General features: G+C 65.4%; 47 protein-coding genes and 5 pseudogenes (2 of these 52 running past the window's edge). 25 read left to right on the top strand and 27 right to left on the bottom strand.

What is annotated here, in order from left to right; genetic code table 11:
* Positions 1-797, bottom strand: partial view of a sensor histidine kinase gene (locus tag ABNQ38_RS05150; RefSeq protein WP_377806029.1) — the 5' end (the start) only. 829 nt of this gene lie to the left of the window's left edge; only the first 797 of its 1626 coding nucleotides appear in the window; the start codon lies at positions 795-797; the stop codon falls past the left edge of the window.
* The gene (locus ABNQ38_RS05145; protein WP_377806028.1) at positions 794-1486 is read right to left on the bottom strand and encodes a response regulator; all 693 of its coding nucleotides are present in this window, start codon (positions 1484-1486) and stop codon (positions 794-796) included. The genes ABNQ38_RS05150 and ABNQ38_RS05145 overlap by 4 nt, the downstream gene beginning before the upstream one ends.
* A gap of 230 nt (positions 1487-1716) precedes the next feature.
* Between ABNQ38_RS05145 and creD the strand changes: the two genes are divergently transcribed.
* Both creD and ABNQ38_RS05135 read left to right on the top strand, forming a co-directional pair.
* On the top strand, positions 1717-3000 hold the full coding sequence (gene creD / locus ABNQ38_RS05140) for a cell envelope integrity protein CreD (RefSeq protein ID WP_377806027.1): 1284 nt from the start codon (positions 1717-1719) through the stop codon (positions 2998-3000).
* Positions 2997-4301 carry a glycoside hydrolase family 3 N-terminal domain-containing protein gene (locus tag ABNQ38_RS05135; protein ID WP_377806026.1) on the top strand — a complete coding sequence of 435 codons (1305 nt, stop codon included), beginning with the start codon at positions 2997-2999 and terminating at the stop codon, positions 4299-4301. The genes creD and ABNQ38_RS05135 overlap by 4 nt, the downstream gene beginning before the upstream one ends.
* Positions 4302-4570: 269 nt before the next feature.
* Here the strand turns inward: ABNQ38_RS05135 and ABNQ38_RS05130 are convergent, their stop codons facing one another.
* The 7 genes from ABNQ38_RS05130 to ABNQ38_RS05100 form a co-directional block, all read right to left on the bottom strand.
* Entirely contained in the window at positions 4571-5566 is a 996-nt protein-coding gene (locus ABNQ38_RS05130; protein WP_377806025.1) for an MDR family oxidoreductase, read from the bottom strand.
* Between the two features lie 172 nt (positions 5567-5738).
* Positions 5739-6509 (bottom strand): enoyl-CoA hydratase/isomerase family protein, encoded by a 771-nt coding sequence (locus tag ABNQ38_RS05125; protein ID WP_377806024.1) that lies wholly within the window; start codon positions 6507-6509, stop codon positions 5739-5741.
* 69 nt (positions 6510-6578) lie between these two features.
* On the bottom strand, positions 6579-8204 hold the full coding sequence (locus ABNQ38_RS05120; protein WP_377806023.1) for a class I adenylate-forming enzyme family protein: 1626 nt from the start codon (positions 8202-8204) through the stop codon (positions 6579-6581).
* A 99-nt stretch (positions 8205-8303) separates the two neighbouring features.
* Positions 8304-9107, bottom strand: a complete 804-nt coding sequence (locus ABNQ38_RS05115; protein ID WP_377806022.1) for an ABC transporter permease — start codon at positions 9105-9107, stop codon at positions 8304-8306.
* Positions 9104-10000 (bottom strand): ABC transporter permease, encoded by an 897-nt coding sequence (locus tag ABNQ38_RS05110; RefSeq protein WP_377806021.1) that lies wholly within the window; start codon positions 9998-10000, stop codon positions 9104-9106. Before ABNQ38_RS05110 ends, ABNQ38_RS05115 begins: the two co-directional genes overlap by 4 nt.
* On the bottom strand, positions 9997-11061 hold the full coding sequence (locus tag ABNQ38_RS05105; protein ID WP_377806020.1) for an ABC transporter substrate-binding protein: 1065 nt from the start codon (positions 11059-11061) through the stop codon (positions 9997-9999). Before ABNQ38_RS05105 ends, ABNQ38_RS05110 begins: the two co-directional genes overlap by 4 nt.
* 22 nt (positions 11062-11083) lie before the next feature.
* Positions 11084-12226, bottom strand: a complete 1143-nt coding sequence (locus ABNQ38_RS05100; protein ID WP_377806019.1) for an ABC transporter ATP-binding protein — start codon at positions 12224-12226, stop codon at positions 11084-11086.
* Positions 12227-12369: 143 nt separating this feature from the next.
* Here ABNQ38_RS05100 and ABNQ38_RS05095 point away from each other — a divergent pair, with 143 nt between their 5' ends.
* The 4 genes and pseudogenes from ABNQ38_RS05095 to ABNQ38_RS05080 all read left to right on the top strand — a co-directional run.
* Positions 12370-13116: a TetR/AcrR family transcriptional regulator gene (locus tag ABNQ38_RS05095; protein WP_377806018.1), complete on the top strand. Its 747-nt coding sequence runs from the start codon at positions 12370-12372 to the stop codon at positions 13114-13116.
* Between the two features lie 125 nt (positions 13117-13241).
* A pseudogene (locus ABNQ38_RS05090) lies at positions 13242-13391 on the top strand (IS5/IS1182 family transposase); the annotation flags it as partial.
* 60 nt (positions 13392-13451) lie between these two features.
* Positions 13452-13661 (top strand): annotated as a pseudogene (locus tag ABNQ38_RS05085) (IS701 family transposase); the annotation flags it as partial.
* Positions 13653-13883 (top strand): annotated as a pseudogene (locus ABNQ38_RS05080) (IS701 family transposase); the annotation flags it as partial. The pseudogenes ABNQ38_RS05085 and ABNQ38_RS05080, both read left to right, overlap by 9 nt.
* 106 nt (positions 13884-13989) lie before the next feature.
* Here the strand turns inward: ABNQ38_RS05080 and btsR are convergent.
* Both btsR and ABNQ38_RS05070 read right to left on the bottom strand, forming a co-directional pair.
* Complete coding sequence (btsR, locus tag ABNQ38_RS05075) at positions 13990-14709, bottom strand: two-component system response regulator BtsR (RefSeq protein ID WP_377806017.1); 720 nt, start codon at positions 14707-14709, stop codon at positions 13990-13992.
* Positions 14706-16400 carry a LytS/YhcK type 5TM receptor domain-containing protein gene (locus tag ABNQ38_RS05070; protein ID WP_377806015.1) on the bottom strand — a complete coding sequence of 565 codons (1695 nt, stop codon included), beginning with the start codon at positions 16398-16400 and terminating at the stop codon, positions 14706-14708. The genes btsR and ABNQ38_RS05070 overlap by 4 nt, the downstream gene beginning before the upstream one ends.
* A 372-nt stretch (positions 16401-16772) precedes the next feature.
* On the opposite strand from ABNQ38_RS05070, the gene ABNQ38_RS05065 reads away from it, so the two are divergent.
* Both ABNQ38_RS05065 and ABNQ38_RS05060 read left to right on the top strand, forming a co-directional pair.
* Positions 16773-18047, top strand: a complete 1275-nt coding sequence (locus ABNQ38_RS05065) for a serine/threonine transporter (protein WP_377806014.1) — start codon at positions 16773-16775, stop codon at positions 18045-18047.
* 135 nt (positions 18048-18182) lie between these two features.
* On the top strand, positions 18183-19589 hold the full coding sequence (locus ABNQ38_RS05060) for an L-serine ammonia-lyase (RefSeq protein ID WP_377806013.1): 1407 nt from the start codon (positions 18183-18185) through the stop codon (positions 19587-19589).
* Positions 19590-19908: 319 nt separating this feature from the next.
* On the opposite strand, the gene ABNQ38_RS05055 is transcribed toward ABNQ38_RS05060, so the two are convergent.
* Positions 19909-20949: a LacI family DNA-binding transcriptional regulator gene (locus tag ABNQ38_RS05055; RefSeq protein ID WP_377806012.1), complete on the bottom strand. Its 1041-nt coding sequence runs from the start codon at positions 20947-20949 to the stop codon at positions 19909-19911.
* Positions 20950-21131: 182 nt separating this feature from the next.
* On the opposite strand from ABNQ38_RS05055, the gene ABNQ38_RS05050 reads away from it, so the two are divergent.
* The 4 genes from ABNQ38_RS05050 (at position 21132) to ABNQ38_RS05035 (ending at position 26992) form a co-directional block, all read left to right on the top strand.
* Positions 21132-22064: a dihydrodipicolinate synthase family protein gene (locus ABNQ38_RS05050; protein WP_377806011.1), complete on the top strand. Its 933-nt coding sequence runs from the start codon at positions 21132-21134 to the stop codon at positions 22062-22064.
* A gap of 167 nt (positions 22065-22231) precedes the next feature.
* A complete protein-coding gene (locus ABNQ38_RS05045; RefSeq protein ID WP_377806010.1) occupies positions 22232-23635 on the top strand; it encodes an MFS transporter in 1404 nt (467 codons plus the stop codon).
* 164 nt (positions 23636-23799) lie between these two features.
* Positions 23800-25077, top strand: a complete 1278-nt coding sequence (locus ABNQ38_RS05040; RefSeq protein ID WP_377806009.1) for a porin — start codon at positions 23800-23802, stop codon at positions 25075-25077.
* A gap of 229 nt (positions 25078-25306) precedes the next feature.
* Positions 25307-26992 (top strand): cache domain-containing protein, encoded by a 1686-nt coding sequence (locus ABNQ38_RS05035; protein ID WP_377806008.1) that lies wholly within the window; start codon positions 25307-25309, stop codon positions 26990-26992.
* A 166-nt stretch (positions 26993-27158) separates the two neighbouring features.
* On the opposite strand, the gene ABNQ38_RS05030 is transcribed toward ABNQ38_RS05035, so the two are convergent.
* Positions 27159-27686, bottom strand: a complete 528-nt coding sequence (locus ABNQ38_RS05030; RefSeq protein WP_377806007.1) for a transposase — start codon at positions 27684-27686, stop codon at positions 27159-27161.
* Between the two features lie 696 nt (positions 27687-28382).
* Between ABNQ38_RS05030 and ABNQ38_RS05025 the strand changes: the two genes are divergently transcribed.
* Entirely contained in the window at positions 28383-28889 is a 507-nt protein-coding gene (locus ABNQ38_RS05025; protein ID WP_377806006.1) for a MarR family winged helix-turn-helix transcriptional regulator, read from the top strand.
* 43 nt (positions 28890-28932) lie between these two features.
* Here ABNQ38_RS05025 and ABNQ38_RS05020 read toward each other — a convergent pair whose 3' ends face one another.
* Positions 28933-30714: a cytochrome c biogenesis protein DipZ gene (locus tag ABNQ38_RS05020; protein ID WP_377806005.1), complete on the bottom strand. Its 1782-nt coding sequence runs from the start codon at positions 30712-30714 to the stop codon at positions 28933-28935.
* Positions 30715-30776: 62 nt separating this feature from the next.
* Complete coding sequence (locus tag ABNQ38_RS05015; protein WP_377806004.1) at positions 30777-31547, bottom strand: alpha/beta fold hydrolase; 771 nt, start codon at positions 31545-31547, stop codon at positions 30777-30779.
* A 226-nt stretch (positions 31548-31773) separates the two neighbouring features.
* On the opposite strand from ABNQ38_RS05015, the gene ABNQ38_RS05010 reads away from it, so the two are divergent.
* Together ABNQ38_RS05010 and ABNQ38_RS05005 are read left to right on the top strand one after the other, a co-directional pair.
* Positions 31774-32514 carry a response regulator gene (locus tag ABNQ38_RS05010; protein ID WP_377806002.1) on the top strand — a complete coding sequence of 247 codons (741 nt, stop codon included), beginning with the start codon at positions 31774-31776 and terminating at the stop codon, positions 32512-32514.
* Between the two features lie 11 nt (positions 32515-32525).
* A complete protein-coding gene (locus ABNQ38_RS05005; RefSeq protein WP_377806001.1) occupies positions 32526-33848 on the top strand; it encodes a sensor histidine kinase in 1323 nt (440 codons plus the stop codon).
* Between the two features lie 10 nt (positions 33849-33858).
* Here ABNQ38_RS05005 and ABNQ38_RS05000 read toward each other — a convergent pair whose 3' ends face one another.
* Complete coding sequence (locus tag ABNQ38_RS05000; protein ID WP_377806000.1) at positions 33859-34623, bottom strand: TetR/AcrR family transcriptional regulator; 765 nt, start codon at positions 34621-34623, stop codon at positions 33859-33861.
* Between ABNQ38_RS05000 and ABNQ38_RS04995 the strand changes: the two genes are divergently transcribed.
* Positions 34622-36220 (top strand): ABC-F family ATP-binding cassette domain-containing protein, encoded by a 1599-nt coding sequence (locus tag ABNQ38_RS04995; RefSeq protein ID WP_377805999.1) that lies wholly within the window; start codon positions 34622-34624, stop codon positions 36218-36220. The genes ABNQ38_RS05000 and ABNQ38_RS04995 overlap by 2 nt on opposite strands.
* 185 nt (positions 36221-36405) lie before the next feature.
* Positions 36406-37482 carry an alpha/beta fold hydrolase gene (locus ABNQ38_RS04990; protein WP_377805997.1) on the top strand — a complete coding sequence of 359 codons (1077 nt, stop codon included), beginning with the start codon at positions 36406-36408 and terminating at the stop codon, positions 37480-37482.
* Between the two features lie 14 nt (positions 37483-37496).
* Here ABNQ38_RS04990 and ABNQ38_RS04985 read toward each other — a convergent pair.
* From ABNQ38_RS04985 to ABNQ38_RS04935, 11 genes and pseudogenes are all read right to left on the bottom strand, one after another.
* A pseudogene (locus ABNQ38_RS04985) lies at positions 37497-37619 on the bottom strand (IS5/IS1182 family transposase); the annotation flags it as partial.
* A 350-nt stretch (positions 37620-37969) separates the two neighbouring features.
* Positions 37970-38971: a zinc-binding dehydrogenase gene (locus ABNQ38_RS04980; RefSeq protein WP_377805996.1), complete on the bottom strand. Its 1002-nt coding sequence runs from the start codon at positions 38969-38971 to the stop codon at positions 37970-37972.
* 47 nt (positions 38972-39018) lie between these two features.
* The gene (locus ABNQ38_RS04975; RefSeq protein WP_377805995.1) at positions 39019-39774 is read right to left on the bottom strand and encodes an SDR family NAD(P)-dependent oxidoreductase; all 756 of its coding nucleotides are present in this window, start codon (positions 39772-39774) and stop codon (positions 39019-39021) included.
* A 161-nt stretch (positions 39775-39935) separates the two neighbouring features.
* Complete coding sequence (locus ABNQ38_RS04970) at positions 39936-40877, bottom strand: LysR substrate-binding domain-containing protein (RefSeq protein ID WP_377805994.1); 942 nt, start codon at positions 40875-40877, stop codon at positions 39936-39938.
* 159 nt (positions 40878-41036) lie between these two features.
* Positions 41037-42491 (bottom strand): beta-propeller fold lactonase family protein, encoded by a 1455-nt coding sequence (locus ABNQ38_RS04965; protein ID WP_377805993.1) that lies wholly within the window; start codon positions 42489-42491, stop codon positions 41037-41039.
* Positions 42492-42509: 18 nt separating this feature from the next.
* The gene (locus ABNQ38_RS04960) at positions 42510-42995 is read right to left on the bottom strand and encodes a DUF305 domain-containing protein (protein WP_377805992.1); all 486 of its coding nucleotides are present in this window, start codon (positions 42993-42995) and stop codon (positions 42510-42512) included.
* Between the two features lie 96 nt (positions 42996-43091).
* Positions 43092-43535 carry a nuclear transport factor 2 family protein gene (locus ABNQ38_RS04955; protein ID WP_377805991.1) on the bottom strand — a complete coding sequence of 148 codons (444 nt, stop codon included), beginning with the start codon at positions 43533-43535 and terminating at the stop codon, positions 43092-43094.
* Positions 43536-43563: 28 nt separating this feature from the next.
* Positions 43564-44829: an epoxide hydrolase family protein gene (locus ABNQ38_RS04950; protein WP_377805990.1), complete on the bottom strand. Its 1266-nt coding sequence runs from the start codon at positions 44827-44829 to the stop codon at positions 43564-43566.
* Positions 44830-44851: 22 nt separating this feature from the next.
* Complete coding sequence (locus ABNQ38_RS04945; RefSeq protein WP_377805989.1) at positions 44852-45865, bottom strand: alpha/beta fold hydrolase; 1014 nt, start codon at positions 45863-45865, stop codon at positions 44852-44854.
* A 1-nt stretch (position 45866) separates the two neighbouring features.
* Positions 45867-47051: an MFS transporter gene (locus ABNQ38_RS04940; RefSeq protein WP_377805987.1), complete on the bottom strand. Its 1185-nt coding sequence runs from the start codon at positions 47049-47051 to the stop codon at positions 45867-45869.
* Between the two features lie 204 nt (positions 47052-47255).
* Positions 47256-48097, bottom strand: a pseudogene (locus tag ABNQ38_RS04935) (alpha/beta fold hydrolase).
* Positions 48098-48462: 365 nt separating this feature from the next.
* Between ABNQ38_RS04935 and ABNQ38_RS04930 the strand changes: the two are divergent.
* From ABNQ38_RS04930 to ABNQ38_RS04895, 8 genes are all read left to right on the top strand, one after another.
* Entirely contained in the window at positions 48463-49332 is an 870-nt protein-coding gene (locus ABNQ38_RS04930) for a helix-turn-helix transcriptional regulator (protein WP_377805986.1), read from the top strand.
* 104 nt (positions 49333-49436) lie between these two features.
* On the top strand, positions 49437-50315 hold the full coding sequence (locus tag ABNQ38_RS04925) for a helix-turn-helix domain-containing protein (RefSeq protein ID WP_377805985.1): 879 nt from the start codon (positions 49437-49439) through the stop codon (positions 50313-50315).
* A gap of 630 nt (positions 50316-50945) precedes the next feature.
* Positions 50946-52778 carry a sigma-54 interaction domain-containing protein gene (locus ABNQ38_RS04920; RefSeq protein WP_377805984.1) on the top strand — a complete coding sequence of 611 codons (1833 nt, stop codon included), beginning with the start codon at positions 50946-50948 and terminating at the stop codon, positions 52776-52778.
* Between the two features lie 203 nt (positions 52779-52981).
* The gene (locus ABNQ38_RS04915) at positions 52982-53404 is read left to right on the top strand and encodes a thioesterase family protein (protein ID WP_377805983.1); all 423 of its coding nucleotides are present in this window, start codon (positions 52982-52984) and stop codon (positions 53402-53404) included.
* Positions 53405-53436: 32 nt separating this feature from the next.
* On the top strand, positions 53437-54759 hold the full coding sequence (locus ABNQ38_RS04910) for a phenylacetate--CoA ligase family protein (RefSeq protein WP_377805982.1): 1323 nt from the start codon (positions 53437-53439) through the stop codon (positions 54757-54759).
* A complete protein-coding gene (locus ABNQ38_RS04905; RefSeq protein WP_377805981.1) occupies positions 54756-55520 on the top strand; it encodes an enoyl-CoA hydratase/isomerase family protein in 765 nt (254 codons plus the stop codon). The genes ABNQ38_RS04910 and ABNQ38_RS04905 overlap by 4 nt, the downstream gene beginning before the upstream one ends.
* A 14-nt stretch (positions 55521-55534) precedes the next feature.
* Positions 55535-56224 carry an HAD family hydrolase gene (locus ABNQ38_RS04900; protein WP_377805980.1) on the top strand — a complete coding sequence of 230 codons (690 nt, stop codon included), beginning with the start codon at positions 55535-55537 and terminating at the stop codon, positions 56222-56224.
* A gap of 155 nt (positions 56225-56379) precedes the next feature.
* Positions 56380-57381, top strand: partial view of a branched-chain amino acid ABC transporter substrate-binding protein gene (locus tag ABNQ38_RS04895; protein WP_377805979.1) — the 5' portion only. 108 nt of this gene lie beyond the right edge of the window; the window shows 1002 of its 1110 coding nt (coding positions 1-1002); it begins with the start codon at positions 56380-56382; its stop codon lies beyond the right edge, outside the window.

The raw sequence follows: 57381 nt of genomic DNA, 5'->3' as shown, positions 1-57381 counted from the left end.
ACGCCCACCGACACCAGCAGCAGCACCGCCAGCCCGGCGAGGTGCCAGCGCTTGCCGTAGAGGGTGTCGGCGATGCTGCGCGGCGTGCGCGACACCACCACCACGCCGACGACGCGCCCGTCGTCGAGCACGGGCTGGGCGGTGAAGACCCGCACCGACCGGCTGCGGTCCGGCACGGCCGGGCTGTCCGAACCGGACCGGTAGCCCGTTCTCTCTTGGCCGGGGCGGTCATGGCTCGTGCGTTCGCGCAGGACGCTGGCGGCCTCGCCGGCCAGGGAGCGGCGGACCTCGTCCTGCCGGGCTAGCGACAGGCCCATCTCCTCGCCGGTGCTGGCGACGACCACCCCCTGGCGATCGGTGACCCTCATGCCGGCCAGGGTGATGCGCTGCGCCTCACGCAGGATCGGGCCGAGCGTCGATCCGGCAATGGCGGCGGACGGGTCGCTCGCTGCCGCCGGGACCGGATCGGGGGCGGGGGGAAGGATCGGATCCTCGGCCAGATCGAGGCTGGCGAAGCGGGGCGTCCAGGGCGGATCGAAGCCCGGCGGGCGTGTCCAGGCCGGATCGACCGGCGGGCCGAGTTCCTCCGCCCGTCCGCCGGCCCGGCGCCAAGCGTCGCGGTAGAAGGCCGCGACCACCCCGGCCTGGGCGATCAGTTCGGATTCGGTCTGGCGGATCAGGGCGCTTTCGTAGAGACGGAGGATCCACAGGCCACTCAGCGGCAGGACCAATGCCGCCACCGTCATCACCAGCAGAACCGTCGCAATCGACGGCCGCCGTCCGGACGGCCACCTCATCGGCAGTCCGACAGCTTGTAGCCCAGCCCATGCACGGTCTCGACCGGAGTGCCGCCGACCGCCTGGAATTTGGCCCGGACCCGGCGGATATGGCTGTCGACCGTGCGGTCGGCGACATAGCGTTCGGTGGCATAGGCGCCGTCCATCAGGGCGTCGCGGCTGAACACCTTGCCCGGCCGGTCGGCGAGGGTGCGCAGCAGGCCGAACTCGGTGGCGGTCAGCACCACCTCCGTCTCGTCCCAGAAGGCGCGAACGCCGTCCAGGTCCAGGCGCAGGCGGTTGTGGCGGAGGACCGGGTCCGGCACCTCCTGCACCGCGGGCTCTGGCGGGACCGTCCGCCGCAGCACCGCCTTGACCCGCGCCGTCAGCTCGCGCGGCGAGAAGGGCTTGGTGACGTAATCGTCGCCCCCCAGTTCGAGGCCGAGAATCCGGTCGATCTCGTCGTCGCGCGACGACAGGAAGATGATGGGGACCCGGCTGTCCCGGCGCAGCCGGCGGCAGACCTCGGTGCCGTCCATCTCGGGCATGCCGATGTCGAGCAGGATCAGGTCGGGGGAGTCCGCCTGGGCCAGCGCCAGCCCCTGGACGCCATCCCCGGCCTCGACCACGGCGAAGCCCTCCCGATTCAGGGCGAAGCGGACGATGTCGCGGATGTGGGGATCGTCGTCGATCAGCAGGATCTTGGTCATGGCAGCGCAACCCTACCCGATAATCTGCACAAGTTCTGCACGGAGATTCCTTCCCGCCTGCACGGCCGCGTCATCGCCGCGGCATGCCGGGCCGCCACGCTGTGGGCCTGTTTCCCATCCCCTCGTGGAGTGTCCGAATGACCGTGCCGCCCGCTTCCCCACCTGCTTCCTCACTTGGCCCCGCAATGGCGGGAGCCAGCCTCCCACCCGCGCGCCGGAACCGCCAGTCCGTGAAGTTCCTGCAGATCGTCCTGCTTCTGGCGGTGACCCTCATCGCCGGCCTGCCGGTCTCAGGCATCATCGGCGAACGTTCTGACCGGCAGGCCGAGATGCAGGAGGAACTGGCGCGGAGCTGGAGTCCGGAACAGACCGTGCGGACGCCGGTCCTGGCGGTCCCCTATCTCGCCGCCGACGGCAAGACCCGCGGTTACCTGAAGATCGCGCCGGCGACCCTGGCGACGCAGGCGGCCCTGGCGCCCGAACGCAAGAAGCGCGGCCTGTTCTCCGCGACCGTCTATACCGCGGCGCTGGAGATGACCGGCAGCTTCGCGGTCCCGTCCGCGTCCAGCCTCGAGAAGCTGGTTGGGCGCGGCGGCTCCATCTCCTGGCAGGACAGCGTCTTCCTGCTCCAGGTGTCGGGGCTGGCCGGCATGACGGCCGAGGATCGCGTGGTCTGGAACGGGGAGACCATCCCCTGGCGAGGGTGCCAGGAGCTGGTCGCCCGCGCCGAGGACTGCTGGGGCGCCGCGCTGGCCGCCCGTCCGACGATGACGGCGGCCCCCGCGGCAAGTGTAGAAATGAAGTTCCAGGCGACGGTGACTCTGCGCGGCACCGGGGCCTTCCATCAGACCCTGGACGGCCGGCAGGCGACGGCGGCCATCAAGGCGCCGTGGCCGACGCCGAGCTTCGTCGGCACCGTTCTGCCGTCCGACCCGACCGTGACCGCCGATGCCTTCGAGGCGCGGTGGAATGTCTCCGACTATTCCAGGCCGCCGCTCCGCTCCGACGCGGCGCTGCTGGACTCTGCCGAAGCCCAGTATCTCCCCTCGGTCGGCGTCGAGCTGCTGGAGGCGGTTCCCACCTACCGCATGATCAACCGCGCCTCGAAATACGCCAGTCTCTTCGTCGTGCTGTCCTTCACGGTCTATGCGCTGTTCGAGCTTCTCTCCAGCGTGCGCATCCACATCGTCCAGTATGGCCTGCTCGGGCTGTCGATGACGCTGTTCTCCCTTTTGCTGGTGTCCTTCGCCGAACCGTTCGACTATGTCGCCGGCTACTGGATCAGCGCGGCACTCGTCCTGGTCCAGGCAACGGCCTACACTGCGGCGGTCACCCGGCGCGCCGGTCCGACCCTGGTCTTCGCGACGGCACTGGCGGGCCTGTTCGGCTTCCTCCACCTCCTCATCGGGCTGGAAAACTACTCCCTGCTGGTGGGGACGATCGCTCTGTTCCTGGTCCTGTCGGCGGTCATGGCCGTCACCCAGCGCGTGGATTGGCAGGGAGATGAGTCGTGAGGGCTTTTGCCTGGTGGGTTGGCGGCCTGCTGCTGGCTCTCGCCGGCGCCAACATCCACGATCCCTACCTGACCCCGGTCAAGGGCTGGTCGCTGCCCCTGATCGCGGCGGCCGGGCTGGGCGGCCTGCTCGTCCAGTGGCGGAGGGGCTTTGGCCGGCGGCCGATGCTCGCGCTGCTCTGGCTGGCGGTGCCGCTCTGCACGGTGGGGGCGGAGGCGGTGTTCCAGATCCGCAAGGCGCATGTCCTGGCGATGCAGGAGCCGCTGGCGGTGGAACTGGGGCAGCACTTCATCGTCGGCTACCGGCGGGTCGAGGACGTCGAGGTGCTGGCGGCGCGCGGGCTGATCGGCGGAATTTTCGTGTCCCGGCACAATCTGGCTGGACGGTCGGCCGAAGAACTGCGCGACGAGATCGGCCATTTGCAGGAGATCCGGTGGCGGGCCGGGCTGCCGCCGCTGGTGGTGGCAGCCGACCAGGAGGGCGGCATCGTGTCCCGGCTGTCGCCCTGGCTGCCGCATCGCCCGGCCCCGGCGGCGCTGGCCGGCCTGCCCTCCGACGAGCGCCGTGCCGCCGCGCGTGCTCTCGGACAGGCGCATGGGCGGGACCTGCAATCGGTCGGCGTAACGGTCAACCTCGCACCGGTCCTCGACCTGCGTCGCGACCGTCCGCCCGATCCGCTGGATTTCCACAGCCTCATCGCCCAGCGGGCGATTTCCGACGATCCGGAGGTGGTGGCCGAGGTCGCCTCGGCCTATGCCAGGGGCGTCGCCGACGGCGGCGTCCGGCCGACGGCGAAGCATTTCCCCGGATTGGGTCGGGCGCAAAGCGACACCCACCATTTCCGCGCCGTCATCGGCGAACCGCGCGAGGTTTTGGAGGCGACCGACTGGCTGCCCTTCCGCCGCGTGCTGGCCGGCGATCCGCAGACCCTTCTGATGGTCGGCCATGCCATCGTGGCGGCCGTCGATCCCGACCGGCCGGCCTCCCACTCGCGGCGGCTGATCAAGGGGGTGATCCGCCGGGATTGGGGGTTCGACGGCCTGATCGTCACCGACGACATGGTCATGACGCCGGTCTATCAGTACGGTCTGTGCCGGGCGGTTGTCGAGGCGCTCAACGCCGGCGTCGATCTTCTGCTGTTCGCGCTCGACGGCAGCCAGTTCTACCGGGCCATGTCCTGTGCCATGGACGCCGGGAAGCATGGCCGGCTGGATCAGGCCATGCTGACGGCGAGCGACAGTCGCGTGCAAGGCTCCGGGCAGTCCGGACCGATGAACCGTGATCTCGCGCTGGTCCGGTAGACGGAATTGGTGGGGTTCTCACCGAGGAACTTGGAGCACCTTGCTCTGTCAAAAGCCTCGCGGTCTGACGGTGCGATGCCCATCTGCCGGGTATCACGGAAAATCATCTGCTATGCATTGCGCGGCTGACCCATGCTGTGGCGCGCCGCGCGCTCCCCGTACTTCCGAGCAGGTACGCCCGCCCTCCCGACCGCCACCAGCCCGGCCTCTTTGCACCAACGTCTCAAAGACTTTCCCGGCGGCCGTCAGGTTTTGCATTGGAACCCGCGTCAACGGGTTACGTCGACAACAACGCGGCCACGGATCTGTCCGGCGAGAATCCGGGTTGCCAGATCGGGCAGCGCGTCGAAGGGCTGCACTTCGTACATCGCCTTCAATGCCGTCCGGTCCAGGTCGCGGGCCAGACGTTTCCAGGCGGCGTCGCGGAGATGCTGCGGTGCCATCACCGAATCGACGCCGAGAAGTGCGACGCTGCGCAGGATATGCGGCAGGACCGTACCGGGCAGGTCGGACGAACCGGCCAAGCCGCAGGCGGCAATCGCCCCACCCCACATGGTTTGCGACAGCGCGCTGACCAGCGTCTGCCCGCCGACCGAGTCGATGCCGCCGGCCCAACGCTCCTTCTGCAAAGGCGCGCCTTTTTCCAGAAGCACCGCGCGGTCGATGAAGCCGGTGGCGCCGAGCCCCCGCAGATAGTCGTGCGTCTCGGGCCGACCGGTGGAGGCCACCACCGGATAGCCACTCTTGGCGAGCAATGCCACCGCGACGGAGCCGACCCCGCCGGCCGCTCCGGTGACCAGCACCTCCTTGCCGCCTGGACGAACGGCGCCCCACCGCTCCAACGCGTCCACGCACAACGCGGCGGTGTAGCCGGCGGTGCCGATGCCCATGGCCTCTTCGAACGAAAAAACGTCCGGCAGGCGGGTCAGCCATTCCGCCTTCAAGCGCTGGAAGCGGGTGTAGCCGCCCCACTGCGTTTCCGACATGCCCCAGCCGTTGGCGACCACCCTGTCGCCGGCTTTCCACTCGGGGGACCGGGACTCGATCACGGTGCCGGCCAGATCGATGCCGCCGACCATCGGCAGCTTGCGGGCGATCCTGCCCTTCCCGGAGACGGCAAGCCCGTCCTTGTAGTTGAGGGTGGAGTAAGCGACCTCCACCAGCACATCGTTGTCCGGCAGGTCGGCGAGCGTCAGCGTCGTGAAGCCGCCCTTGGGCTTACCGTCGACATCTTCAATCACGAAGGCTTTGAAGTTCTCGGCCATGGTTGGGACCCTCCCCGCGATAAAGAGAATTCTGGATGAGCACGGCGCCGTCGAACGGGAGGCAGCCGATGCCGGGACAGCGGATCATGGTGAACATAGGCGCCATCCGGCGGCCTGACCATGGGGAGCACCGCTGTCGGCACCTGCCGTTGCGGCCTTCCGCCCTCCCGGCCTATCGTTGCTTGCCGCCGAACACCGGCGGGCGCTTTTCCAGGAAGGCGCTGACGCCTTCGTGGGCGTCGGCCTCCTTCTCCAGGCGACGGGCGACGGTCGCCTCATAGGCGGTCGCGGCCTCAACCCCCTCGACCTCCCCCAGGATCACCCCGGCCTTGATCGCGGCGACCACGGACGGGGAATTCCTGGCGATGTCGCCCGCCAGGGTGAGGGCTTCGCTCAATGCCTCGCCCTTTTCGGCCAGCCGGTTGATGAAGCCGGTCCGGTAAGCCTCGTCGGCCGACAGCGGGTTCGCCGTCAACATCAGTTCCAGCGCCCGAGCCGACGTCATCAGACGCGGCAGACGGCCGATCTGGCCGCCCTCCGGCAGCATGCCGAGACGCGCCCCCGGCGAACCGAAGGACGCATTCCTGCTCGCCACCCGCAGGTCGCAGTTCACCGCGAAGATCAGGGCCGCGGCATAGCAATGGCCGTTGACCGCCGCGATCACCGGCTTGTGCATGCTGCGCGGGCGCAGGAAGGGCTCTTCCCCCAGGTTGGTTTCGGCGTGGGCTCCGGATGCGATCTCATTCAGGTCATGGCCGCTGGAGAAGGCGATGTCCCCGGCCCCGGTGACCACGATCACACGCACGGCGTCATCGCTTTCCGCTTCGTTCAGGAGCCGGAGGAAGTCCGCCGCCATCGACCCTTCGAACGCATTCCGCTTGCGTTCGTTGGAGATGGTCAGGATGCGGATGGCGCCCTCGGTCCGCGTGGAAATTTCGGGCATGGCAATGGTCCTCATTGAAGGCCGGCTGGCCTTTTCGGATTGGGTCGATGGGAATGGGATGGGATGGCGTCAGCGCCAGACCTTGTCCTGCCGGTCATAGGAGCCTACGCGCAGGTCGGGCTTCTCGGCGATCAGGTGCTTCTTCTGAACCCGCTGGGAGTCGGTCAGGGGCAAGCTGTCGCGGTACTCGTAGTAGCGGGGGACCTTGAACCCGGCGAGATGGCGGGAGCAGTGATCGGCGATGAACTCCGGCGTGCAGGTCTCCGGGGACGCGCCGGGAGCCAGCAGGATATAGGCCTTGATCTCCTCGCCGCGGTAATCGTCGGGCACCGGCACGATGGCGGCGTCCTGGATCTCGTCGAGCGTGCGCAGCACCACTTCGACCTCGCGCGCCGCGATGTTTTCGCCCATGCGGCGGACCATGTCCTTGGTACGGCCGAGAATGTAGTGGTAGCCGCCGGCATCCACCCGGCAAAGGTCGCCGGTGCGGAACCACCCGTCGGTGAAGGCGTCCGCCGTCGCGTCCTCGTTGCCGAAATAGCCCTTGAGAATGCCGCGGCCGCGAACCCACAGCTCGCCCGTTTCGCCGGTCGGAACCGGCTTGCCGTCCTCGCCTGCGACCATCAGCTTGCGGAAGGGTGCGGCCACGCCGCAGCTTCCCGAACCGGTCATTTCCGGCAGACGATGGGCGGGGACATAGCTGCCGCCGCCGATCTCCGTCATGCCATAGAATTCCTGGCCATATACGTCGAAGCGGCGCTGGAAGTCGGCGTGGCTTTCAGGGCCGAAGGCAAAGATCGTGGCGATCTTCAGCCTGTTGTCCGCGTCGCTGGCGCGCGGCGGCTGCTTGTAGACCATCTCGAACAGGGCGCAGTAATCGCAATCCAGCGCCGACACGTCGGGCATGAAGCGCTTGGCGCCCGGCTTGCGCGGGAAGAAGGCGCAGCCGCCGCTGGCCATGGCGTTCAGCAGGATGCGCTGCCCCACCATGTAGAAGAAGCTGGAGCCGACATAGAAGCGGTGCAGGTCAGTGGCGAAGAACTCGGTCGAGCTGATGCCGAGACACAGCCAGTACTCGTTGCTGAGCATGCAGGCCTTCGAGAAGCCCGTCGTGCCCGAGGTGTATTGGAGGTTCAGCGTGGCGTCCATCGACCGCGGGATCGCCGGAGCCCGACGGCCGCGGGCCTCGTCCATCAGGACCCGCCAGTTGCGGTGATGGTCCGACACCGCATCGCCGATCACGATAACGTGCGAGGGATCGAGCCTCACCGCTTCCAGCCTGTCCAGATGCGGCAGGAACTCCGCCTCCAGCACCATGTGGGTGGCGAGCGAGGTCTTCAGGACATACTCGACCTCGCGCGCGGTGTAGGTGGCGTTGACCGGCACCATCACCGCCTGGAGACGCGACAGCGCCAGCCAGGTGATCGGGAACTCCTCGCGGTTCCACGCCATCACCGCGACATGAACGCCCGGTCCGATGCCGACCGCGGACAGCGCGGCGGCGGCGGTATCGACGCTGGCCAGAACCTCGCCCCAGCTCCGCTCCACCCCATCGTCGAGGAAGCGCCAGGCGGGCGCCGCCGGAACACGGGTGGCGGTGGTCAGCAGCAGGTCATACACCGAATCCGGAAGCGTCATCGCCTCCAGGCGGCGGGCGAGAGCATCGGGTTCTTCCCTGCGGAAATCTGAGAACATCACATTTTCCCTGGGTAATAGGGCCCCTGGGTGATAGGGCCGTCGAGTGCGGTGGCCGTGATGGAGAGGCGCCGCTGGCGCGCGGTGCCGGGCGACCCGTCACCCCGCGCGCCGTTGGGCGCGGCGTTGGATCAGATCGCTCATGAAGACGGCGGCGAAGGTGACGACGATCAGCAGCGTGGCGACGGCGGCCACGACCGGCGTCAGATCGTGACGCATGTCCGCCCAGATGCGCATGGGCAGGGTTTCGTTCTGCCCCATGACGAACAGGGCGATGACCAGCTCATCGAAGGAGATGAAGAAGGCGAACACGGCGGCCGAGATCATCGCCGGACGGATCGTCGGCAAGGTGACGTGCCAGAAGGCCTCATGCGGCCGGGCCCCCAGCACGCGGGCGGCGCGGGCCAGCGTGTCGCCGGTCTGACGCAGCGCCCCGGACACCGTGGTGGTGACGAAGGGCAGAGCCAGAACGGCATGGACCAGGGCAACGCCCCACAGCGAGCCGTAAAGACCGAAACGGCTGAAGACCAGCAGGGTGCCCAGCGCCAGAATGATGACCGGCACCACCTGCGGCCCCAGGAAGACCGGTCCGGCCGCCCGCGCGGCCTTGCTGCCCTCCCGGCTCAGCACCAGGGCGGCCGCGGTGCCGATGGCGGTGGCCAGCGCGGCGCTCGCCGCGGCGACCAGCAGGCTGCGCAAGGTGGCGTCGATCCAGCCAGCGGACGCGAAGAACTCCTGATACCAGCGGAACGTGAAGCCCTGCGGCGGGAATTTCAGATAGCGCGTTTCGCTGATCGACATCGGGATGACCAGCAGCAACGGCAGCAGCAGGTAAAGCAGGACGCCGACGAAATAGACCGGAAGCAGGTAGCGCCCGGACTTTTCCCAAAGTGATCGTTTCATCGCGAGCCTCCATGGCCGCTCAGCCCCGTCACCCGCCGGAAGAGCAGCGCGACGGCACCCACCACGGCAAAGCCCGCGACCACCAGCACCATGCCCAGCGCGGAACCCAGGCCCCAGTCGAGGGTGAGCGTGATCTGCGTCGCGATCAGGTTCGCGATCATCGTCTCCTTCGGACCGCCGACCAGCGCCGGGGTGATGAAGAAGCCGAGAGCCAGAACGAAGGTGAGCATCCAGGCGTTGACCGCTCCCCCCGCGCTCAGCGGAAGGAAGATGTGGACGAAACCGCGCCACGGCGATGCACCCAAAATCCGGGACGCCATCAACAGGGAACGGTTGATGGTGGTCATGGTCGAGAACATGACCAGAATGGCGACCGGCAGCAGGACCTGAACCATCGCGATGTAGACGGCTCCGCGCGTGTAGAGCATCTGGAGCGGCCCATCGACGGCGCCGATCCCGATCAGCATGGAGTTGACCAGCCCTTCCCGGCCGAGAACGACGATCCAGCCGAAGGTGCGCACCAGCACGCTGACCCACAGCGGCGTCAGGATGAGCAGGAGCAGCAGGGTGCGGTTGCGCGGCGGACGGGATGCGAGGAAATAGGCGGCCGGATAGCCGACCAGGATGCAGGCGCAGGCCACGCCGAAGGAAAGCTGCAAGGTTCCGAACAGGATCGTCCGGTATGGCCCCGCGCCGAGTGCCGCCTCATAATTCTCCGCCGATAGCCCGGCCTCACCCTGCACGCTCCACAACGCGACCTCGCCCACCGGGAGGATGAACACGAAGAGGAACAGCACGGCCGCCGGGGCAAGCAGCCAGAGGGAGGAGAGAGGCGCGCGCCTGCCGCGCGCCGCCCCTTTCCCATCGCGCGCCATGGCAACGCCGTCGCTCATTGCAGGCGCCAAGCTTCCCACCGCTTCTGGATGCGCGGCAGGTTTTCAGCCCAGTATTCGGAGTCCAGCGCGAACTGAACCTCGAGGTTCGCCGGGCTGGTTGGCAGTTCCTTGGCTTCGTCCGCCGAGAGGATCTTGTAAATGTCGGGATTGAAGGAGGAATAGGGCATGGCGCGGGCGATCTCGGCCAGGCGCGTCGGCGTGTTCCAGCAATAGTTCATGAATTTCTGGGCGTCGGCCACGTTGCGGGCGCCCTTCACGATGGAATAGTAGCTGACGTCCAGCGACCCGCCGTTCCAGATGATCCTGACCGGCAACTTGTCCTTTTGTAGCTGCTGGATGCGGCCGTTGAAGGCGGTCGCGTAGAAGACCTCGCCGCTGGCGAGAAGCTGGACCGGCTGCTGGCCGCTTGTCCACCAGACGGTGATCGCCGGCTTGATCTCGTCCAGCTTCCTGAACGCACGGTCGATGCCGTCCGGCGACCGCAGCACGTTATAGACCTCTGACGGCTTCACGCCGTCGGCGATCAGGGCGAATTCGAGGTTTTCCGCCGGGGAGTTGCGCAGCGTGCGCGGGCCGGGGAAGGCCTTGACGTCCCAGAAGTCCTTCCAACCGCCGAAGCTCTTGCCTTCCGGCAGCTTGTCGGTGCGCACGCCGATCGTGGTGGAATAGGCGATCGCACCGATGGCGTACTGTTTGCGGGCAACCGGCGGGAGCTTGTTCTCCGGGTCGACCACCGACCAGTCGATCGGCTCCAGCCAGCCGTTCTTGGACGAGACCGGCAGACCCGAACGCTCGGTGGGCGCAATGTCCCACAGGATGTTCTTGGTGGTCTGCTGGACGCGAATCTGGGCAAGGGAGTCTTCGGTCGCCGCCTGGGTGACGGTGATGCCGGTCTCCTTGGTGAACGGCTCGATGCAGATGCGGTTCAGGGTTTCCGCCCAAGCACCGCCGTAATTGGCGATCGTGATCGACTTGTTGCCGGACTGGGCCAGGGCGACGTCGCCGGCACCGCCGACAATCGCCGCTCCAACGGAGAGGCTCCACAGCAGCTTCTTCATAACGGCACTCCCAATCAGTTCTTTAGCGACCGGTCTTGGCGAGATCCGGAACGAGGACGACGTCGGAGGGGCGCAGGACGAGACTGATGGTCTCGCCGCGTTCCGGGATCCGATCCCTGTCGCGTCTCTGTTCTCGGAAGTGGATGAGCGCACCATGGGTGGTGCGGGCGCTGTATTCGATCACATCGCCGAGGAACACCGCTTCCTGAACGGTCACGCCCACGGCGATGTCCGCCCCTTCGGCCGGGCGGCGCTGAAGCTTTTCGGGACGAACGCTGGCGTACCAGGACCCCTGGCGGGCCTGGGAGTCCGCGTCCCGGTAAACGGCGCCCAGTTCAGAGATGGACACCGATCCGGCAGTCGACAGATCGGCGGCCAGCAGGTTGGTCTGCCCGATGAAATCGGCGACGAAGCGGCTTTTCGGCGCATCGTACATTTCGGACGGCGTGCCGACCTGCTCGATCCGGCCGTCGCGCAGCACGACGATGCGCGACGACATGGCGAGCGCCTCGCGCTGATCGTGGGTGACATAGACCACGGTACAGCCGAGCTGATGCTGGATTTCCTTGATCTCGAACTGCAGCGCTTCGCGCAGCTTGAGATCGAGCGCGCCGAGCGGTTCGTCCATCAGTAGGACGGGCGGTTCGAACACGATGGCGCGGGCGAAGGCCACACGCTGTTGCTGTCCGCCGGACAGATCGCGGGGCATCCGCTTGGCGAGCGCGCCGAGCCGGACGATCTCCAGGACCCGCTCCACCCGTTCGTTGATCTCGCGCCGCGGGGCGCGGCGCATCCGCAACGGGAAGGCGATGTTGTCGAACACCGTCATGTGCGGAAACAGGGAATAGTTCTGAAACACCATCCCCAGGTTCCGGCGCTCCGGCGGCTCGTCGATCACCGACTTGCCGTCGATGAGGATGTCGCCCGAGTCCGCCCCGGAGAAGCCCGCAAGTGCATTCAGAGCCGTCGTTTTCCCCGATCCGCTCGACCCGAGGATCGTCAGGAACTCGCCGGGACGAATGGTCAGAGAAAAATCGTGCAGTGCTGTTACCGATCCATAGGCCTTGCGGACGGATTGGAACTCAATCGTCGCACCGGTCGCCTTCGCTTTCGAAAAAGCTTCCCTGTTCAAGGTGCCGCTGGAGGGTTTATTGACGTCCACCATCGTAGGTACCATCGGCCTGTCCAGTGATGACGCATTGTCTAAATATGACGCTATGTATAAAAATGGCCCTCGTCAAGCTGTGAACGTCAGCTCGCAGAACATTTTTGTCGGGGCCATGGTGGTTGGGGAGCGAGGGCATAAAAATGCAGCAGGATGAGAAAATTCAGGGCAGCGGGCCCGAGCGGGATGAAGCCGTTCCCCCTCTCTTCTTCGAGGAGGTGCTGGCGATCAAAAGCCGGGAGCGGACGCGCCCGAAGCGGGAGCGTACACGCTACATGCTGCTTTCCCTTGTCGCCCGCCACCTGCGCACCACACGGGGAAAGCTGATGACGGTGGAGGCCCTGCTGGACGAAGCCGGGCTGTCACGCGGAACCTTCTATAATCATTTTAAAGACATGGACGAATGCGCCGTCGTCCTCGTCAATCTGTTCTTCGAATATGTCACCCACCGCCGCACCGTATCGAAGGGTCCACGAAGCAGCTACGAGGCGATCCTGGCCGCCAACACCGATTATTGCCGCGCCTATGAGGCGAACGCAGGCTTCTACAGCCTGTTCTCGGAACTGGCCACGCGGGATCCCGAGGTGTTGCGGATGCGCGAGCGGATGAATTCTGAGTGGGTCGACCGCATCATCCTGGCCGTCGCCCGCCGTCGCGGACAGCCCTTCGGCATGGAAGAACGCGGCAGGTTCGAGGGCGTCCTGCGCCTGCTGATCGCGATGACGATCGAGAGCCTGCGCGAAAGATTCGTCCATGGCGACGCGCTGCTGTGCCGATCTTTCCCTACTGCCGACAGCCTCGCAAAAGCCCTGTCCGACCAGTGGTATATTGCGATGGAGGCGTTCGAAGGCCCGGCCCGGCCGAACACTGCGGCCAACGGCGGAAGCTGACCGGTGAGACGTTGGTGCAAAGAGGCCGGGCTGATGGCGGTCGGGAGGGCGAGCGGGTATAGAGGCGGCCCGCTGAAGCCGAGCCTCCGATGCCGTAGAAGGCCAACGAGCCCCGCCGCCACAAGATCCCAAGGGCCAGCTATCGGGTTGAGAACCGGTCAGCTTACGATGCGGCGCTGCGCCGGCGGGGTGACCTGACGATCTGGGTGTCGCCGGAGGCGACCGCCGCGTGGACGCCGCCCGCCACGGGGCGGCGTGGCCGGCCGGTGTGCTACTGGCATTACAGTTGCGATGGAACGCCGTCCCGCCTGTTGAACAGGCTTTGGGATGTCGCCATGTCCGGTGTCGCGGTCGAGGACCTGCTGGGGCTGTGGTCAGAGGAACTGCGTGGAGCCAAGGCCGGGCTTCGGCCGCTGTTCTTGCAGTCCGGCACGGCGGCATCAGCCGGCGCGTTCCTGGACGGGCTGCTCGGGCCGGAGCGGCGCAAGACCGGGTGGATGCGCGCCGAAGCCGCAGGTGATACGGGCCCCTGGCGTCAGCAGGCCTTCGAGACGGCGAAGACCGAGCTGGGACTGGATCACAACGAGACGCGGAGTTGGCACGGCTGGCACCGACACGTCTGGCTGGTCATGCTCGCCTTCGCCCTGCTGGCCGTGGTCCGGCACAAGGCCGATACCCTTGCCACGCCCCCAAAAACGATGAGAAAAGTACCTCGCCTATGGTCCGTTGGTCGATGCAGGAGATCCGTCGTGTTGCCGACCGCCTGACCCGGCGGTGGATCGAACCCGCAACCGTCATCGCATGGTCGGCGTGGAGGCGATGCCATCAAGCGCTCGCCTGTCAAGCCCACCGTACAAATGCGCAACTGCAATGTTAGAGGATCCCAAGCCGCTCCTTGATCTGCGGAAAGAAGCGCCGGCTGACGGGAATGAGCTGCCCCCGTATCGTCTTGATCTCCGCCAAGCCATTCTCCAGAAAATTGATTTTCTCGATGATATCGATGTTCACGAGATATTGCCGGTGACAGCGCAGAAGAGGCGTCCGGTCCTGCAGGATATGAAGCGGCAGCTCAGTCGGTAGCTCACTGCCGTCGGTGGTGACCACGTAGACGCCGCTGACACCCGATGCCACATATTCGACATCCTCCATCCTCACCAGCTGGACATGGTGTTGTCCGAAACACGGGATCTGGCGGAGCTGGCTGGCGCCCGGAAGCTGGGCGATCTTCTGTGGCTCGCGGTTGCGGCGGAGGCGCTCCAGGGTCTTGTCGAGGCGGGTCTGGTTGACCGGCTTTAGCAGGTAGTCGAAGGCATGCTGCTCGAACGCCTGCACAGCATACTCGTCGTAAGCGGTCAGGAAAACGATGTAGGGCATCTTTTCATGATCGAGCATGCTCAGCATCTCGATACCGCTCACCCGCGGCATCTGGATGTCCAGGAACACAACTTCGGGCTTTTCCCGGTTGATCACGCCGATGGCGTCGATGGCGTTGCTGCATTCCGCGAGAATGACGATGTCGTCGGCCTTCGAAAGGACCCGGCGAAGCTCCTTGCGGGCCAACGGCTCGTCGTCGACGATGAGGACGGTGATCATTTGGACGCGGCCTCCAGCGGAACCCGGATCGTGATGCGGGTGAAGACATCCCGCTCGGACGCGACGGTAACACCATAGGACAGGCCGAAACAGTTCCTGATGCGGCGGTCCACCAAACTCATGCCGAGCCCCTGTCCGGCCGGCTTCGGCTGGTAAAGTCCGGCATTGTCCTGCACGTCGATGACGAGCACATCGCCATCCTCGCGGGCGTTGATCGTGACATGCCCCGGACGGAGCTGTTGCGACGTGCCGTGCTTGATCGCGTTCTCGACGACCGGCTGAAGCGTGAAGGCCGGCAGCCGCACGTAGCCGAGACTGTCGGGGATGTCGATGTCGACCGTCAGGCTGTCGGAAAAGCGCGCCCGCTCGATCTGAAGATAGGCGTTCACATGCTCGATCTCCTCGGCCAGCGAGGCGATCTCGCTGGGGCGCTTGAGGTTCATACGGAAGAAGGTGGACAAATCGCCGATCAGGTCGCGCGCCTTCTCCGGTTCGTCGCAGGTGACGGCGGCGATGGTGTTCAGCGCGTTGAACAGGAAATGCGGATTGACCTGGGCATGAAGAAGTTTGATTTCCGCCTGCGCAAGCAACGCCTTCTGCTGTTCGTAGCGGCCTGCCAGGATCTGGCTCGACAGCAGCTTCGCGATGCCTTCGCCCAGCGTCCGGTTGATGGTGGAGAACAGCTTGGTCTTGGGTTCATACAGCTTGATCGTGCCGATGACGTAGCTGTCCTCGCCGACCAGCGGGATAACCAGCGACGCCCCCAGCGGGCAGGTCGGGCTGATCGAGCATTGATAGGCCACCTCATTGCCGTCGGCATAGGTGACCTCGTTGTGAGCGATGGCGTCCAGCGTGTTCACCGAAGAGATCGGCGTGCCGGGCAGATGGTGGTCGTCGCCGATGCCGATGAAGGCGAGGATCTTCTCGCGGTCGGTTATGGCGACCGCGCCGACCCCGGTCTCCTCATAGATGATCCGCGCCACGGTCATGCTGTTTTCCTGGTTGAAGCCTTGGCGCAGCACGCCGTCGGCGCGCGCCGCGATCGCCAGCGCCTTGGCGGAGAACAGGCTGGACTGTCGTTCGATTAAAGCCCGGCGATCGATCAGGATGCCCATGAACAGCGCGGCACCCAGCGAGTTGGCGATCAGCTCCGGCACCGCGATCAACCGCACGATCTCCAGCGTCTGGTCGAAGGGCTTCGCCACCGCAAGGTCGATCAGCAACTCCAGCAGCACCCCGGCGAAGGTCAGGGCGCCGGCCTTGACAGGGTCGAACAGGGTGCGGGCCTCGCCCTTGCGGATGAGATGGCGGTGCATCAGACCGCCCAGCATTCCCTGCACGACGATGTCGATGCCGGCGGCGAGCGCGAAGGCTCCGCCCAGCGAATAGCGGTGCAGCCCGCCGGTGATGCCGACCCCCAGCCCGACCAGCGGACCGCCGAGAAGACCGCCGAGCACCGCGCCGATCGCCGGCGTGTTGGCGATGGCATGGACCACCGGCAGGCCGAGGATGGTGCCCATGATGCAGAACAGGGAAAAGATGACGTAGCAGGCCAGCTTGTGCGGTGGCCGGATCGTGGCGTGCGTCAGCGGAATGAAGATCTTCGTCCGGCTGAGGAGATAGGCCACCACGAGATAGACACACATCTGCTGGAGAAGGACCAGCGAGAGGCCGGCGGGATCAATTTGCATCGGTCAAGGCTCCCTGCACCTGCGCGTCCGGACCGTCCGGTGCGGGCAGGCGAGCAACGGCTTATGCTTGGTTGAGGCGCTTGGTTTGACCCATTCGCGGCCGAAAGGCCAGGGGGAAGCGGCGGCACGGACCGTGCCGGAGATGCGGCGAAAAGCACCGCCCGCCGCGCCGCCCGCCTTCGCATCGCGCCGCTCGCCTGCGGCGGCTTCCGTTCATTTTTCCATTCCGCCGCTCATTTCGCTATTCCACCGCTCCTGAGTTCGGCCGGGAATTGCCAACGGGGTATTGATAGGCTTCCTCCAGGTCAACAAAGCGCAGCCTTACCGTGATGGCTCAAAAATCCACAATGGAAGGCATGCTGGAGGCATAAAATGGTCAGCATTTCAGCAGAATCCACGAGACTCGGCAATCCTCCTCTGCCGTGGACCAGACACGACACCATGTGGATGCTTGGGCTGTTCGGAACAGCCATTGGGGCGGGGACGCTTTTTCTTCCCATCAACGCAGGTCTTGGAGGCTTTTGGCCTCTGGCAGTCATGGCGGTCATCGCCTTCCCCATGACCTATCTGGCCCACCGTGGGTTATGCCGCTTCATCCTGTCCTCGTCGAAGCCGGGCAGCGACATCACCGAGGTGGTGACCGAGCATTTCGGCAGCACCGCGGGCAAGCTCATCACCCTGCTGTACTTCTTCACCATCCTGCCGATCCTGCTGATCTACGGCGTCGGCCTGACCAACACGGTCCAGAGCTTCATGGTGCATCAGCTGGGCATGGTGCCGCCGCCGCGCATCCTGCTGTCGCTCGGCCTGATCCTTGGGCTGATGGGCGTCATCAAGCTGGGCGAACAGACGGTCGTCCGGATCATGGGCTGGCTGGTTTACCCCTTCGTCGTGGTGCTGATGGGCATCGGCCTGTATCTCGCCCCCGACTGGAATGGCGCCGTCCTCGACCAGGTCCCGACCGCCGGCCAGTTCAGCCTGACGCTTTGGCTCAGCATCCCGGCCCTGGTGTTCTCCTTCAACCACTCCCCGGCGATCTCGCGTTTCGTCGTCGCCCAGCAGAACCACTATGGCGAAGAGGCTGAATCCCAGACCACCCGCATCGAGAAATACGCGGTCGTCATGATGGTGCTGGTCGTCCTGTTCTTCGTCTTCAGCTGCGTCTTCAGCCTGAGCCCTCAGGAACTGGCCGACGCGAAGGCCCAGAACATTTCCATCCTGTCCTATCTCGGCAACAAGTTCGACAATCCGCTGATGGCGCTGCTGACCCCGGCTGTGGCCTTCGTGGCGATCACCAAGTCCTTCTTCGGCCATTATCTCGGTGCCCGCGAAGGTCTGAACGGGCTGATCTCCCAGCATCTGCGCAGCCAGGACAAGCCGGTCGACGAAAAGGCGATCAACCGTTTCAGCGCTCTGTTCATGGTCGCCGCCGTTTGGATCGCCGCCACCCTGAACCCCAGCATCCTCGGCATGATCGAATCCCTGTGCGGCCCCATCATCGCCGCCCTGCTCTTCATCATGCCGATGTACGCGATCCGCAAGGTGCCGGCGATGCGCAAATATGCCGGCCAGCCGGGCAACGTGGTGGTGATGTTCATCGGCAGCGTCGCGATCTCCGCCATCCTCTACTCCCTGCTCAGCCTCTGACGCCCACACCGCTTCCCCATCCGGCGGCGCCCTGTCCACGGTGACGGGACGCCGCCTGAAGCGGCGAAGAGAAGAACCCGCGGCCAAGCATCTCCCCAACTGTTTCCAGAGCCGCCCACAGGAAGGAAGGAAGCCATGATCAGCATGTTCGACCTCTACAAGGTCGGTATCGGCCCCTCGAGCTCGCATACGGTGGGACCGATGAGGGCCGCCAAGCAGTTCGTGGACCATCTGCGGTCCTTGGGCGGCGTCGATGCCGCCACCCGCGTCGCGGTCGACATCTACGGCTCGCTTGCGCTGACTGGCAAAGGCCATCACACCGACGTCGCCCTGATGCTGGGCCTTGCCGGAAACCTGCCGGACAGCGTTGCCATCGACACGATCCCCGGATTCCTTCAGCAGGTGCGCAATTCGCACCGCCTTCCGTTGGGCCAGGAGGGCAGGCCGATCGACTTCCCGCCGACCGCCATCACCTTCCACCGGTCCAACCTGCCCCGGCACGAGAACGGCATGACGATCCAGGCCTTCGACGGCGACCGGCTCCTGCTGGGCAAGACCTATTACTCGATTGGCGGCGGCTTCGTCGTCGACGAGGAGAATTTCGGCAAGCAGACCGGAGAGGAGGTGGAGCTTCCCTACCCTTACGCCTCGGCCGCCGATCTGCTGGCCCATTGCCGCAAAGCCGGCCTGTCCTTCTCCGGCCTGATCCTGCAGAACGAACTCAGCCTGCACAGTCACCAGGAGATCCGCGACTATTTCTCCAACATCTGGCAGACGATGCGCGCCTGCATGGACCGCGGCATGACGACGGAGGGCGTGCTGCCGGGGCCGATGCGGGTTCCGCGCCGGGCCGCTCTGCTGCGCCGCCAGCTGGCGTCGTCGGAAGCGCTGTCGCGCGATCCGATGAACGTGGTCGACTGGGTAAACATGTTCGCCTTCGCCGTGAACGAGGAGAACGCGGCGGGCGGCCGCGTCGTCACCGCGCCGACCAACGGCGCCTGCGGCATCGTCCCGGCGGTGCTCGCCTACTACCACAACTTTGTCAAGCCGCTGGACGATGACGCCTGCGTCCGCTTCTTCCTGGCGTCCGCCGCCATCGGCGCGCTCTACAAGCGAAACGCCTCGATCTCCGGCGCCGAGGTCGGCTGTCAGGGTGAGGTCGGCGTCGCCTGCTCGATGGCCGCCGGCGGACTGGCCGACCTGATGGGCGGCAGTCCCGAACAGGTGTGCGTGGCCGCCGAGATCGCCATGGAGCACAATCTTGGCCTGACCTGCGATCCGGTCGGCGGGCAGGTGCAGATTCCCTGCATCGAACGCAACGCCATGGGCGCCATGAAGGCCATCAATGCGACGCGCATGGCCCTGCACCGGACCAGCGAACCGCTCGTCTCGCTCGACAAGGTCATCGAGACGATGTTCGAGACCGGCAAGGACATGGATCCGAAATATCGCGAGACATCCTGTGGCGGTCTTGCGGTCAAGGTGGTCGCGTTGACCCCCCGCTCGGCGCAGGACGCCGACAGCACCAACTGGGCGGCCTGACAGCGGCGATGGCCATGCGCGGTCCGGTCCAGACGCTCGGTCGTCGCGGTCGAAGAGCAGTGTGGGCAGCGCATCCATCTCCTCCGGAGTGGAGGTGATCCCCTACGTCAGCGCCACGGTTACAAGCAAGATGGCGCGAGGGCCGACGGAGCCCTGGCGGCTGCATAATCACGCCCGGAGTCTGCTTGAACGGCGGTTCCGGGAGCCTCGGAGCAAGGGAAAACTGCCCTTTCCGACCAAACCGGGCGATGCAGACCCGTTTTTTTAGCCTCAGTGGAGGAAAAAAAGAACGTCGCACGGGTCCTTTTTCTGCGTCCTGCTAGCCGAGGACGGACCGGCAGGGAGCCGATGATGCACGCGGGATGAGCGTCGGAGGAGCGACCCGAACGCGATCGTTGGGAGATACCGCGCTCCGGGACAACAAATCCAGGGCTTCCACCGCGATCCGGTCGAAGGGCACGCGCACCGACGTCAATGGCACGGACAGCCGGCTGACGATGGGGATGTCGTTGTACCCGACCAGGGAGATATCCTCCGGCACCGACAGCCCGAGCTTTATCAGAGCCGACAGCGCACCGATGGCCGTGTTGTCGTTCATGGCGAATATCGCGGTCGGGCGCGCCGACACGCCCATCAGGCGTTCGGCCGCCTCGGCACCGGAATCGATTCCGAAACTCGATTCCACGATCCAGTCTGGATCGACCGCGGCACCGGCCTCGGTCATCGCCCACCGGTAGCCGGCGAGCCGTCCACGGCTGCTCGAAGCATAGCTTGGGCCTGCGATGATGCCGATCCTCCGATGCCCGAGATCAAGGAGATGGCGGGTTGCCAGATAGCCGCCCAGCTTGTCATCGCCGACCGACGACATGCTGCGGCCATCGCTTCTCAACGCAAGAACATAGGGAATTCCGCGCTTCTCCAGCCTGACCGGGAAATCGTCGCCTTCCCTGGCGGTCGACAACACCAGACCGTCCACCCCACGCTGGAGCAGGCTTTCGGCCGCGACACGGTCGGCCTGCGGTTCGTCGTCGGTCGTCGCCACGATGGCGAAACGTCCCGAGCGTGCACAGGCATGGGCCAACGCCTCGTAGAGCATGGCCATGACCGTGTCGGTCAGCCGCGGCACGATCACTCCGATGGTGTTGGTGTTGCCACGGCGCAGGCTTGCTGCCGCAACGTCACGCACATAACCCAGTTCCGCGGCGACCTGCCTTACCTTGCGGGCCGTCTCACTTTCCGAACGCGGCAGACGCTCGTCAAGAATTCGTGACACCGTGGACTTCGATACGCCCGACGCGGCGGCAACGTCGTGCAACGTCACCCGGCCCTGCCTCTCCTGTGGATCGTCTTTGGTGAACACGCTCGGCCCCGCGAATTTCCGTCCGGACCCAAGATAATGGTTGACACCCCAATTGTTCAAGACTTACTTTGGGAACGTTCCCGGTATCGTTACCAACCACACCGGCGGACGCTCCCGGTCCGCAGCAAAGACGGCCCGGAACACCCTCACATCCCATAATGTTTCTGGAAGGCATCGGAACCATGGCCATCGATTGGAAGGGACTGAACCCCGCGCCCGTCACGCTGTTCAAGGACAATGGCGACGTCGATTTCGACGGAAACGCCCGCCTGGCAAAGTGGCTTGCCTCGATTCCCGGCGTAAAGAGCCTCGTCATCCTCGGCCATGCCGGCGAGGGCACCTTCCTCACCCATGACGAGCAGATCGAACTGATCCGTGTCTACAAGGACGCCACGCCGCTGCCGGTCGTCGCCGGCATCACCGGCGAAGGCACCAAGGTCGCCGAACTGGAGGCGAAGGAGAAGTTCGAGGCCGGCGCCACCGGCGCCCTGGTCTATCCGAACCACGGCTGGCTGCGCTTCGGCTACCAGAAGGGCGCACCCGTCGACCGCTACAAGGCTGTCGCCCAGTCCGGCCTGGAATGCATCCTGTTCCAGTACCCGGCCGTGACCAAGGCCAACTACGACCTCGATACCCAATTGCAGATCGCCGCCGTGCCGGGCGTCACCGCCACCAAGAACGGCGTGCGCGACATGAAGCGCTGGTACGACGAAATCCCGGCGCTGAAGAACGCCTTCCCGGACCTCGCCATCATGTCGTGCCATGACGAATGGTTGCTGCCGACGATGTTCGACGTCGACGGGCTGCTGGTCGGCTACGGCAACATGGCCCCGGAACTGCTGATCGAGTATCTCGCCGCCGGCAAGGCGCAGGACTATACGCTCGCCCGCAAGTACCACGAGCAGCTGCTGCCGATCACCCGCGCGGTCTACCATCGCGGGTCGCACATGGAAGGCTCGGTCGCGCTGAAGCACGCCCTGCGCGCCCGCGGCCTGATCGACAACGTCAATGTCCGCGAGCCGCTGAAGGCGCTGGGCGATGGCGCCGATGAGGAAATCCGCGCCGCGGTGAAGGCGTCCGGCCTGACCGTGATCCAGAACGCCCTCGCCACCTGAGAAGCCGTGGCCACCCGGGGGGTGGCCTCTCTTTCGTGCCGTCATGCAATTGGCGGCGATCCGGGCTTTTCAGGATCGCCGCCACGGAACCAACTCCTGGGGGGCCTCCGGCGGCCGAAGGCTGCCGGCAATAAAAAAACCAATAATCAGGCTTGAGAGGAAACGCCATGCTCATGCAGACATCCGAGGATGTCGCCTCCAAAACGCGCGACGCCGCGGCCGGCACTTTCGATGGACAGGCGGACATCAGCGCCCGGCTCGAACGGCTTCCAATCACCCGGCGGGTCTTCTGGACCCGCAACATCATCGGCGCCGCCACCTTCTTCGACGGCTACACGGTCATCGCCATCGCCTACGCCATGCCGGTGCTGGTCCGCGAATGGGGGCTCGGCCCCGAACAGACCGGGCTGATCCTGTCGATGGGCTATCTGGGCCAGCTCATCGGGGCGGTCTTCTTCGGCTGGCTCGCCGAGCGGATCGGCCGGCTGAGCGTCCTCCTCTTCACCATCCTGCTGTTCGTGAGCATGGACGTCGCCTGCCTGTTCGCCTGGGGCGCCGGATCGATGATGGCGTTCCGCTTCATCCAGGGCATCGGCACCGGCGGCGAGGTGCCCGTCGCCAGCGCCTACATCAACGAATATATCGGATCGAAGGGGCGCGGCCGCTTCTTCCTGCTCTACGAGGTGATGTTCCTGCTGGGCCTCGTCGGCGCCGGCCTCATCGCCCGGGCGCTGGTTCCGGTCTATGGCTGGCAGGTGATGTTCCTCGTCGGCATCGTTCCGGCCGCCATCCTGATCCCGTTCCGCTTCTTCATGAGGGAATCGCCGCGCTGGCTGGCCTCCAGGGGCCGTTACGACGAAGCCGACCGCATCGTCAGCCAGCTCGAAGCCAGCGCCGTCGCCTCCGGGCACAGCCTGGAAGCGCCGAAGCCCGTCGCCACCCGCGCGAAGGCCGGCTCCAACTGGCGCGAGCTGTTTTCCGGCTTCTACCGCCGCCGCACCTTCACCATCTGGGCGATGTGGTTCTGTTCCTACCTCGTCGCCAACGGCATGATCACCTGGCTGCCGACGCTCTATCGCCAGACCTTCAACCTGCCGCTCGAGACCAGCCTGCTGTACGGGCTGCTGACCTCGGTCGGCGGCGTCGCCGCATCGGTCGTCTGCGCCCTGCTCATCGACAGGGTCGGCCGCAAGCGCTGGTACATGTGCGCCTTCTTCGCCGCCCCGCTGCCGCTTCTGGCGCTGGCCTTCCTCGGCGCCACCTCGCCGCTCGAAGTGCTGATCCTCGCGGGACTGGCCTACGCGATCCTGCAGACGATCACCTTCTCGCTCTACCTCTACTCCGCGGAACTCTATCCCACCCGCATGAGGGCGCTCGGCACCGGTCTCGGCAGCGCCTGGCTGCGCCTCGGCTCCTCCACCGGCCCCATTCTGGTCGGTGTGCTGATGGGCTCGGCCGGTGTCCAGTACGTCTTCGCGACCTTCGCCGCCGTATCGCTGGCCGGCGCGGTCATCACCGCCCTCTTTGCTATCGAGACCAAGGGGCGGGTTCTGGAAGAACTGTCTCCCTGAAGGGAGCCGGTTGAATAGGGGCGCGCCTGGACAGCGGGACCGCCGAAGCAGTGGTTTCTTCGGCGCGCTCCCGGCCCCGGCCCCCTGCCGACCTCATCCTCCCCGACCTTTGTGGAAGACCGGCTTGACCGGTCCGGTCCGGTCGCCTCTTCCGACAGGCCGGGATGCCATGGGATTTCCATCCACCTCCTTCTCATCGGCGGTATTTTTCCATGAAACAGACGCAAACAATTGCTCTGTGCGGGATCCTGGCTTCGTGCATCGTCGGACCGGCTCAAGCGCAAGGCCGGTTCGACATCCAGCTCAGCGGTGACGCCTATTTTGAAATGGGCCTCGTTTCACAGACCAACGACCGCAATCTGCGGTCCACCGAGGCCCGCAACCGTTTCCGTTTGACCGTCGTTCCGCTGGCAAAAGCGGACAATGGCCTGGAATACGGCGCAAACCTGCGGCTGCGCAGCGCACTGGGCAGCCGGGCGATCGACATCGACCGCGGCTACCTGTTCTCCTCGGGGTCGTTCGGCACGGTGCGGCTGGGTGTCACGCCGGGCTTCGACGGCGAGATCTCCCATCTGACCAACGGCACCGGCCGTCCCATCGCCTACCTGCCCTTCGGCCTCTACGATCACGCGGCGGCCTGGGTCGGACCGGCCGGCGGCGCCCAGGGGACGGACCCGGCGACCGGGCGCTACACCGGCGGCGATTTCCGGGGCGGCGTCGGCGACGCGCTCCAGCCGCCCGCGACCCTGATGTGGCCCTGGCTCAATGCTGATGCCGGCGCCACGAAGATCCTCTACGCCTCGCCGCGTTTTGCCGGGCTGCAAGTCGGCGGCAGCTACACGCCGCGCAACGACAGCTCGAACACCGACATCAGCCGCGTCAAGACCGGATCGACCCCGGCCGCGCAATTCACCGGGAACTTCCAAGACATCGTCGAGGTCGGCGCGAACTACAAGGCGACGCTCGGACCGGTCAAGGCGACGCTGTCGGCGGCCTTTATGGGCGGAAAGGCGACCGCCAGCGGAGCGGCCGCGGATGCCTTCAAGGACCTCCGCGGCTATATCGGCGGCTTCCGGTTCGAGTATGCCGGCTTCTCCCTTGGCGGCGATTACCTGAACTACGGCAAGAGCGGGCAGAATGCGCGCTATGCCTACACCGACGACACCTGGACCTGGCAGGTCGGCGCGCAGTATGTCACCGGACCCTATGTGCTGGGCGCCGCCTACATCCGCACCGAAGACCCCGGACAGGTGACCCGGCCCGGCAAGCGGACCGCCGACGTCTATGAGGTGGGCGCCGGCTACACCGTGGCACCGGGCCTGCGGGCGCAACTCCAATACGATTACTTCGACACCCGGAGCGACAAGGCCGTGACCCTGGCCTCCGGGTCGCCCGACGACCGCGCTCATGTGCTTCTGGCCCGGACGCTCGTGGCGTTCTGACAAGGGAAGGGTTCATTGAGGCTGCGGCGGTCCGTGCAGGCTTCCACACCCTCAAGACCATCCGGGCCAGCAACGGCTGGAAAAGACCACACTATATTGCAACGCATGATAATGATCCGTGCCAATACTGAAGATCCCCCAGAATCATTAAACGAGGATTCATTTTTCCGGGCTATTTCATAACTTCGCATCATGACGCCGGCCAACCCGGTACAAAGAGGACGCCGCCATGCGATCCGTAATTTTCGGCCTCAACAGCCGCATCAATCTCATCACCGGCATTGCCCTCGTGGGATTCGCGATTGTCGGCGCTCTCTCGATCCGCACCATTGGAACGGTGACCGGGGACGAACGCCAGGCGCGTGCCCGCGTCGTCGTCGAGGCGGCGTCGAAGATCGTCCAATCCTATGAAGCGAAGGCCGCCAAGGGCGATCTCCCGGAAGCAGCCGCCAAGGAGGCCGCGAAGGAAGCCCTGCGCGCAGTCCGCTTCGACGGCAACGAGTACATCCTCATCCTTGAACAGGACGGGACCGTCGCCATGAGCGGCATGTTCAAGGACCGGGATGGACGCTCCGCGCTGGACAACAAGGATGCCAACGGCGTCTATTTCAGCCGCGAGATGATCAAGGCCGCCCAGGCCGGCGGCGGATTCACCGATTATTCCTGGCCGAAGGCACCGAACACGCCTCCCCAGCGCAAGGTCGCCTACGCCCTGCAATCGGGCGCCTGGAAATGGGTCGTCTGTTCGGGCGTCTACCTCGACGACGTCGAGGCGGCGATCTGGAGGAACGCCATGACCATCGCCGGGGCCGGCGGCGCCCTGGCCGGGCTGATCTTCGGCGTCGCCTTCTGGCTGGGCCGCAGGATCACCCGTCCCATCCTGCACCTCACCGCCGTGACGAACCGCATCGCCGACGGCGACCTGTCGGTCGTGGTCCCCGGGCAGGAGCGGCGGGACGAGATCGGTTCGCTGGCCCATTCCATCGGCGTGCTGAAGCTCCGCTCGGAGGAAGCCTCGCGTCTTTCCGCCGAACAGGAGCGGATGAAGGCGGAGGCGGCCCGCGAGCGCAAGCACGAAATGGCCAGGTTTGCCGATGCGTTCGAAGCCTCGGTGATGGCCGTTGTCGGTTCCATCGCATCGTCGGCGGGCACCATCGAAAGCTCGGCCAAGGCCCTGACGGACTCGTCGCACCTCGCCGAACGCGAAACCACCTCGGCCGACGCCGCCGCCGAACAGACGAGCGAGAATGTCGGGACCGTCGCGTCGGCCACCGAGGAACTGGCCGCATCGATCCAGGAAATCTCGCACCAGATCTCCCACTCCTCCCAGATCGCTTCGGGGGCGATGGGCGAGGCGGGCGAGGCTCAGGTCGCCATGACCCAGCTTGCCGACGCCGCCAAGCGGGTCGGCGCCATCGTCGAGCTGATCAACCGGATCGCCAGCCAGACCAATCTGCTGGCGCTGAACGCGACCATCGAGGCGGCGCGCGCCGGCGAGGCGGGCAAGGGCTTCGCCGTCGTCGCCGGCGAGGTCAAGGCGCTGGCCGCGCAGACCGCCAAGGCGACCGACGAGATCCAGGCGACGGTGTCGGGCATCGAATCCATCTCCGAGACGGCGGTGTCGCGCATCCGGGAGGTCAGCGTGACGGTCACGCGGATGAATGAGATCACCGCGACGATTGCCGCTGCCATCGAGGAGCAAGGAGCGGCAACGCGCGAGATCGCCGACAACATCAACAATGCCGCGGAGAGCACCCGCCGGGTGTCGGGAAACGTCGGTGTGGTTCGCCAAGCGGTCGACAGCACGGCCGGCGTTGCCCGGACTGTACTCGACGCGGCGGGCACACTCTCCGATGGGAGCAAGCGTCTCAATCAAGAAGTGTCCAACTTCCTCGGCACGGTCCGAACCGCTTGATCGCGACTTTGGCACACAAATCGACAGGCAGTTGGGCACCTCGATAAACCGGCTTTTCTGGCCGGTTGAGACCGCAGAAAAGGTTGATCCGGCGATAAACCGGCTATTTTAGGAGTTAAGGCCCGATTTCTGTGCGAAAAGGTAGAAATATGCAGCGGTTTTGGCGCTAAACGGGCGCAGTGCGCCCCTCGAGCCAGATCAGGCGTCGGAAATTGTAGGCAAGGTTGGCGATGCCGATCGTCACCGTGGCGCGCCCGAGGCCGATGGTGCGGATGAACAGCCCCATGCGCTCCTTCTGGTCGGCGAACACATGCTCGACGGCGGACCGTACCGCCGAGCGGGCGCGGTTGGCGCGCTGGTGCGGCCCCGGCATCGGCCGTCCCTTCGGCTTGCGGAAATGCACCATGCTGCGGCGGCCCGCCGCCGCGATGGCTTCTTCATTGGCCTTCGAACGGTAGGCGCTGTCCGCCCACACCCGGCTGTCGAAGGCGTCCGGGTTGAGCAGGCGCGGCAACTGCGCGCCGTCGTGCCGCGCCGCGCCGGTGACGATGAAGCGCCGGATCAGGCGGAACCGGCGGTCGACGGTGATGTGCGACTTGTAGCCGGAAGCCGCGATCGGCACCCCCTCCACCATGCGCGCCTCGGACCCGTCGAGCGTCGGTCCCGGCTTCGCCTTGAACCGTCCCCGCTTCACCGTCCAGCGTGCCTGCGTGTCCTTCTGGCGCGCCTTGGCCGGTGGCCAGGGCGGGTCTTCACCGTCACGGATTTGCCGCTTTTCCTCCTTGGTCAGCCGCTGTTTGGGCGCCTAAACGATGGAGGCGTCGACGATCTGGCCGCCTGGCGCGAAGTAGCCACGCTCCGTCAGGGCCTCGTCGAAGCGGACGAACAGCCCCTCCGGTCGCGACCCTGATAAGGGGCACCAGTTTGGGCACCAAGCCGCACCAGTTCATCCATATCCACGGCTCACCGAAGATGGAGGTCGGGACGCTTTCAACCTCCAGCCCCTTCAGCGTCGGCCCGATCCGCACATGGGCAACAGCGGAGCCAACCGGTCTTCGAACAGCTTCATGTCTTCGTCGTCACGGTTGGGGGGTGGTCACCGCTGCTGACACTTCGGCAGGCAGGTACGGAAAGGGTGCGACAGAGGAAAGCAGGGGCCGCGGTCGCGAGAGCAGCGCCAGGATGGAGGGCGCCTCGCGGGGATCGTCGTCCCAAGCGCAGGGGGCGGCAGCGAGCCCGATGGCCGCCGCCAGCGCAAGAAGGGTGCGCATCGTGCTGTCTCCTACAGTGGATGTGTGATAATCATTATGATCGTAATCACATCGGCGTTCCGCCAAGGTCAGCGGGTGCGGCGATGGTGATCGGGACAACCGAGCTTTCCGGTGACGCCATGAGCCGCAAGACCGCCAGCACACCCACCGCCCCCACCTCCGATATGTCGGCCGCTGAGCCGGCCGGGAGGTCGCAAACCGCCAGACTGGCGGATTTCATGTGCTTCACGATCTATTCGGCCAACCTCGCCTATTCGCGGGTCTACAAGCCGGTGCTGGAGCAGCTTGGCGTCACCTATCCCCAGTACATCACCATCATCGCCCTGTGGGAGGAGGATCGGCAGACCGTCAAGAGCCTCAGCGAGAAGCTGTTCCTGGAGCCCAGCACCATGACGCCGATGCTGCAACGGCTGGAGGCGATGGGCTATGTCACGCGGATGCGCGACGACGAGGACGAACGCAGCGTCCGCGTTTCTCTGACCGAGGCCGGCCGGCAGCTTCGCGAGAAGGGCCTGGGCTTCGGCGAGTTGACGGTGAAGGCTTCCGGACTTCCGCCCGACGAGTTCCGCGCCCTCCAGAGAGCGGTCGCCCGATTGCGCAACAACCTGCGGGAGGCCAGCAAGTAAAACAGATCGGATGCGGAGGTCCGGGGGCCATGCGGGCTTCTCCTCAACCGAAGGTGAAGGCGTAGGCGTCGACGCCGGGATCGAGGAAACGCACCTCGAACGTCCGTTCCCGAACAGCGCCCGCCTGCCGCACCAGCTGATAGAGCCTGGTTTCCGAAACGGTGCCGAAGCCCTCGGCGTCCGTGTCCGTTCCGTGATCGGACCCCGGGGGCATGCCGTCGATCGTGACCTGGAAGCGGACCGGTTTACCGTCCTGGACGGGACCGAGGATGAGGTGCAGGTCGCGCGCCCGGAAGCGGTAAACGATCGCCCCGCCCGCCCGGTTCAGCCGGGCCTGCTCGGCCCCGACCGTCCAGTTGCCCGAAAGCCCCCAGTGGTTCAGCCGCAGCGCGCCGACCGTGTAGTCCCGCGGCTGGTCGATGCCGTCCCGCTCCGGCGAGGCGAAGTTAGCCGCCTGCCGATAGCCAACATAGGTTTCACCGGAGCGGATGTCGTCGAGGTCGGCGGGCGCCTGCGCCCCCTGCCCCGCCGGTCTGACCAGCCCGCCCTCGCCGGCTTGGCTCCCTGCGGTCTGGCCTTTGGTGGCTTCTGCCAACAAGTCCTGGATGACCCGTTCGGTCTGCTCATACCCGCCCTCGCCGAACTGGTGGTGACGGATCCGCCCCGTGGCGTCGGCGATATAGAAGGCCGGCCAATAGCTGTTGCCGAATGCCCGCCAGATGCGGAAGTCATTGTCGATCGCCACCGGATAGGGGATGGCGAAATCCCGCAGCGCCTTCTGCACGTTGCCGATCCGCTTTTCGAAGGCGAACTCCGGGGCATGGACACCGACCACCACCAGCCCCTGGTCCCGGTACTTCTCCGCCCATGCCCGCAGATACGGCAGCGTCCGGATGCAGTTGATGCAGGAGTAGGTCCAGAAATCGATCAGCACGACCTTTCCACGCAGATCTGCCGTGGTCAGCGGCTGTGAGTTCAGCCAGTCCGTCGCACCGTCCAAGGAGGGGAGAACGCCCTCGACCGGCAGGCTGCTGCGATAGATCCGCCGGGCATCGGCAAGCACCAGCCCCGTTGCGGACGTCTCCGGCGCAGCCGACGCTTCGGCAGCGGCGGAGGGGGCAGCAGGGGCGAACCGGTCGATCAGCGACTGCTCGACACCGGACGTGCCTGCATAGGACAGACGGCCCAGCAGCCCGGTGTCGAGCCCCAGGGCGATGACGCCGACACCGGCGAGGACGGCGATGCCGAGTGCCTGGCGGAGACGCTCCCCGACACCGAGCGACCGCTTCATCGCCGCCAGCACCCGGCCGCCGGCCAGAAGGGCGAGCGCCAGGGAGGTCGCGGCACCGGCCGCATAGGCCGCCAGCAGCAGGGTGGTTTGCAGGCTGGCGCCGTGAAGCGCCGCACCGGTCAGGACCAGCCCGAGGATCGGCCCGGCACACGGCGTCCAGAGCAGCCCGGTGGCGATACCCAGCACAAGCGATCCGGCGACGCCGGCCCGGCCGGATATCCGGTTGCCGGCGGCGACCAGCGGACGGCTGAGCACCGCGGCAGCGCGGGGAGACAGGAGCGTGTATCCGAACACGGCCATCAGCGCGATGGCGGCGGCCCGCCCGGCACCATTGGCTTCGACCGCCCAACCTCCGCCGACGGCGGACAGCGTGGCGACCCCGGCGAAGCTGGCCACCATACCGAACAGCATCGGCAGGATACCGCGGAACAGCGGCTGCCCCTCCCGGGAGAAGATGAAGGGCACGACCGGCAGGATGCAGGGGCTGACGATGGTCAGGGCGCCCGCCAGGAAGGAGACGAGAAAGAGGATCATGACTGAACCCTTTCGACAGGCCGAGTGCGGGTCGGCACCCGATCCGGCAAATCAGTAGAAGGTCACTGGGAGACCGCCTCGGCGGCCTCGACGATCAGGGCGGCGACGGCCTCGGGCTTGGCAGCGTAGACGGCGTGGCTGGCCTCGACCGACCGGACATGGCTGCCGGCCCGGCGGGCCATCTCCAGTTCCAATTCGGGATTGATCGAGCGGTCGGCGGTCGCCACCAGAGCCCAGCTCGGCTTCGATTTCCATGCCGGGTCACCAGCCGGTGTCGTGAAGGCGTCCTTGGCCGCGAACACCTGGGACCGGGCGAGGAAGGCCGCGTCTGCCGGCGGAAGGTCGGCGGCGAAGGCACCGGCGAAGGCCGGCGGGTCGAGATAGAGGTAGCCGTCGGCGGTGGCCTTGACGGCATCCGGCACGGCGCCGGCCACCGGCTTGCTCTCGGCCAGTTTGGCGAGACTCTCGCCCTTTTCGGGCTCGAAGGCGGCGACATAGACCAGGGCAGCAACATGGCTGTCGTTCCCGGCCTCGCTGATCACCATCCCGCCATAGCTGTGGCCGACCAGAACGGCCGGGCCCGTCTGAAGGGAAAGGACGCGGCGGGTTGCCGCGACATCGTCGCCGAGCGAGGTCAGCGGCTGCTGGACGATCGACACGGCATAGCCCTTGGCGGTCAGGATGTCGGAAACCTTGCGCCAGCCCGAGCCGTCGGCGAAGGCGCCATGCACGATGACCACCGACTTCACCGGAGCGGCGGCGGCCGGCGACCAGGGAGCGGCGAGCGACAGGGCCAGACCGAACAGGGCAGCCGGAAATTTGGATGGAAGCATGGAGGCATCCCCTCATGTCATTTGCGTCATAACTATTATTTTGATAAGTACATTGACGGAAGGCAGACTGTCCAGACGGAACCATGCGGATGCCGGCTTGCGGCAGGGGGATTTTTGTACCGGCATGTATCAGCCGACGGGGCGAATACAGATGGACACAAACCGCCGGACGTCGGCAGGAATTTGCCCGTCATAAGATCGCCGAACAGCAGCGGGGTTCGACCGAATGGATCACATCGACCACGTCCTGATCGTCGATGACGACCGGGACATCAGGGAACTGGTGTCCGGCTATCTGAAGCGGAACGGCCTGCGTGTGACCCTCGCCGCCGACGGCCGGCAGATGCGGTCGTTCCTGGAGCGCGACCGGGTGGACCTCATCGTGCTCGACATCATGATGCCGGGCGATGACGGGCTGGTTCTGTGCCGGGAGCTTCGTGCCGGCCGGCATGCCGCGACGCCGGTCCTGATGCTGACCGCGCGCAACGACGAGATGGACCGCATCCTCGGCCTGGAGATGGGGGCCGACGATTATCTGGCGAAGCCGTTCGCGGCGCGCGAGTTGCTGGCCCGCATCAAGGCGATCCTGCGCCGGGCGCGCATGCTGCCGCCCAACCTCCAGATCAGCGAGGCCGGACAGCTGCTGAGCTTCGGCAGTTGGCGGCTCGACACCGTTGCCCGCCATCTGCTCGACCAGGACGGCACGGCCGTCGCGCTGAGCGGTGCCGAATACCGGCTGCTGCGCGTCTTCCTCGACCACCCGCAAAGAGTGCTGTCGCGCGACCAGCTCCTCAACCTGACGCAGGGGCGCGAGGCGGAGCTGTTCGAACGGTCCATCGACCTGCTGGTCAGCCGGCTCCGGCAGCGGCTGCGCGACGACGCGCGCGAGCCCAGCCACATCAAGACGGTCCGCAACGAAGGCTATGTGCTGGCGATGCCGGTGGAGATCACGAGGGCAAGGCCATGAGAGGCACGGTCATGAGCGGCGCAATCCACCGGCTCGGCCACGTCATGGGTCTGCCCCGCACCTTGCGCTGGCGGCTGTTCCTCATCCTCCTGACCGGGCTTGTCCTGGCGCATGGCCTGTCCTTCGGCGCGCTGTTCCTGGAGCGCACCAGTGCTGCCAAGGCGATGATGCTCGGCACGCTGGAACAGGATGTGGCGACCTCGGTCGCCCTGCTCGACCGCCTGCCACCGGAGGAGCGCGGCCGCTGGCTGGCGGTGCTGGAACGGCGCACCTACCGCTACGAGCTTGGTCCCGGCCTGCCGGGCGTGCCGGACCTGGGCAGCCGCGGTGCGGAGATCGCCCGCGCCATCAACGGCGGTGCCGGCCCCGGCTTCCCAGTGGTGGTCGAAGCCATTCCCGGTGATCACCCGCATCTCCAGGCCCATGTCACGCTTCGCGATGGCTCCCTGGTGACGATCGACGTGACGCCGGCGCTCATGCCACTCGCCGCCTGGGTCCCCCTGCTGCTGGCCGGCCAGCTCCTGCTGCTGGTCCTCTGCACCTGGCTTGCCGTGCGGCAGGCGATCCGCCCGCTGGCGCGCTTCGCCAAGGCTGCCGAAACGCTCGATCCCGGCGGCACGTCGGCACGGCTGGCGGAGGACGGACCGAGCGAGGTGGCCCATGCCGCGACCGCCTTCAACGCCATGCGGGACAGGATCGCCCATTATCTGGAGGAGCGCGTGCGGATCCTCGCCGCCATTTCCCACGACCTCCAGACGCCGATCACCCGCATGGCGCTGCGGGTCGAGATGGCGGAGGACAGTCCGGAGAAGGAGCGGCTGCTCCGCGATCTGTCGCAGATCGAACGGCTGGTGCGCGAAGGGGTGGCCTATGCGCGCAGCGCCCATGGCGATGTCGAGACTCCGGCCCGCATCGATGTCGGGTCCTTCGTCGAAAGCCTCGCCTTCGACTATCAGGACATGGGCAAGCCGGTGACCGTCCGCGGGCTCTCGGGCGCGGTCCTGACCACCCGGCCGCACGCGCTGCGCCGCATCCTGACCAACCTGATCGACAACGCCCTGAAATTCGCCGGAGAGGTCGAGATCACGGTGGCCCGGGACGACGCCGGCCGGATCGGCATCGCCGTCCAGGACACCGGCCCCGGCATTCCGGAGCATCAACTCACCGCCGTCCTCCAGCCCTTCTACCGGCTGGAACAGTCCCGCAACCGCGATTCCGGAGGAACCGGCCTGGGACTGGCCATCGCCCACCAGCTGGCGCTGGCGATCGGCGGGTCGTTGACGCTGCGGAACCGGCCGGTGGGCGGCCTTTGTGCCGAGGTGACGCTCGGCTGACAGGGGAGAGTTAGCCGTTTCCGAAGGCAGCAGTGAAGACCGCCCAGCGCTCCTCGAACAGACGCAAGAGGGACGGTCCGCCCGCCGTCCCATCATCGCCAAGCCGGATCCGGTTGTTGACGCCCTCCAGCAGGTCGATCAGAACCCCGCAGACCGAAGCTGGATTGCCCGGTCGCAATTCGCCTGCGCGTTGGGCGGCGGCGACGAACCCGACCAGCGGCTCCAGCGCATCGCGCGACCAGGATGCCAGCCGCTCCCGGAGAGCCGGCGAAACCGCGGCCTCGGCGCTGACGGATAGATAGAAGGCGGCATAGTCGCGCGACGACCCGATCTCGACATAGCGGAACGCGGCGCGGCGCAGCGCGTCGAGCGCTCCTACCCCACCCTCGCCAGCGGCGACGGACAGCAGGGCGTCACGGAACCGCCCGACATCGCGCTCGACCACCGCTTCAAGGAGGGCGGCTTTGTTGGGGTAACGGCGATAAAGCGTGTGCTTGGACACACCGAGTTCGGCCGCAATCTCTTCCAAACCGCTGTTGGCGACGCCCTTGCGGCAGAAGACGGCCCTGGCGCCATCCAGGATGCGCGCATCGATGGCCGCGGCCTGCTCCCTGGTCGGCCGTCCTCCTGGCTTGCGTCCGCCGGTGTCCATGTTCACGTCCCTTCCGCTCTCCATCCACCAACAAAACAGCACAGGTCCGTTGCGTTTTCCATCGCCGTCTGATATCAGCACGATTGCGTGTCGATATCCTGAAATCAACAAGGGGCGACGCATGGCATCGATCTCCCTTTCCCGGATCGGTTGGGCAACTCCGGACGGGCACAGCGTCCTGACCGGTGTCGTCCTGAATTTCGGGCAAGAGCGCACCGGCCTCGTCGGACGGAACGGCGTCGGAAAATCGACCCTGCTGAAACTCGTCGCCGGAGAGCTTCAGCCGCTTACCGGCAGCGTCCGGGTCACCGGCACGCTCGGCCTGCTGAAACAGGCGGTCCGGCCCACCGAGCGGGAAACAGTGGCGGACCTGTTCGGCGTGACCGAGGCGCTCACCCTTCTGCACCGCGCCGAGGTCGGGACGGCAAGCGCGGAGGAACTGGCGGACGCCGATTGGACGCTGGCGGAGCGCGTCGTCGCCGCCCTGGCCCGCGTCGGGCTCGATGCCGGCCCCGATACCCGGCTGGCGGAACTCTCTGGTGGCCAACGGACACGCGCCAGCCTTGCCGCAGCGGTCTTCGCCGCACCGGATTTCCTGCTGCTCGACGAGCCGACCAACAATCTCGACCGCTCAGGCCGCGAGGCGGTGATCGCCCTCCTCGCCAGTTGGCGGGCCGGGGCCATCGTGGTCAGCCACGACCGCGAACTCCTTGACCGGATGGACGCCATCGTCGAGCTGACCTCGCTGGGTGCCACCCGCTATGGCGGCAACTGGACGCGCTATCGCGAACGCAAGGCGACGGAACTGGAGGCGGCGCAGCAGGATTTGGCCCACGCCGAAAAGCAGGCGGCGGAGGTCCGGCGCAAGGCGCAACGCGCGGCGGAACGGCAGGACCGGCGCGATGCGGCCGGATCACGGAAGGCGGCGCAAGGCGACATGCCCCGCATCCTGCTGGGCGCGCGCAAGAGCAATGCCGAGGCCAGCCGGGGGTCCGGCGCCAAGCTGGCCGACCGCCAGCGCGCGGAGGCCGAAATGGCGCTCACGTCGGCGCGGTCCCGCATCGAGATCCTGCAGGACTTCTCGGTGGCGCTGCCACCCACCGGGCTTCCGGCCAACAGGATCGTCCTGCGGTTGGACAACGTCACCGCTGGCCACGACCCGGACCATCCGATCATCCGCGATCTCTCCTTCACCATGGAGGGGCCGGAACGGGTCGCCATCGTCGGGCCCAACGGGTCGGGCAAGACGACCTTGCTGACACTGGTCGCCGGCGGGCTCGCCCCGATCCGGGGCACGGTGTCGGTCGTCGTCGGCTTCGCCATGCTCGACCAGAGTGTCGGCATCCTCGATCCCACCATGTCGATACTCGACAACTTCCGGCGCCTCAATCCCGGCGCAACCGACAATGCCTGCCGGGCGGCCCTCGCCCGCTTCCTGTTCCGGGCGGACGCCGCCTTGCAACAAGTGGCAACGCTGAGCGGCGGACAGATGCTGCGCGCCGGCCTCGCCTGCACGCTGGGCGGACCGCGGCCACCGGCGCTGCTGATCCTGGACGAGCCGACCAACCATCTGGACATCGACTCTGTCGAAGCCATCGAGGCGGGGTTGAGAGCCTATGACGGCGCCATCCTGCTGGTCAGCCATGACGAGGACTTCATGGCCAACATCGGCATCGAACAACGGCTGAGCCTCGACCCACAGGGCGGCGGGAGCCCATAGCCAGCGCCGGCCTCGCCGATCCGGCACAGGGTCGGGTCGGTTACCCCCATCGGGACTTTGTATCCCACTGTATCCGACGGGCCGGCAGGTACAAAGGCTTTCACCATGTCCGATCGCCGGACATGCGGGGGATACATCGGCATCTCATGTTGCGGCGACGGACGAACACATTTGGGGAAAGAGAGATGACACGGAAACTGGAGACGGAAACCGCCGGCACGGCCCTGGTCGACCACGGGCGGCGGCGCTTCATCGGCACGGCGACCCTCGCAGCGGCCGCCGCCGGCCTTGGGCTGGGAACGGGACGGGCGCAGGCGGCGGAACCCCCTGCAGCCCGGCCGGCGGCGGGCTCCCCCTCGCCCACCGGCTTCAAATCGCTGAGGCAGATCGATGCCGGACCGCTCAACATCGGCTACGCCGAGGATGGCCCCGCCGACGGGCCGGTGGTCCTCCTCCTGCACGGCTGGCCCTATGACATCCACAGCTATGTGGAGGTGGCCCCGATCCTGGCGGGGGCCGGTTACCGCGTCATCGTTCCTCATCTGCGCGGCTACGGCACGACGCGCTTCCTGTCCGCCGCGACGCCGCGCAACGGCCAGCAGGCGGCGATTGCCGCCGACATGATCGCCCTGATGGATGCACTGAAGATCCAGACCGCAATTCTCGCCGGCTATGACTGGGGCGCCAGGACAGCGAACATCATGGCCGCACTCTGGCCGGAACGCTGCAAGGCCATGGTGTCGGTCAGCGGCTATCTGATCGGCAGCCAGGAGCTCAACCGGGCGCCGCTGCCTCCGAAGGCGGAGCTGCAATGGTGGTATCAGTATTACTTCGCCACCGAACGCGGCAGGGCCGGCTACGCAAAGTATACACACGACTTCGCGAAACTCATCTGGCAGCTCGCCTCCCCGAACTGGGCCTTCGACGACGCCACCTTCAACCGGTCAGCAGCTTCCCTCGACAATCCCGACCATGTCGACATCAGCATCCACAACTACCGCTGGCGGCTCGGCCTTGCGGAGGGGGAGGCACAATATGACGCGCTCGAACGGGCGCTGGCGGCCTTCCCGACCATCAAGGTTCCCACCATCACCATGGAAGGCGACGCCAACGGCGCTCCGCACCCGGAACCGGAGATGTATCGGGCGAAATTCACCAGCCGCTACGAGCATCGGCTGATCACCGGCGGCATCGGTCACAATCTGCCGCAGGAGGCGCCGAAAGCCTTCGCACAGGCCGTATTGGACGTCGGCAAGAATTGACCGGGACCTGACCGCTTTTGCGTGGACAGACCACGAGTCCGGATGTTGCGTCCGATCGGTTGCTTGTAACGCATCATCGCCACCTCACCCAAGGAGCGGCGGCCGTACTGGGCCGCCCGCTGCCACCCGCGGCGGCCAGGTGCACTTACGCGACGATCAAGGGCTTTGAGGTGATGCGGGCGCTCCGCAAAGGCCAACGGTCCAGATTCAACATCACCCGTGGCTGCGGAGCGAGGCGCGCCTCGTCGAACGCGACTTAGATCTTGGACCCGGTGTGCTCGCCGAGGCCGCGCAGTTCATCAGCCAGCAGTTCGAACTCCAGAACACATTGCGTCGGTGGTGACGCCCGTAACCATCATTTCGCACCTGCCGGCAAACTTTGCAACAGAGCCACCGCAAAAGTGATCACACCGCTCGGGTCGGATCGTTGATCGACGAAGTTCGCGGAGCGATCTCTCACCCTCCTCGCCTCCTTGCAACACGGTTTTCAACGAGAGGAAAGGAGGACAGTGCCCGTCTTGCCCGGCGTTTCGACGAAGGCCGCGGCCTTACCAACCTCCGCGAGATCGAAGGTTTTTTGTACCGGGAAGAGCTCCGGTTTCCCAGCCGCCAATTCGAGTGCCAACTTGATATCGGATTTACGTGTTTCCGGAGACAGCTCCGCCCAACGGCCAACGGTGACCCCGGAGATGCGGATATCGCGCGTCGAGAAGTGGAGTGCCGGAATGGAGATCGGTTGCCCCGAAAGGTCGCCGTAGGAGATGAGGCTGCCGCCATGGGAGAGAAGGCCTGCTGCCATGCTGGCCGTTTCGCCTCCAACCGGGTCGAGAACAACGCCTACCGGCCGGCCGTCCGCGGCCGAGATCACCCGCTTCTGCCAGTCGGATTCGTTTGTCGAAACGACGGGAAGGTCCGGGAAGACGACGTTGAGTTCGTTCACGCCTGCCTCGCGTCGAACAACGCCGACAACATCGTATCCGCGGTCAAGAAGAAGCCCGATCGTCAGTCGTGCGACGGCTGAACCCGCCGCAGTCAGAACCACGGCGTCGCGGCCGGGTTTCGCACCGGAAGCCTCGACCGCCCGTACGAGAAGAGCAGTGGTCAGCGGGTTCACGTGGAGCTGTGCCGCAGCTTCGTCGGTAACGCTGTCGGGGATTTCAGTGACAAAATCGGCTGGCACGACGACCTTTTCGCTCCAGGCGCCGCGGCCGGGGAAGAAGGCGATCCGAGTGCCTGGAGCCAGGGCCACACCGTCTCCGGCCTGCTCAACGATGCCATAGCCTTCAAAGCCAACGCGAACACCGTCTTCCGGCGGGACGGTGCCGGGCTGGTAGCGCCCGGCCACGCCAAGAAGATCGCCATGGTGAACGGGACGAAGAAGGACACGGACGAGGACCTCGCCGCGACCGGGTCCGCCGGGCTCGGCGACGTCCACTGCCTGAAGAACGTCTTCCGGCTTGCCATGCTTGAAATAGACTGCTGCACGCATTTCCAGGTCTCCTGTGGGGGAGCAGCCCGTGGCTGCTCCCATTGCTGTCAGACCTGGGCCTGTCCGCCGTCGGCGAAGAGTTCGGCTCCGTTGACGAAGCTTGCATCGTCCGATGCGAGGAAGAGCGTCGCCTTGGCGATCTCCTCGGATTCGCCGACACGGCCGAGCGGGATGCGCGAAGCGAGGTAGTCGAGCAGCCCCTGCTGCTGGTCCTTGTCGTCACCGGCCAGTCCAACGAGGCCCGGTGTCCGGGTGGCGCCCGGCGAGACGACGTTGACGCGGATGCCGGTGCCCTTCAGGTCGAGCGCCCACGAGCGGGCGAGGTTTCGCACGGCGGCCTTCGAGGCCGAGTAGACCGAGAAGGCGGCCGTGCCTTCGGTGCCCGCGGTCGACCCGGTGAGCACGACCGAGGACCCCTTGCCGAGCAGCGGCAGCGCCTTCTGGACCGTGAAGATCACGGCTTTGACGTTGCGGCCGAAGGTGTCGTCGATCTGTTCCTCGGTAATCTGGCCAAGCGGAAGCATGCTGCCACCGCCGGCGTTGACAACGAGCACATCGAGACGACCCTGTTCCGCCTTTACCTGGGCGAAGAGCTTGTCGAGATCGTCGTTGCTGCTGGAGTCGGCCTGAACGCCGACGGCGGCGTGACCGATTTCCGCAACGGCCTTTTCCAGAGCGTCCTTGCGGCGACCGGTGATGTAGACGCGGGCGCCTTCGGCGGCGAAGAGCTTGGCGGTCGAAAGGCCGATGCCGCTGGTGGCGCCGGTGACGATTGCGATCTTGTTCGCGAGTCTGTCGGTCATGATGGTTTCCTGTTGAGGGCGTGGGGAAGGGATCGGCCCGGGACCGTTGGAACTTGAAACTGCTTCGGAAAGTGGCGCCGGCGTTTGGTCTTTCGTCGCCGTCCGATGAGATGAACCTAAGCCGTCATCCTGCCGTCGAGAAGCTACCCGCGGTGGAGGCATTATCCATGGGGATGGATGATGTCGGTCGCCCTTGTGCCTCGTCGGGCATCGACAGCCTCGAACACGGTCGCCGCCCAATCGGCGAATGCGCGAAGCCGGGGGTTTGGAAACCGATCCGCCGGATAGACGAGATGCAGGGCATGATTCTCCGGCTTCCACTCCGGCAGCAGTTCGACAAGCGTCCCCGCCTGGAAATGCGGCCTTGCGAAGAAACCGAAGCTTTGCCCGATGCCGAGACCGGCCAGCAGAGCGGTCAGATGTGCCGTGCTCTCGTTGACCGCAATGCCGATCGAAGCCGGACGCTCGATCTTCTCATCGCCACGCTGGAAACGAAGGGGAAAGCGCTTGCCGGAAGACGCCGAGAAATAGCTCACGATCCGGTGGCCATCCATCTCGTCCGGATGCGTCGGCACCTGTTTTCCGGCCAGATAGCCCGGTGCGGCGCAGACGACGTAGTCGAGCTCGCACAGCTTTCTCGCTTTCAGTGATGAGTCCGACAGAGCGCCGCCACGGATGACGCAATCGATACCCTCGCCGACGAGATCGGCCGACCGGTCGCTGACACCCAGCAGCAGATCGATGTCCGGGTATTGCCGCTGGAAATCATCCAGTTTGGGAATGAGTATCCGGTTCGCCAGGACGGAGCCGATGTCGACCCTGAGCCTTCCTTTCGGGGTGCTGCGGGAACCGGCGACCGTTCCATCCATATCGTCGAGATCCGCCAGGAGCCGAAGCGCCCGTTCGTGATAGGCCAAGCCCTCGTTCGTCATGGTCACCGAACGGGTCGTCCGCTCAACCAGCTTCGTTCCGAGATGCGCCTCCAGGTCCTGCACCAGCTTGCTGGCCGACGATCGCGGCAGGTTCATCGAGTCCGCAGCTTTCGCAAAAGAGCCCGCTTCAGCGACACGGACGAATGTGCGGATCGCGAGTATCTGGTCCAAACGCAAGCTCCATGGTTTCTGGATCGGGACGAGCAAGATCGGGCTCGATTTGCGGCGCGAATCCGATCGCTGAACAAAGGCTACAGCTTTGGGGGAAGCCCCACCATATCCTGGCCTCCAGACGGACAGCCCGCCGTTCCGCAGGCCGCCCAGCCGCGTTCACTCCGAAACTTGAACCTGCAGGACCTGGCCCGGCTGGCCGTTTTCAACCGAGGCAACCACGAGATAGCGCCGCTCGTCCTTGTGCCTGGCCTCCACGATCTGCCGGATCGGCCCAACGGCATTGACGATCGCCGAGCCCGCAGGGTTGGTCATGAAGTTCGAGAGCCCCTCCAGCGGACCGCTGCCGTCCACCTTGCGCGACAAGGCCAGAACATAAGCCTTCTTCGGCTCAAGTCCCGTGACCGAAGCCTGCAGGACCTGCGTCAGGCCTTGATCGAACAGTGAGACGGTGGAGGGTGTCTTGCCCTTCCCGCCCGCCGCCGCCAGCCTCAGATGCGCGGTCTCGCCGGCCTTGCCGAGCGGCACGAGGTTCTGCAGGCCGTCCCCTTCCGGAACGGCATTCGGAACATAGGCGACCGCCTGCGGCGCCTGACCGATCGGGATGGTGGCGATAACCTTGTTCGTCAGGGTGTCGATCACGGCAAACTGGTCGGCATTCTCAAGGCCGACATAGACGCGCGTGCCGTCGCCCGAGGGCCAGATGCCGTGCGGCAGATTGCCGACCGGGATCGTCGCCACCTGTTCGAAATCATCGGTGCGGAACACCTTTACCTCGTTCAACCCGCCGACGGTCACGAAGGCGAAGCTGCCGTTCCTGTTGGTGACCAAGTTGACGTGGTTGGTAATCGGTCCGGTGTCGATCGTCCGGATCAGGTCGAACGGCGCTTCGGCGCTGAAGACTTGCGTCTTGCCGATGTCTTTCAGGGTGAACCAGACCTGCTTGCCATCGGGCGAAGCCGCGATGTTGGGGCAGAACGGGCTTTCCTGCTTCACATGGCCGAGGATGCGGTGATCGGCAACCGAGACGACGACCGTCTCCGGATTGAAGGACGAGCAGATATAGCCGTAGCGTCCGTCGGGCGAGAAGATCTGCATGCCGGGGCCGGCCGGCACCTTGATCCGCGTCTTTTCTTCGAAGCTGCCGGTGTCGAGAACGGCGATGTAGTCCTCGCCGCGCACGGTGACCCAGACTTCCTTGCCGTCCGGGGTGAAGAAGGCCTCGTGTGGCGAGCGGCCGACATAGGCCGTGTGCCTGACCGTATTGGTGGCCGTGTCGATGAAGGTGACCGAGTTGGAGCCGATCGAGACGACGGCCAGGGTCTTGTGGTCGGGCGAGAAGCCCATGCCATGGACGAGCACCTGACCCTTGTAGAGCGGCGACAGGTTGCCCGGCTGCGGATCGCCGAGTTTGATGACCCCCAGCAGCCTGTTGGTCGATGGATCGCTGACCGAGACGGTGTTGGAGAACTGCTCGGCGGCATAGACACGGTCCCTGCCACTAATCGGGATGTCAGGATCGGAAGCGGCAGCCGGAGCCTGTCCGGCGAAAGCGGCGAAGGGGGAGAGCAGGCTGCCGGCGAGAAGCGCCGCAGCGACGGACAGACGGGTCATTCGGGCAGGCCCTTTCAGTCACATCTTCATGTTCGGATCCATGCGGTGCATGGAACCCGCGGGATTTTTGTCCGGAGAAACTTGTGTCGGCGCGGGAGCGGAGGGCGGAAGGGTGTCGCCGATCGCAAGCTTCATGGCTGCGATCTCCTGTTGCTGCTCGACGATGATCTCCTGAGCCAGCCGCTTGAGCTGCTCGTTCCTGCCGTATTTCAGGATGGCGAGCGCCATGTCGATGGCGCCCTGATGATGCGGCGTCATCATCGCCACGAAGTCGCGGTCGATATCGCCGGTCGGCTTGGCCGCCATGTCCGCCATCATCCTGTCCATCGCTGCATCGTTGGCGGCGAGATAGGCGGCTTCCGGTCCATCCGGGATGGATGCGGAATGGTCATGCCGCGAGGACTCATGCAGTGCTGGCTCATCGGCCAGGACGGCATGGGGAACCAAGCTTGCCGCCAGGATCGCGATGAGAGCGGTTGCCTTTCCAGTCGACCACATCGTCATTGGCTTCTTCCTTCTGGGTTCAAGGAGCTGGACGACTGGGTAGAGGGTTGGCGGGAGCCGAAAATCGGCATCCCACCGGGCAAGCACAGATGATCCTCAGCTTTGCTGGAAGGAGGCTGCAAGATTGCCAAGGACGCCAAGCTGGCCGAGAATGGTCGTCGCGGCCGTGTAGCAATGGAACGAGGTCACCTTGCCGTCCTTCAGGTGGAAGACGTCGCAACAGGGGGCATGCATTTCTTTGCCGGTCGGCGGGATCGTTCCGGCCGGGAGAGCAAGCGGCCCGGTCTGGGTGCCGTTGAGCGTCAGTTCGACGATGACGACATTTTCGGTGACGTAGAAGTTTCCAAGTTCGCGGTGCATATCATGGAAAGCACTGGCATAAATCTCCACCGTCTTTCCGATGTCTTCTCCGTAATACTTCGCATCTGCGGAGACATCCCAGAAATAGCCGTTCTCGGCGAAGAGGGCGACGAACCCTTCGATGTCCTTGACTTCCGCGGTCCGATAAAGTTCGCGGATAATTTCTTCATTGGCGAGCATGTCTTTTCCTTTCTTTTAGTGCGGGGATTCAGCGGATGGTCCGGAACGCCTTGCGCATCTCGTCGGCGAAGAGAGCGGGCTGTTCGAAAGCGGCGCAATGACCGCCCTTGCCGACTTCGTTCCAGTAGAAGAGGTTCGGCCAGTGGGCTTCGGCCCATGCCTTCGGCGCGCGATAGATTTCCTTCGGGAAGATCGTCGCTGCCATCGGCAGTTCGATGCGGCCGGCATCGAAACCACCGCCGTTGCGGGCGTTCTCCCAATAGATCCTCGCCGAGGATGCGGCGGTGTCGGTGAACCAGTACAGCGAGATGTTGTCCAGCATCTCGTCGACCGTCAGCGCATCCTCCGGTTCGCCGCGATTGTCGGTCCAGGCCTGGAATTTCTCGTAAATCCAGGTCGCCTGTCCCACCGGCGAATCGGCGAGCGCATAGCCGATCGTCTGCGGCCGCGTCGCCTGCTCCTTGAAGTAGCCGAACTGATCGTCGGCAAACTTCATCGCCGCGTCCATGGCGGTCTTTTCTTCCGGCGTCGGATTGTCCGGAAACTTCTCCGGGAAGACGAGCGGCCAATTGACATGCGCGGCGATGAGGCCCTCCGGGCGGATGTGGCCAAGCGCATGGGTGACGCCGGAGCCCCAGTCACCGCCCTGGGCGACCCATGTGCGGTAGCCGAGACGCTTCATCAACTCGCCCCAGGCTTTCGCCGTGCGGACCACGGTCCATCCTTCCGCCTGCGGCTTGTCGGAGAATCCGAAGCCCGGTTGGGACGGAATGACGACATGGAAGGCATCTTCCGCCTTGCCGCCATGCTTGGTCGGGTTGGTGAGAGGATCGATGATCTTGAGGAATTCGACGACCGACCCGGGCCAACCATGCGTCAGGATGATCGGCAGTGCGTGCTCGTGCTTCGACTTCACATGGATGAAATGGATGCCGAGTCCGTCGATCTCGGTGCGAAACTGCGGGTAGCCATTGATGCGCGTCTCGAACGCCCGCCAGTCGTACTTGGCCTCCCAGTGGGAGATCAGCGACTTGGCCTTATGGAGCGGCACGCCCTGGGACCAGCCCGAGGCCGTTTCCTTCTCGGGCCAGCGGGTGTTCCTGAGGCGGCGCTTGAGATCGTCGATGGCGGCCTGTGGCACGGAGACCTTGAACGGTTTCACCTCTTTGGTGGCCGGCGGGAGGGTCGGCACAGCCGCCGCCACGGCTTGCGAAGCCATAGCGGTCGCCACGGGCAGGGCGACCGCGAGTTCCAGCATGCGCCGGCGCGACGTGCCGGTCGATTGAACCGTCATGACGATTTCCTTGATTGATGCTCTACTTGAGGAAGCCGGTAATGTATTTCAGCGCCTTTTCCGGCTGTTCCTCGGCGATGAAATGACCGCTGTCTGCGATCTTGTAGGCCGTGAGATTGGCAGCTTTTCGCTCAAGCGTCGTCTTCAGCCAGACGTAACCAGGTCCGCCGAGGGCGAGAACCGGCATCTCAAGCCGGGAGTAGGTGCCGTCATCGATGATGTCCTGTGGAAAAGCCTGGTACCATGCGTTCCCGGCGCGGATCGCATCCCGGCCCGCATAGGCTGCGGCATAGACGGCACGGTCGCGGGCGTCGATCTTGCTTTCGTCCTTCATCAGGTAACGGAAGAACCACCTCTGCTCGATGTCCTGCCGGCCCGCCAGAAGGTCTTCCGGAAGGCCCTTGACCTGATGGAAAGCGAACCACCAGGCATATGCGTGATCTTCATCGATCTTGTCGCCAAAGGTTCCGGCTGTCGGAAGCAGCGGCCATTTGGCGAGTTCCACGTCCGGATGCGGAACGTCGAGCATCACGACCTTGCCGGCGGCTTTGGGGTAATTGGCGGCATAGGCGAAGGCGACCATCGACCCGATGTCGTGGCCGACCACATCGGCCTTGGCATAGCCGAGCGCCTCGACCAGCTCATGAACGTCGCTGGCGAGCCTCTTCTTCTCGTAGCCATCGGCAGGCTTGTCGGATTGGCCCATACCACGGATATCGAGCGCGATCACCGTGTGGGTCCTGGCAAGTTCCGGCATGATCTTGTGCCAGGACCACCAGGTTTCCGGCCAGCCCGGAAGGAGGATCACCGGTGAACCTTCACCACCGATCACGTAATGGAGTTTGACGCCATTCACCGTGACATCGGCATTGCGAAACCCCGGAAGCGAGGCGACAAGCTCGGCATCGGTCGTTGCCTGGGTGGCAACGGTTGTGGTCGCGGGTTGAGCGGCGGCGGGAGTGGCCGTCGAGACGATCGCGACAAATGCCGCAGCCGCGAGCTTGGCCGCCGTGAGTTCTGGAGAGGGAAAGGTCACGTCAGATTTCCTTCGTCCCGGCGTTGGGGAGAAACAGGTTTCTGGCCACCAGGACCGCGGCCAGGAGGTTGAGGCAGGCACCAGCCAGAAAGGCACCAATGAGTCCTTGAGCGTCGGCAATGAGCCCGCCACCGAACGCTCCGATCGCAAGGGCGATCTGAAAGACGCTGACGGTGATGGCCGAGCTGGCTTCGAATCTTTCGGGATCGGCAGCATAGGTCCAGAGCTGCAGGCAAACGGGAACCGCACCGAAGGCGGCACCCCACAGCGCGACGGAAATGGCTTGTGCAGGCGCGCTGGCGGGCGAAAGAGCGGTCATGACGATGAAGATCGCCATGGCAAACGCGACCATCATGAAGCCGGATGCCGGGTTTCGGCGGCTCAAGCGCTCGCCGAGGAACGTGCCGGCTACCCCGAACAAGCCGTAGATGGCAAACACAAAGCCCAGTCGCGTCGGATCCACTTTGGCGTTTTCGACCAGACGGGGTTCGAGATAGGTGTAGGCTGCAAACTGGCCGGCCGCAGTCAGGGCGGTCGCGACGAACGCCAGCGCAAGGCTGCGACTGCCGGCCGTTTCAACCAGGCTCTTCACCGACTGCCCGGTGGCAATCACGATTTTCGGCAGGAACAGACTCTGCGCGGCCATCACCAGAAGGCAGAGCGAGGCGACGGCGAAAAACGATAGGCGCCAGCCCATGACGCTTCCCAGAGCCGAGCCCAATGGAACGCCAACCACGGTGCCGATCGATATTCCCGCCATGATGATCGACGTCGCCCGATCCCCGTCCTCGGCGGTCACCAGCTTGCGTCCGGCGGCCGCGGCGAACGTCCAGAAACCTCCGACGCTGACGCCGAGCAGTGCCCGTCCGACGACTGCGACCTCAAAACCGGAAGCGGTCGCGACGATCAGGTTGGAAACCAGGACGAGGAGTGTAAAGCCGATCAGCAGGAGCCTGCGGTCCAGCGTCCGGGCCGTGATCGTGCAAACCGGGGCGGCGATGGCCGCAACGATGCCGGGCATCGTCACCAGCAAGCCGGCCTGACCGGCGGGAATGCCGAACTGGTCCGCGATATGCGACAGCAAGCCGATCGGAAGGAACTCGCTGGTCACCAGCGCGAAGGTGCCGACCGCGATCGTGAAGACCGCAGGCCAGGAAGAGGTCACAGGCGCGCTGTTCGCCGTCATGGTGTCTCCTCGGGATTTTGGATCTGCAGGAAGCTCCCCCGCCTGGGGTTTTGGGCAGCCAGCGTGGTGAAGAGGGCGGAAACGGCAGGTCCGTTCGATGCACAGCAAGGTAGAGAGGCGGGGCGGCGGCCGGGAAGAGCGTCGGTTTGGAAACATCATCCATGGTGATGGATGCTGCCGCGACCGCCGCCCCGCCTTGGTCCCTCAAGCCTTCACGAAGGCGAGGAGATCGGCGTTGAGGACATTGGCGTTGATCGTCAGCATGCCGTGCGAGAAACCGGGATAGGTCTTGAGCTGGCCATTCTTCAGAAGCTTGGCAGACTTCACAGCCGAGTCGGCGATCGGCACGATCTGGTCGTCTTCGCCATGCAGCACCAACGTCGGGACCGTGATCGCCATCAAGTCTTCCGTCTGGTCGGTCTCGGAGAAAGCCTTGATGCCCGCGTAGTGGGCCATGGCGCCGCCCATCATGCCCTGCCGCCACCAATTCTGGATCACACCCTCCAGGACTTTCGCCCCTTCACGATTGAAGCCATAGAATGGACCGGCCGGGACGTCGTGGAAGAACTGCGCGCGATTGGCGGCGAGAGCCGAGCGGAATCCGTCAAAGACCTCGATCGGCAGGCCTTCCGGATTGTCGTCAGTCTTGACCATCAACGGCGGCACAGCAGACACCAGCACCGCCTTGGCAACACGTCCGGCCGGTTGGCCATGTTTCGCGACATAGCGGGCGACCTCGCCACCGCCGGTGGAGTGGCCGATATGGATCGCGTTCTTCAGGTTCAGATGCTCGACCACGGCAAAGGCATCGGCAGCGTAATGGTCCATGTCGTGCCCCTCCGCAACCTGCGCCGAGCGGCCATGGCCGCGGCGGTCGTGGGCGACGACGCGATAGCCGTGCTGCAGGAAGAACAGCATCTGGGCATCCCAGTCGTCGGAGGAAAGCGGCCAGCCATGGTGGAAGACGATCGTTGCGCATCCTTGCGCCCCCAGTCCTTGAAGAAGATATCGACGCCGTCTTCGGTCCTGATTTGGCTCTCGGTCATGGGGAGGGTTCCGTCGTCGAAAATGGTTGTCACTTGCCAGCCGCGAGGCTTGGCGCCGCCGGCAGTCACAGGGAGCGCGGCCGGCGGCGCGCGGGTGATGAGATAGCGGCATCGCACCGTGTCAGGGTCAGGCTCTGGTCGTCGATTGACGTCACGGCATTGACATCCTCTGGAAGCTCTCGGGTGGGGCGAGTTGACCCTATTCCCCACCGAACCGCCAAACGATGGGCGTTCTTGCGCTAGCTGCACGTTCTTGCTTCAAAATGAGCAGGTGCGGAGTTTTGATGTTTGCCTCTCGGTATGGATGGCTAGGTTCGGCAATGCGTTGCTGCGGCACGCATCCAATTCCAGCATCGGGAGGCATCATGAGCGCCGACGACGCCACGGCTCTTCACGAGAACGTCGTCCGGATCGAAAGGCGCGTGCACTCCTGGAACGGTGTGACGGTCGTCGATGTTCATGAACACACCCGTGGCGAAGTCCTTCATTCCCTGGTCAATGACGAGGACACCGGTGTCGCCCTGGCGCTGAACGAGGTCGGTGGCGTCACAGAGCCGCGTCTCAAACCCGATCAGGCCTGCACGCTCAATCACCGGCCGAACCACATGACACTGGTGCCGAAGGGGATGCCACTATGGGGGTACGCGACCAGGGATCTGCATTACAGCCGATATGCGCTGCTGCTGTTCGATCTCCATGCGCTCGAAATGCGGTTCGAGGAGGATTTCGATGCCGGGATGTTCGCCCGTCCGCGCCTGCGGTTCACGGACGACAGGCTCCACGCACTCATCCGGATGTTGGTAGATATTCCTGAAGAGGATGCATCGATGCCTCTGCTGGGCGATAGCCTGACCTCGGCGGTCTTCGCACTGTTGTCCAACGAAAATGAGCAGCTTACCGCCAGCCCGAAGCTGTCCTGCCATGCATTGTGTCTTGTCGAGAGCTACATCCAGGACCAGTTGCCGCGGCGGATCGAACTTCGCGAACTGGCAGAGCTCGCACAGATGTCTCAATGGCATTTCTCCAAGGGATTCAAGGAGTCCACGGGGCTCTCACCCTATCAGTGGCAACTGACCAAGCGACTGGAGATGGTCAAGGAGTCGCTCCTGCAAAGCGATGCGCCTTTGAATGCCATCGCGACGGCGACAGGTTTCCGTGACACCACGCATCTTGTCCGGACCTTCAAACGCCGCATCGGTGAAGCCCCCGCGGTTTGGAGGCGGGACAGACGGTGAACCCAGCCGTCGGATTCAGCAGTCTACCCATACCTAAGTTTACATGCCTCGCGGCAGGAAGCGCTGTAAATATTCCGTTCGGAGCGTCAGTATGGGGCCTGCCGATGGACACCCGAGAAGCAGAGCTTCTAGGTCTGCCGTATAATATCCGCAGCATCGTGACACGCAGCCAGAGCTGGAATGGCGTACGCGTCGACATTACGAAGGCCCATTACGATGAGGGGGAGATACTCCACCCGCTTGGCTATGAGAACACGACCCGCCTGTCCGTCAATCTCGATGAAGTGGGCGGTATTACCGAACCTCGCTTGAGCAGGACCGTGCCATGCCCGGTGGGACACAAGCCACGCTACATGGCTTTTGCGCCGGCCGGGACCGCGCTTTGGGGCTACGCGTCGACGCTCGGCTTCTGCTACGACGCGACGGTGATGTTCGATCTGGAGGCTCTCGAGGAGCGCCTGCAGCATGGTGTTTCCCGAAGCCGTGGCGAAGCTCCGAGATTGCGCTACGCGGAACCGAGGATCTGGACGCTGGTCAACATGCTGGTCGCCATCCCGGAAGGCGACAGTTCCTACCGGCTCTACGGTGACAGCCTGACGGCCGCGATTTTCGCCATCGCGTTTGAATCGCAGGAAACGCACAGACGCTCCGGAACCTTGGCACCATGGCAGCTGAACCGGGTGGTCGAGTACATGACGCAGCAGCTTCCTCGCCAGGTCGAACTCCAGGAGTTGGCCTCGCTCGTAAGCCTCTCCCAATGGCATTTCGCGCGGGCATTCAAGGCATCGACCGGCATGTCGCCTTACCAATGGCAGTTGGATGCTCGTTTGAAGGAAGCGCGCAACCTACTTCTGACAACAGATCTGACCATCGAAGACATTGGGGTCGCGACGGGGTTCTCCGACCACATGCACCTGATCCGTCAATTCCATAGCAAGATCGGCATGCCCCCTGCCGCTTGGCGCCGCATGCACAAGTCCTGAACCAAGGCTCCTCCGGCGATCTGGCAGATCACGTCTGTCAGCATCCAACCAATCGCCCGCGGCCTCGGTAGAGTGTTCATCCCCACTGAAATTGCGTAGGTCGTGGAACGGTCTTTCGGTTGGCTGTCACGCTACAGGCAATTGAACACCATCGTTGAGCGGACGAAGAACCACCTCGTCGCTTTCATCAAGATCGCCTTCGTCTCGATCCTCGCCAGGCGCCTCAAACGCCTCGCTCCCCAGGCCGTCGGCGCATGGCTGCTACGGACAGCTTCTCAGTGTTGTCGACTTGGCCGGCCAAGTTGACAAAACCATAGCCAAACCCGAGGAGAGGTGTTCACCTCCATTCAGACAGACTACACTCGGCAGCGCGCCCGTTCCGCCAGCGTCGGCATGACACCCGGCCGGGCCATGACCTGCGTGAAGCCGTCTCCACCGAACCAAAGCACTCGCATTCGTCGTCTCCCCACTGTAACGGATCCGCCTATGCCGGTACGAGGTGCCTTTGCAGACACGCCGCGCGACCGCTTTCTCAGAGGTGAGGATCTGTCTGCTGGATGTCTGGACGAAGCGGTGCTGTCTTCCTGGCGGCGGCTACGGGACCGGCCATCGACAGAATTTCACCCTCCGGTGGAGCACCGTCCGGCGGACGTGCCGGCAAACCGGCTGCTGGGCAGCATCGCGGCCACCGGTGCGCTCATCCTCGGCTCGATCCGCCTGATCCTGGGCCGCGATCATCCCATCGCCATCGTGCTGGTCGATAGCGATCTGGTCATTCACAGCGTGGCCGGAGACCGCCGGTTCATCGAACGGCTGGACATGGCCGGTATGGGGGAGGGCCGGCCGGCGGTGGAGGATGCCATCGGCACCAACGCGATCGATCTGTGCCTGCGGGAGCGGCGCCCGATGGTCACGTCCGGTTGGCAGCATGTCAGCGCCGCACTGGCGAACACCACGATAGCGGCCGCACCGCTGTTCGGCTTGAACACCGCCCTGCACGGCGCCATCGCGCTGGTGTCGGACGCATCGGTCGGAACGGACGCGCTCAGCGGACTTGCCCTGCTGTGCGCGGAAAGTGCCAGCGCCCAATTGAGCGCGGTCGAGACCAGCGGCAATCTCGACCGCATGTTGGTCGAGCAGCGGGCGATCATCGACAGCATCTCCGATGGATTGCTGGTCGTGGACGAGGATGGCCGGGTCCGCCACATGAACGCGCCGGCCGGCCGTATTCTGACCCTGAACCCGGAACACAGCGTCGGCCGCCGCTTTGCCGAACTGCTCGACTTCGAGCCGATCATCGCCCCGATCTTCCGCACCGGTATCGGCTATTACGACCGGGAACTGATCATCGATTCCGGCCGGCGCCACCTGCACCTGATCGACACCGCCGTTCCCATCAAGGATCCCCAAGGCAAGGTCCACTCCGTCGTCAACACCTTCCGCGAGTTCAACCGTGCCAAGCGGATCGCCCAGCAGATCGCCGGCAGTCCTGTGCGCTACACCTTCGACGATATCATCGGCACCTCGGAATGCCTGCGCCATGCCATCGGCGATGCCCGTAAGGCGGCGCTCGGCACCGCGAACATCTTGCTGAACGGGCCCAGCGGCAGCGGCAAGGAAGTCTTCGCCCAGGCGATCCATGCCCATGGCGACCGCCGCGACGCCCCCTTCATCGCCGTCAATTGCGCCGCCCTGCCCCGCGAACTGATCGAAAGCGAGTTGTTCGGTTATGTCGCCGGCAGCTTCACCGGGGCGCAGAAAGGCGGGCGACCGGGCAAGTTCGAAATGGCCTCCGGCGGAACGATCTTCCTCGACGAGATCACGGAGATGCCGCTCGACCTCCAGGCCAAGCTGTTGCGCGTCCTCCAGGAACGCGAGGTTACCCGGATCGGCGCCACGCGGCCCATCCCTGTCGATGTCCGGGTTATCGCCGCGTCCAATCGGAACCTGAAAGACGCCATCGCCCGGCGGGAGTTTCGCGACGACCTGTATTATCGCCTGCATGTCGTCTCGATCGCCATCCCGGCCCTTAAGGACCGCAAAGGCGACATCCCGATGCTGGCGACGCATTTCCTGCGCAAATACGCCGCCAACGCGGGCAAGCCCGTGTTCACCATCTCCGAGGGTGCCCTGCGGTCGATGGCCGAATACGAATGGCCGGGCAATGTGCGCGAACTGGAGAATACCCTGGAGCGTCTCGTCGTGCTGTCCGACGGCACGGAGATCCAGCGTTTCGACCCACCCGGCGATGCAAGGCCGCCGACAGCCTCTCAGGCCGCGCCTCTACCCCTGAAGTCGCTGCGCGAGCATGAACGCGATGTCATCGCCGCCACGCTGAACCATGTGGACCACAACGTAACCAAAGCGGCGGAAATCCTCGGCATCGCACGGCCGACTCTCTACAGCAAAATTCGCGAATACGAGATCGCCTTGCAGCGCGGCGGAGTGGGCGGGAGGTCTTGATATTGAACGATCGTAAAATTTCCTAACGTTTTGTTTTCTGACGTCCTCTCCAGGAGTCACGCTCTCGTCAAGCGGCACAGCCTGGCTAACAGCAGGTTAAGTGGTTGATTCTGTACAGTAGATCGCCTCCCGTTCAGACTTGGCCAAGTTTGGCACGGTGGTTGCCTAGTGAAGGGTGAGCCCCTGAACTGGAGACAGCCCGTATGATCATCCCCTTGGATCCGGAGCGCGTCGAAACGGTGCAGCTCGTCGTCGACGCATCGATGACGGCCGACGCCTTCGCCCGTGACCCGGATGAGCGCTATCCGCAGGTCCTCGCCACGCCGGTGATGATCGCCGAGATGGAGCGCGCCTGCGCCGCCCTGCTGCGCCCGGTGCTCCAGCCCGGAGAGCTGTCCGTCGGGGCCAAGCTGGACGTGTCGCACGTCGCACCGACGCCGGTCGGCGGAGAGGTGAGAACCACCGCTCGCTTCACCGGCCGCGAGGGCGCCCTCTACTGGTTCAACGTCTGGTCGGAGGACGCCGGCGGCAAGATCGGCCAGGGCCGTCACGCCCGTGCCATCCTGCCGCAATCCGCCATCGAATCCCGTGCCGAATCCCGCGCCGCCGCGCGCTCCGGCTCCTGACCGGTGCTTCCACCATCCACACCGAGGCCCTGATGCCGACCTCCGATCTTCTCCATCCCGATTTCGAGACCCTGTCCGACGGCGAGATCCGCGCGCTGCAGGACCGCCTTTGGACTGCACAATGGGACTATGTGTCCGACCGGTCGGCGATGTACCGGCGCATGCTGCCCGCCAGCATCGGGAGGCCAGTGACGCTCGACGGCCTGCAGGATCTGCCGCTGACCGACAAAGAGGATCTTCGCGCCGGCCAGGAGGCCAGCTATCCCTTCGGCGACTATGTGGCCTGTGCGGAGGAGAGCATCGTTCGGCTGCACCGCACCTCCGGCACCACCGGCCGTGCGCTCAACCTCGCCAACAGCCGGCAGGACTGCGACCGCATCGCCACCATCGGCGGCCGGGCGATGCATGCCTCCGGACTGCGTTCGACCGACCGCGTGGTGCATTGCCTGAACTACTGCATGTGGACCGGCGGCGTGACCGACCACATGACGCTGGAAGCGGCCGGTGCGACGGTGGTGCCGTTCGGCGTCGGCAACACCAAGCAGCTTCTCCAGACGATCATTGATTTGAAAATCACCGCCATCTCCTGCACGCCGTCCTACCCGGCTCTGCTGGAAAAACTGTTGCGCGACGAAGGCGGTCCGGCGCCGCGCGACCTCGGGCTTCGGCTCGGCCTGTTCGGCGGCGAAGCCGGGCTGGACAACGCCGCCTTCCGCGCGACGATGGAGGAGACTTGGGGCTTCGGCGTGCGCAATGCCAATTACGGACTCAGTGAGGTGCTGAGCACGCTGGGCAGCCAGTGCGAGGCGACCACCGACCTGCATTTCCACGGCAGCGACTATCTGTTCGCCGAAATCCTCGACGCGGAGGGCAACCACCTGCCGATCCGCGAGGGCACGGTGGGTGAACTGGTCTGCACCCACATCGAGAAGGAATGCCAGCCGCTGATCCGCTATCGCACCCGCGACGTCGTCACCGTGACCGGCACCGGGCGCTGCGCCTGCGGCCGGACCTCCTGGCGCTTTCGCGTCAGCGGGCGCACCGACGACATGTTCAACGTGCGCGGAATCAACGTCTTCCCCAGCGCGGTCCGCAAGGCGGTCAGCAGTCTGCCGGCGCTGTCGTCCGGCCATTTCCGGATCCGGCTGGTCGGACCCGGGCCGTACGACCGCATCCAACTGCGCGTCGAGGCGGCGGAGGGGTTGCCCGAAACGGCATGGCCCGCGGCAGCGGCGGAACTGGAGAAGGCGGTACGTGATCAGGCCGGTGCGACTGCATCGGTCACCATGATCCCGCGTGACACGCTGCCGCGCACCGCCGGCAAGACCGACTGGATCGAAAGGGTCGCATCATGAGCACGGTCACTCTCGAGGTGGCGGCCGGCATCGGCCGCGTGACGCTGAACCGGCCGGAGCGGATGAACGCCATCGGCACCGTCCTGCTGCATGACCTTCACACCGCATTGACCGAGGCGGCGGAGCGCCCGGACGTGTCGGTGATCCTGCTGTGCGGCGCCGGGCGGGCCTTCTGCGCGGGCGACGACCTGAAGGAGTTCGACCAGCAGACCCGCGACGATGCGGCCATCCGCGCCCACATCGCCGGCATCCAGCAGATCACCCACGACTTGATGTTCGGATCGAAGATCGTCGTGGGGGCGGTTCACGGCTTCGCCGTGGGTGGCGGGTTCGAATGGCTGCTGAACTGCGACCTCGTGGTCGCCTCCGACGACCTCCAGGCCTTCTTCCCCGAAATGGACTGGGGCCAGTTCGTGACCGGCGGGGTGACGCATCTGCTGCCGCTGGCGGTCGGCTATCAGCGGGCGATGGAGCTGATGCTTCTGGGCGAACGGCAATCGGCGGCACGGCTGGCCGAACTCGGGCTGGTCAACCGGGTGGTCCCGCGCGAGGCGCTGCTCGACACCGCAACGGAACTGGCGACGGTGGTGGCCGGGAAGTCGCGTTTCTCCACCGGCCGGCTGAAGCGCCTGGTGACGGTCGACCTGTCCGACCTGCTACGCCGTGCCCTGGACCTGGAGGCGGCGGCAACCATCGAGGCGTTCGGCAATCCCGAGGCTGCCGAACGGGTCACCCGGTTCGCCACACGCAAGTCGGCTTGAGAAGAGGAGCAGGAATGGACGCGATCAAGGCCATCACCTTCGATTATTTCGGCACGCTGGTGGATGTCGATGCCGGCGGCACCGCCGGCATGGCGCAGGTGCTGTCCAGGCTGGGCCGCGGCGACCTGGATGCCGCCGCCCTCTACCTCGACTGGGACATGCGCAACGTCCAGCTCTACCGGTCGTCCGCCTATCGCCGGTACCGCGAGGTCGCCGCCGAGGCGCTGGCCGCCACGCTGGCCGAGGCCGGGATCGGGCAGGTGGACGCGGACCGGCTTCCGTCCCTGACCGACACGCTGCTGACCGGCCTCGTCGAGCAGGCCCCGCCGCATCCCGAGGTGCCGGAGATCCTTGCCCTGCTGGCGGCCAAATACCCGTTGATGCCGATCACCAACATGGACAGCGACCTGTTCGCGCGCAGCCGGCTGGCCTCCTTCTTCCCCAGCGTCACGACCGCCGAGATGGCGCGGGCCTACAAGCCGTCGGAGCGCATCTTCCGTCTGGCTCTGGAACGGCTGGCGCTTGCCCCAGGGGAAGTTCTGCATGCGTCGCTGGCCTCCTGGGCGGATATCGACGGAGCCAAGCCGCTGGGCATGCGGGTCGCCTGGATCAACCGCACACAGGACCGGCTGGGGCCGTGGCAGCCCCGGCCGGACCATGAGTTCGCCGATCTCACCGGATTGCGCGAGGTGCTTGCCTTCTGACATCGGGCGCACCGCAAGGAACGACTTACCGGGACACGCCCGCCGCATGCGGCCCGGCGGGCGGATGCAACGACACAACAACATGCCGCGCCAACGAATGGGGAAGTTCCATGTCTCGATCAATGTCTCGATCTGGGTCTCGATCCGACACGTTCATGCGTAAGCTGTCCCGTGGCAACCTGCTGCGTTTCGGCATTTCGCTCGCGGCACTGGTGCCGACGGCAGCGGCGGCCGATGTCAAGCTGGGCCTTGCCGGGCCGGTCACCGGGCAATACGCCTCCTTCATGGAGCAGATGCGGCGCGGCGCCGACCTCGCCGTCGCCGATCTTAACGCCGCCGGCGGCATCAACGGTGAGAAGGTCGTCCTGCAGGTGGCCGACGATGCCTGCGATCCCAAGCAGGCGGTGGCCGTCGCCAACCGCTTCGTCGCCGACGGCGTGCAGGCGGTGGTCGGGCATTTCTGCTCCAGTTCGACCATTCCGGCCTCCAGCGTCTATGCGGAAGCCGGGCTGGTGATCGTGACGCCGGCCTCGACCAATCCGACCATCACCGAGCGCGGTCTGACCAACATGTTCCGCGTCTGCGGGCGGGACGACCAGGCGGCCGGTGTGGCGGCGAAGCAGATCGTCAGCCGGCATCTCGGGCAAACCATCGCCGTCGTCCACGACAAATCCACCTATGGCCAGGGCATCGCCGAGGGGGTGCGGGCCGAACTGGCGAAGCAGGGCGTCAACGCCGTGCTGTTCGAAGGCATCACCCAGGGCGAGCGCGATTTCTCGGCTCTGGTCGCCCGGTTGAAGGCCCTGAACGTCGATCTGGTCTTCTTCGGCGGCTATCACACCGAGGCGGGGCTGCTGGTGCGTCAGGCATCCGAACAGGGGCTCAAGACGCGATTCGTCGCCGGCGACGGTCTGGCGACCTCCGAATTCGCGTCCATCGCCGGGCCGGCCAGCGACGGCGTGATGTTCACCTTCTACCCGGACCCGCGCGTCAACGCCGGCACCGCCGATCTGGTCCGGCGTTTCCGTGCCGCCGGCTTCGAGCCGGAGGGCTTCACCCTCTACACCTACGCCGCCGTCAAGGTGCTGGCCGACGCGGCCAAAGCGGCAAAGACGATGAAAGGCGACAAGCTCGCCGATGCATTGCGTGCCGACACC

The sequence above is a fragment of the Azospirillum sp. A29 genome (genome assembly GCF_042604625.1).
GTDB classification, from domain to species: domain Bacteria; phylum Pseudomonadota; class Alphaproteobacteria; order Azospirillales; family Azospirillaceae; genus Azospirillum; species Azospirillum palustre.
The sequence above is the reverse complement of the archived record's forward strand: the minus strand, read 5'-3'. Positions and strand labels throughout refer to the sequence as shown.

What these genes read in the sequence shown, in the direction of transcription:
- ABNQ38_RS05145 (WP_377806028.1), bottom strand. Translation starts at nt 1,486, where the DNA reads ATGACCAAGATCCTGCTGATCGACGACGATCCCCACATCCGCGACATC.
- ABNQ38_RS05130 (WP_377806025.1), bottom strand. Translation starts at nt 5,566, where the DNA reads ATGGCCGAGAACTTCAAAGCCTTCGTGATTGAAGATGTCGACGGTAAG.
- ABNQ38_RS05125 (WP_377806024.1), bottom strand. Translation starts at nt 6,509, where the DNA reads ATGCCCGAAATTTCCACGCGGACCGAGGGCGCCATCCGCATCCTGACC.
- ABNQ38_RS05120 (WP_377806023.1), bottom strand. Translation starts at nt 8,204, where the DNA reads ATGTTCTCAGATTTCCGCAGGGAAGAACCCGATGCTCTCGCCCGCCGC.
- ABNQ38_RS05115 (WP_377806022.1), bottom strand. Translation starts at nt 9,107, where the DNA reads ATGAAACGATCACTTTGGGAAAAGTCCGGGCGCTACCTGCTTCCGGTC.
- ABNQ38_RS05110 (WP_377806021.1), bottom strand. Translation starts at nt 10,000, where the DNA reads ATGAGCGACGGCGTTGCCATGGCGCGCGATGGGAAAGGGGCGGCGCGC.
- ABNQ38_RS05105 (WP_377806020.1), bottom strand. Translation starts at nt 11,061, where the DNA reads ATGAAGAAGCTGCTGTGGAGCCTCTCCGTTGGAGCGGCGATTGTCGGC.
- ABNQ38_RS05100 (WP_377806019.1), bottom strand. Translation starts at nt 12,226, where the DNA reads ATGGTGGACGTCAATAAACCCTCCAGCGGCACCTTGAACAGGGAAGCT.
- ABNQ38_RS05095 (WP_377806018.1), top strand. Translation starts at nt 12,370, where the DNA reads ATGCAGCAGGATGAGAAAATTCAGGGCAGCGGGCCCGAGCGGGATGAA.
- btsR (WP_377806017.1), bottom strand. Translation starts at nt 14,709, where the DNA reads ATGATCACCGTCCTCATCGTCGACGACGAGCCGTTGGCCCGCAAGGAG.
- ABNQ38_RS05070 (WP_377806015.1), bottom strand. Translation starts at nt 16,400, where the DNA reads ATGCAAATTGATCCCGCCGGCCTCTCGCTGGTCCTTCTCCAGCAGATG.
- ABNQ38_RS05065 (WP_377806014.1), top strand. Translation starts at nt 16,773, where the DNA reads ATGGTCAGCATTTCAGCAGAATCCACGAGACTCGGCAATCCTCCTCTG.
- ABNQ38_RS05060 (WP_377806013.1), top strand. Translation starts at nt 18,183, where the DNA reads ATGATCAGCATGTTCGACCTCTACAAGGTCGGTATCGGCCCCTCGAGC.
- ABNQ38_RS05050 (WP_377806011.1), top strand. Translation starts at nt 21,132, where the DNA reads ATGGCCATCGATTGGAAGGGACTGAACCCCGCGCCCGTCACGCTGTTC.
- ABNQ38_RS05045 (WP_377806010.1), top strand. Translation starts at nt 22,232, where the DNA reads ATGCTCATGCAGACATCCGAGGATGTCGCCTCCAAAACGCGCGACGCC.
- ABNQ38_RS05040 (WP_377806009.1), top strand. Translation starts at nt 23,800, where the DNA reads ATGCCATGGGATTTCCATCCACCTCCTTCTCATCGGCGGTATTTTTCC.
- ABNQ38_RS05035 (WP_377806008.1), top strand. Translation starts at nt 25,307, where the DNA reads ATGCGATCCGTAATTTTCGGCCTCAACAGCCGCATCAATCTCATCACC.
- ABNQ38_RS05025 (WP_377806006.1), top strand. Translation starts at nt 28,383, where the DNA reads ATGAGCCGCAAGACCGCCAGCACACCCACCGCCCCCACCTCCGATATG.
- ABNQ38_RS05020 (WP_377806005.1), bottom strand. Translation starts at nt 30,714, where the DNA reads ATGATCCTCTTTCTCGTCTCCTTCCTGGCGGGCGCCCTGACCATCGTC.
- ABNQ38_RS05015 (WP_377806004.1), bottom strand. Translation starts at nt 31,547, where the DNA reads ATGCTTCCATCCAAATTTCCGGCTGCCCTGTTCGGTCTGGCCCTGTCG.
- ABNQ38_RS05010 (WP_377806002.1), top strand. Translation starts at nt 31,774, where the DNA reads ATGGATCACATCGACCACGTCCTGATCGTCGATGACGACCGGGACATC.
- ABNQ38_RS05005 (WP_377806001.1), top strand. Translation starts at nt 32,526, where the DNA reads ATGAGCGGCGCAATCCACCGGCTCGGCCACGTCATGGGTCTGCCCCGC.
- ABNQ38_RS04995 (WP_377805999.1), top strand. Translation starts at nt 34,622, where the DNA reads ATGGCATCGATCTCCCTTTCCCGGATCGGTTGGGCAACTCCGGACGGG.
- ABNQ38_RS05000 (WP_377806000.1), bottom strand. Translation starts at nt 34,623, where the DNA reads ATGCGTCGCCCCTTGTTGATTTCAGGATATCGACACGCAATCGTGCTG.
- ABNQ38_RS04990 (WP_377805997.1), top strand. Translation starts at nt 36,406, where the DNA reads ATGACACGGAAACTGGAGACGGAAACCGCCGGCACGGCCCTGGTCGAC.
- ABNQ38_RS04980 (WP_377805996.1), bottom strand. Translation starts at nt 38,971, where the DNA reads ATGCGTGCAGCAGTCTATTTCAAGCATGGCAAGCCGGAAGACGTTCTT.
- ABNQ38_RS04975 (WP_377805995.1), bottom strand. Translation starts at nt 39,774, where the DNA reads ATGACCGACAGACTCGCGAACAAGATCGCAATCGTCACCGGCGCCACC.
- ABNQ38_RS04965 (WP_377805993.1), bottom strand. Translation starts at nt 42,491, where the DNA reads ATGACCCGTCTGTCCGTCGCTGCGGCGCTTCTCGCCGGCAGCCTGCTC.
- ABNQ38_RS04960 (WP_377805992.1), bottom strand. Translation starts at nt 42,995, where the DNA reads ATGACGATGTGGTCGACTGGAAAGGCAACCGCTCTCATCGCGATCCTG.
- ABNQ38_RS04955 (WP_377805991.1), bottom strand. Translation starts at nt 43,535, where the DNA reads ATGCTCGCCAATGAAGAAATTATCCGCGAACTTTATCGGACCGCGGAA.
- ABNQ38_RS04950 (WP_377805990.1), bottom strand. Translation starts at nt 44,829, where the DNA reads ATGACGGTTCAATCGACCGGCACGTCGCGCCGGCGCATGCTGGAACTC.
- ABNQ38_RS04940 (WP_377805987.1), bottom strand. Translation starts at nt 47,051, where the DNA reads ATGACGGCGAACAGCGCGCCTGTGACCTCTTCCTGGCCTGCGGTCTTC.
- ABNQ38_RS04930 (WP_377805986.1), top strand. Translation starts at nt 48,463, where the DNA reads ATGAGCGCCGACGACGCCACGGCTCTTCACGAGAACGTCGTCCGGATC.
- ABNQ38_RS04925 (WP_377805985.1), top strand. Translation starts at nt 49,437, where the DNA reads ATGGACACCCGAGAAGCAGAGCTTCTAGGTCTGCCGTATAATATCCGC.
- ABNQ38_RS04915 (WP_377805983.1), top strand. Translation starts at nt 52,982, where the DNA reads ATGATCATCCCCTTGGATCCGGAGCGCGTCGAAACGGTGCAGCTCGTC.
- ABNQ38_RS04910 (WP_377805982.1), top strand. Translation starts at nt 53,437, where the DNA reads ATGCCGACCTCCGATCTTCTCCATCCCGATTTCGAGACCCTGTCCGAC.
- ABNQ38_RS04905 (WP_377805981.1), top strand. Translation starts at nt 54,756, where the DNA reads ATGAGCACGGTCACTCTCGAGGTGGCGGCCGGCATCGGCCGCGTGACG.
- ABNQ38_RS04900 (WP_377805980.1), top strand. Translation starts at nt 55,535, where the DNA reads ATGGACGCGATCAAGGCCATCACCTTCGATTATTTCGGCACGCTGGTG.